At 66.7% G+C, this 56,877-nt stretch carries 52 protein-coding genes and 1 pseudogene (2 of these 53 running past the window's edge); 41 read left to right on the top strand and 12 right to left on the bottom strand.

What is annotated here, in order from left to right; all coding sequences use genetic code 11:
- The 5 genes from ABOD76_RS03820 to ABOD76_RS03800 all read left to right on the top strand — a co-directional run.
- Nucleotides 1-127, top strand: partial view of an argininosuccinate lyase gene (locus ABOD76_RS03820; protein ID WP_350242227.1) — the end only. Its footprint begins 1,283 nt before the window's first position; 127 of the gene's 1,410 nt are visible here — the last part of the coding sequence; the start codon falls outside the window, past its left edge; the stop codon is at nt 125-127.
- Complete coding sequence (locus ABOD76_RS03815) at nt 124-2,385, top strand: PIG-L family deacetylase (protein WP_350242226.1); 2,262 nt, start codon at nt 124-126, stop codon at nt 2,383-2,385. The genes ABOD76_RS03820 and ABOD76_RS03815 overlap by 4 nt, the downstream gene beginning before the upstream one ends.
- A 37-nt stretch (nt 2,386-2,422) precedes the next feature.
- Complete coding sequence (locus tag ABOD76_RS03810; RefSeq protein WP_350242225.1) at nt 2,423-3,670, top strand: extracellular solute-binding protein; 1,248 nt, start codon at nt 2,423-2,425, stop codon at nt 3,668-3,670.
- 177 nt (nt 3,671-3,847) lie between these two features.
- Nucleotides 3,848-4,726, top strand: coding sequence for a carbohydrate ABC transporter permease (locus tag ABOD76_RS03805; RefSeq protein ID WP_350242323.1), 879 nt, complete (start codon nt 3,848-3,850; stop codon nt 4,724-4,726).
- Nucleotides 4,727-4,817: 91 nt separating this feature from the next.
- Nucleotides 4,818-5,705 carry a carbohydrate ABC transporter permease gene (locus tag ABOD76_RS03800; RefSeq protein ID WP_350242224.1) on the top strand — a complete coding sequence of 296 codons (888 nt, stop codon included), beginning with the start codon at nt 4,818-4,820 and terminating at the stop codon, nt 5,703-5,705.
- A gap of 1,079 nt (nt 5,706-6,784) precedes the next feature.
- Here ABOD76_RS03800 and ABOD76_RS03795 read toward each other — a convergent pair.
- Both ABOD76_RS03795 and ABOD76_RS03790 read right to left on the bottom strand, forming a co-directional pair.
- Nucleotides 6,785-7,723, bottom strand: coding sequence for an alpha/beta hydrolase (locus ABOD76_RS03795; protein ID WP_350242223.1), 939 nt, complete (start codon nt 7,721-7,723; stop codon nt 6,785-6,787).
- 153 nt (nt 7,724-7,876) lie between these two features.
- Complete coding sequence (locus tag ABOD76_RS03790; protein WP_350242222.1) at nt 7,877-8,629, bottom strand: glucose 1-dehydrogenase; 753 nt, start codon at nt 8,627-8,629, stop codon at nt 7,877-7,879.
- A gap of 107 nt (nt 8,630-8,736) precedes the next feature.
- Between ABOD76_RS03790 and ABOD76_RS03785 the strand changes: the two genes are divergently transcribed.
- On the top strand, nt 8,737-9,339 hold the full coding sequence (locus ABOD76_RS03785) for a TetR/AcrR family transcriptional regulator (protein ID WP_350242221.1): 603 nt from the start codon (nt 8,737-8,739) through the stop codon (nt 9,337-9,339).
- 569 nt (nt 9,340-9,908) lie between these two features.
- Here ABOD76_RS03785 and ABOD76_RS03780 read toward each other — a convergent pair.
- Complete coding sequence (locus ABOD76_RS03780; protein ID WP_350242220.1) at nt 9,909-11,066, bottom strand: hypothetical protein; 1,158 nt, start codon at nt 11,064-11,066, stop codon at nt 9,909-9,911.
- A 304-nt stretch (nt 11,067-11,370) separates the two neighbouring features.
- On the opposite strand from ABOD76_RS03780, the pseudogene glgC reads away from it, so the two are divergent.
- Nucleotides 11,371-11,787, top strand: a pseudogene (gene glgC, locus ABOD76_RS03775) (glucose-1-phosphate adenylyltransferase); the annotation flags it as partial.
- A gap of 249 nt (nt 11,788-12,036) precedes the next feature.
- Here the strand turns inward: glgC and ABOD76_RS03770 are convergent.
- Together ABOD76_RS03770 and ABOD76_RS03765 are read right to left on the bottom strand one after the other, a co-directional pair.
- A complete protein-coding gene (locus ABOD76_RS03770; RefSeq protein WP_350242219.1) occupies nt 12,037-12,228 on the bottom strand; it encodes a hypothetical protein in 192 nt (63 codons plus the stop codon).
- Nucleotides 12,229-12,459: 231 nt separating this feature from the next.
- Nucleotides 12,460-12,999 (bottom strand): hypothetical protein, encoded by a 540-nt coding sequence (locus tag ABOD76_RS03765; RefSeq protein ID WP_350242218.1) that lies wholly within the window; start codon nt 12,997-12,999, stop codon nt 12,460-12,462.
- Between the two features lie 745 nt (nt 13,000-13,744).
- Here ABOD76_RS03765 and ABOD76_RS03760 point away from each other — a divergent pair.
- Together ABOD76_RS03760 and ABOD76_RS03755 are read left to right on the top strand one after the other, a co-directional pair.
- Complete coding sequence (locus ABOD76_RS03760; RefSeq protein ID WP_350242217.1) at nt 13,745-15,628, top strand: family 43 glycosylhydrolase; 1,884 nt, start codon at nt 13,745-13,747, stop codon at nt 15,626-15,628.
- Between the two features lie 1,258 nt (nt 15,629-16,886).
- A complete protein-coding gene (locus ABOD76_RS03755; RefSeq protein WP_350242216.1) occupies nt 16,887-17,093 on the top strand; it encodes a hypothetical protein in 207 nt (68 codons plus the stop codon).
- Between the two features lie 1,519 nt (nt 17,094-18,612).
- On the opposite strand, the gene ABOD76_RS03750 is transcribed toward ABOD76_RS03755, so the two are convergent.
- Both ABOD76_RS03750 and ABOD76_RS03745 read right to left on the bottom strand, forming a co-directional pair.
- Nucleotides 18,613-18,951 carry a type II toxin-antitoxin system PemK/MazF family toxin gene (locus ABOD76_RS03750; RefSeq protein WP_350242322.1) on the bottom strand — a complete coding sequence of 113 codons (339 nt, stop codon included), beginning with the start codon at nt 18,949-18,951 and terminating at the stop codon, nt 18,613-18,615.
- A 29-nt stretch (nt 18,952-18,980) separates the two neighbouring features.
- Nucleotides 18,981-19,367 carry a helix-turn-helix domain-containing protein gene (locus ABOD76_RS03745; RefSeq protein WP_350242215.1) on the bottom strand — a complete coding sequence of 129 codons (387 nt, stop codon included), beginning with the start codon at nt 19,365-19,367 and terminating at the stop codon, nt 18,981-18,983.
- A gap of 347 nt (nt 19,368-19,714) precedes the next feature.
- Between ABOD76_RS03745 and ABOD76_RS03740 the strand changes: the two genes are divergently transcribed.
- The 9 genes from ABOD76_RS03740 to ABOD76_RS03700 all read left to right on the top strand — a co-directional run bounded on the left by ABOD76_RS03740 (nt 19,715) and on the right by ABOD76_RS03700 (nt 25,018).
- Nucleotides 19,715-20,335, top strand: a complete 621-nt coding sequence (locus ABOD76_RS03740) for a hypothetical protein (protein ID WP_350242214.1) — start codon at nt 19,715-19,717, stop codon at nt 20,333-20,335.
- Between the two features lie 239 nt (nt 20,336-20,574).
- Nucleotides 20,575-21,024 (top strand): hypothetical protein, encoded by a 450-nt coding sequence (locus ABOD76_RS03735; protein WP_350242213.1) that lies wholly within the window; start codon nt 20,575-20,577, stop codon nt 21,022-21,024.
- A 1,109-nt stretch (nt 21,025-22,133) separates the two neighbouring features.
- Nucleotides 22,134-22,295: a hypothetical protein gene (locus ABOD76_RS03730; RefSeq protein ID WP_350242212.1), complete on the top strand. Its 162-nt coding sequence runs from the start codon at nt 22,134-22,136 to the stop codon at nt 22,293-22,295.
- Nucleotides 22,296-22,366: 71 nt separating this feature from the next.
- Complete coding sequence (locus ABOD76_RS03725; protein WP_350242211.1) at nt 22,367-22,696, top strand: hypothetical protein; 330 nt, start codon at nt 22,367-22,369, stop codon at nt 22,694-22,696.
- A 99-nt stretch (nt 22,697-22,795) separates the two neighbouring features.
- A complete protein-coding gene (locus ABOD76_RS03720) occupies nt 22,796-23,134 on the top strand; it encodes a hypothetical protein (protein WP_350242210.1) in 339 nt (112 codons plus the stop codon).
- Nucleotides 23,135-23,392: 258 nt separating this feature from the next.
- Entirely contained in the window at nt 23,393-23,533 is a 141-nt protein-coding gene (locus ABOD76_RS03715) for a hypothetical protein (protein WP_350242209.1), read from the top strand.
- A 321-nt stretch (nt 23,534-23,854) separates the two neighbouring features.
- Complete coding sequence (locus tag ABOD76_RS03710; RefSeq protein WP_350242208.1) at nt 23,855-24,265, top strand: hypothetical protein; 411 nt, start codon at nt 23,855-23,857, stop codon at nt 24,263-24,265.
- A gap of 92 nt (nt 24,266-24,357) precedes the next feature.
- Entirely contained in the window at nt 24,358-24,633 is a 276-nt protein-coding gene (locus ABOD76_RS03705; RefSeq protein ID WP_350242207.1) for a hypothetical protein, read from the top strand.
- A gap of 52 nt (nt 24,634-24,685) precedes the next feature.
- Nucleotides 24,686-25,018, top strand: coding sequence for a hypothetical protein (locus ABOD76_RS03700; RefSeq protein WP_350242206.1), 333 nt, complete (start codon nt 24,686-24,688; stop codon nt 25,016-25,018).
- A 116-nt stretch (nt 25,019-25,134) separates the two neighbouring features.
- On the opposite strand, the gene ABOD76_RS03695 is transcribed toward ABOD76_RS03700, so the two are convergent.
- Entirely contained in the window at nt 25,135-25,986 is an 852-nt protein-coding gene (locus tag ABOD76_RS03695; protein ID WP_350242205.1) for an SDR family NAD(P)-dependent oxidoreductase, read from the bottom strand.
- Between the two features lie 70 nt (nt 25,987-26,056).
- Between ABOD76_RS03695 and ABOD76_RS03690 the strand changes: the two genes are divergently transcribed.
- From ABOD76_RS03690 to ABOD76_RS03680, 3 genes are all read left to right on the top strand, one after another.
- Nucleotides 26,057-26,626: a TetR/AcrR family transcriptional regulator gene (locus ABOD76_RS03690; RefSeq protein WP_350242204.1), complete on the top strand. Its 570-nt coding sequence runs from the start codon at nt 26,057-26,059 to the stop codon at nt 26,624-26,626.
- Between the two features lie 443 nt (nt 26,627-27,069).
- A complete protein-coding gene (locus ABOD76_RS03685; RefSeq protein WP_350242203.1) occupies nt 27,070-27,480 on the top strand; it encodes a hypothetical protein in 411 nt (136 codons plus the stop codon).
- 352 nt (nt 27,481-27,832) lie between these two features.
- On the top strand, nt 27,833-28,639 hold the full coding sequence (locus ABOD76_RS03680) for a single-stranded DNA-binding protein (protein ID WP_350242202.1): 807 nt from the start codon (nt 27,833-27,835) through the stop codon (nt 28,637-28,639).
- A gap of 82 nt (nt 28,640-28,721) precedes the next feature.
- Here the strand turns inward: ABOD76_RS03680 and ABOD76_RS03675 are convergent, their stop codons facing one another.
- Nucleotides 28,722-29,138, bottom strand: coding sequence for a hypothetical protein (locus tag ABOD76_RS03675; protein WP_350242201.1), 417 nt, complete (start codon nt 29,136-29,138; stop codon nt 28,722-28,724).
- 111 nt (nt 29,139-29,249) lie between these two features.
- On the opposite strand from ABOD76_RS03675, the gene ilvB reads away from it, so the two are divergent.
- From ilvB to ABOD76_RS03625, 10 genes are all read left to right on the top strand, one after another.
- Nucleotides 29,250-30,995 (top strand): biosynthetic-type acetolactate synthase large subunit, encoded by a 1,746-nt coding sequence (ilvB, locus tag ABOD76_RS03670; RefSeq protein ID WP_350242200.1) that lies wholly within the window; start codon nt 29,250-29,252, stop codon nt 30,993-30,995.
- Between the two features lie 369 nt (nt 30,996-31,364).
- Nucleotides 31,365-31,697, top strand: a complete 333-nt coding sequence (locus ABOD76_RS03665; protein WP_350242199.1) for a hypothetical protein — start codon at nt 31,365-31,367, stop codon at nt 31,695-31,697.
- Between the two features lie 327 nt (nt 31,698-32,024).
- Nucleotides 32,025-32,462: a MarR family winged helix-turn-helix transcriptional regulator gene (locus tag ABOD76_RS03660; RefSeq protein WP_350242198.1), complete on the top strand. Its 438-nt coding sequence runs from the start codon at nt 32,025-32,027 to the stop codon at nt 32,460-32,462.
- Nucleotides 32,452-33,294 carry an alpha/beta fold hydrolase gene (locus tag ABOD76_RS03655; protein WP_350242197.1) on the top strand — a complete coding sequence of 281 codons (843 nt, stop codon included), beginning with the start codon at nt 32,452-32,454 and terminating at the stop codon, nt 33,292-33,294. Before ABOD76_RS03660 ends, ABOD76_RS03655 begins: the two co-directional genes overlap by 11 nt.
- Nucleotides 33,295-33,467: 173 nt before the next feature.
- Entirely contained in the window at nt 33,468-33,677 is a 210-nt protein-coding gene (locus ABOD76_RS03650) for a hypothetical protein (RefSeq protein WP_350242196.1), read from the top strand.
- A 756-nt stretch (nt 33,678-34,433) separates the two neighbouring features.
- The gene (locus ABOD76_RS03645) at nt 34,434-34,604 is read left to right on the top strand and encodes a hypothetical protein (protein ID WP_350242195.1); all 171 of its coding nucleotides are present in this window, start codon (nt 34,434-34,436) and stop codon (nt 34,602-34,604) included.
- A gap of 125 nt (nt 34,605-34,729) precedes the next feature.
- Complete coding sequence (locus tag ABOD76_RS03640) at nt 34,730-35,341, top strand: TetR/AcrR family transcriptional regulator (protein WP_350242194.1); 612 nt, start codon at nt 34,730-34,732, stop codon at nt 35,339-35,341.
- Nucleotides 35,342-35,402: 61 nt separating this feature from the next.
- A complete protein-coding gene (locus ABOD76_RS03635; RefSeq protein ID WP_350242193.1) occupies nt 35,403-35,813 on the top strand; it encodes a c-type cytochrome in 411 nt (136 codons plus the stop codon).
- A 97-nt stretch (nt 35,814-35,910) separates the two neighbouring features.
- Nucleotides 35,911-37,485: a pyrroloquinoline quinone-dependent dehydrogenase gene (locus ABOD76_RS03630; protein ID WP_350242321.1), complete on the top strand. Its 1,575-nt coding sequence runs from the start codon at nt 35,911-35,913 to the stop codon at nt 37,483-37,485.
- Nucleotides 37,482-38,192 carry a hypothetical protein gene (locus tag ABOD76_RS03625; RefSeq protein WP_350242192.1) on the top strand — a complete coding sequence of 237 codons (711 nt, stop codon included), beginning with the start codon at nt 37,482-37,484 and terminating at the stop codon, nt 38,190-38,192. The genes ABOD76_RS03630 and ABOD76_RS03625 overlap by 4 nt, the downstream gene beginning before the upstream one ends.
- Nucleotides 38,193-39,042: 850 nt before the next feature.
- On the opposite strand, the gene ABOD76_RS03620 is transcribed toward ABOD76_RS03625, so the two are convergent.
- Complete coding sequence (locus ABOD76_RS03620) at nt 39,043-39,957, bottom strand: LysR family transcriptional regulator (protein ID WP_350242191.1); 915 nt, start codon at nt 39,955-39,957, stop codon at nt 39,043-39,045.
- A gap of 144 nt (nt 39,958-40,101) precedes the next feature.
- On the opposite strand from ABOD76_RS03620, the gene ABOD76_RS03615 reads away from it, so the two are divergent.
- The 3 genes from ABOD76_RS03615 to ABOD76_RS03605 all read left to right on the top strand — a co-directional run bounded on the left by ABOD76_RS03615 (nt 40,102) and on the right by ABOD76_RS03605 (nt 44,078).
- On the top strand, nt 40,102-40,443 hold the full coding sequence (locus ABOD76_RS03615) for a DUF3291 domain-containing protein (protein ID WP_350242190.1): 342 nt from the start codon (nt 40,102-40,104) through the stop codon (nt 40,441-40,443).
- Nucleotides 40,444-41,386: 943 nt separating this feature from the next.
- Nucleotides 41,387-43,666 carry a C1 family peptidase gene (locus tag ABOD76_RS03610; protein ID WP_350242189.1) on the top strand — a complete coding sequence of 760 codons (2,280 nt, stop codon included), beginning with the start codon at nt 41,387-41,389 and terminating at the stop codon, nt 43,664-43,666.
- Between the two features lie 160 nt (nt 43,667-43,826).
- Complete coding sequence (locus tag ABOD76_RS03605) at nt 43,827-44,078, top strand: hypothetical protein (protein ID WP_350242188.1); 252 nt, start codon at nt 43,827-43,829, stop codon at nt 44,076-44,078.
- 817 nt (nt 44,079-44,895) lie between these two features.
- On the opposite strand, the gene ABOD76_RS03600 is transcribed toward ABOD76_RS03605, so the two are convergent.
- The gene (locus tag ABOD76_RS03600; RefSeq protein ID WP_350242187.1) at nt 44,896-45,906 is read right to left on the bottom strand and encodes a potassium channel beta subunit family protein; all 1,011 of its coding nucleotides are present in this window, start codon (nt 45,904-45,906) and stop codon (nt 44,896-44,898) included.
- A 429-nt stretch (nt 45,907-46,335) separates the two neighbouring features.
- Between ABOD76_RS03600 and ABOD76_RS03595 the strand changes: the two genes are divergently transcribed.
- From ABOD76_RS03595 to ABOD76_RS03570, 6 genes are all read left to right on the top strand, one after another.
- Nucleotides 46,336-46,629: a hypothetical protein gene (locus ABOD76_RS03595; protein WP_350242186.1), complete on the top strand. Its 294-nt coding sequence runs from the start codon at nt 46,336-46,338 to the stop codon at nt 46,627-46,629.
- Between the two features lie 389 nt (nt 46,630-47,018).
- Nucleotides 47,019-47,300, top strand: a complete 282-nt coding sequence (locus tag ABOD76_RS03590) for a hypothetical protein (protein WP_350242185.1) — start codon at nt 47,019-47,021, stop codon at nt 47,298-47,300.
- A 2,734-nt stretch (nt 47,301-50,034) separates the two neighbouring features.
- Nucleotides 50,035-50,541 (top strand): MarR family winged helix-turn-helix transcriptional regulator, encoded by a 507-nt coding sequence (locus ABOD76_RS03585; protein WP_350242184.1) that lies wholly within the window; start codon nt 50,035-50,037, stop codon nt 50,539-50,541.
- 37 nt (nt 50,542-50,578) lie between these two features.
- Entirely contained in the window at nt 50,579-51,256 is a 678-nt protein-coding gene (locus ABOD76_RS03580) for a VC0807 family protein (protein ID WP_350242183.1), read from the top strand.
- Nucleotides 51,257-52,106: 850 nt separating this feature from the next.
- Nucleotides 52,107-53,390, top strand: a complete 1,284-nt coding sequence (locus ABOD76_RS03575; protein WP_350242182.1) for a carboxylate--amine ligase — start codon at nt 52,107-52,109, stop codon at nt 53,388-53,390.
- A gap of 11 nt (nt 53,391-53,401) precedes the next feature.
- A complete protein-coding gene (locus tag ABOD76_RS03570) occupies nt 53,402-54,433 on the top strand; it encodes an LLM class flavin-dependent oxidoreductase (protein WP_350242181.1) in 1,032 nt (343 codons plus the stop codon).
- Between the two features lie 420 nt (nt 54,434-54,853).
- Here ABOD76_RS03570 and ABOD76_RS03565 read toward each other — a convergent pair whose 3' ends face one another.
- Entirely contained in the window at nt 54,854-56,170 is a 1,317-nt protein-coding gene (locus tag ABOD76_RS03565) for an NPCBM/NEW2 domain-containing protein (RefSeq protein ID WP_350242180.1), read from the bottom strand.
- A gap of 619 nt (nt 56,171-56,789) precedes the next feature.
- On the opposite strand from ABOD76_RS03565, the gene ABOD76_RS03560 reads away from it, so the two are divergent.
- Nucleotides 56,790-56,877, top strand: partial view of a TerC family protein gene (locus ABOD76_RS03560; RefSeq protein WP_350242179.1) — the 5' portion only. It continues 932 nt past the right edge of the window; only the first 88 of its 1,020 coding nucleotides appear in the window; the start codon lies at nt 56,790-56,792; its stop codon lies off the right edge, out of view.

Genomic DNA, 56,877 nt, shown 5'->3' with positions numbered 1-56,877 from the left:
CCCGTCGGTGATGGCCGGAGCACTCACGGTGGCCCGCGACCGCCTGAACACCGACACCACCCACCACGATCACCTCACCACCCGCTTCATGAACGCCCGCACGCACCTCGAAGGAGGTCGGCTATGAAGAACCGTTGCTGGTCCGCCCTGCTCCTGTCTCTGCTCGTCGGCGCTGCCAGCGCCCAGAGCACGCCCCCCGCCCCCACCCCCATCCAGACCGGCCCCGGCGGGTACGGCGGCACGGTCAGCGGCCTGGACCTGATGGACGTGGACCTGATGTTCATCGGCGCGCACCCCGACGACGACGGCGGCGTGGGGGGCATTCTGGCCCGCTACCTGCTGGACGGGGGCTACAAGGGCACGGTGATCACCCTGACGGGTGGTGAGGGCGGCGGCAACGCCACGGGCCGTGAAACGGGCCCCGCCCTGGGCCTGATCCGTCAGGAAGAGGAACGCCGCTCGCTGGCGATGCTGGGCGTGGACAGTCCGCACTTCCTGGGGCTGCGCGACTTCTATTTCACGCTGTCCGCCGAGGAGACCCTGGCCAAGTGGGGCGGCCCGGCCTTCGTGTGCGACGTGGTGCGCCTGGTGCGCCTGCGCCGCCCGGAAGTGATCGTGACCATGTGGCCCGGCCCCGGCACCCACGGCCAGCACCAGATGGCCGCCCGCGCCGCCACGCTGGCCTATACCTCGGCGGGTGACCCGGCGCGTTGCCCCGAGCAGCTCAAGGAAGGCATCGCGCCCTTCACGCCCCTGAAGCTGTACTACTACCCCAACAGTGCCGAGGACGCCACCGTCGAGATTCCGACCGACGACGTCTCGCGCACCGCCCGGATCCGCTACGCGGACCTCAAGAACATCGCGCAGTTCAACTACCGCTCGCAGGGCTGGGACACCTTCTCCACGCTCCCCGCCAAGACGGCCAGCCCCGAAACGTTCATGCTGGTGGCCTCGCGCGTGCCCACGCCCATCCAGGAAACCTCGCTGCTGGCCGGCGCGCTGACGCCCAGCGGGTCCTCACCTGCCGGCGTCCGACTGGCCGTGCACCCCACCGCCTACGACATCGGCGCGGGCCAGGCCACCCCGGTCACGGTCAACCTGACCAACACCACCGGTCAGCCGATGACCGAAGTCACGCTGGCCCTGAACGCTCCCACAGGCTGGACGGTGTCGGCGGCCCCGGCAGCCAACACGCTGAAGCCGGGCGAGACCGCCAGCGCCACCTTCCAGGTCACCGCGCCCGCCGGGGCCGCCGCCGAGCGGGGCACCCTGACCGGCAGCTACCGCGCCGTGCAGGACGCCCAGGTGATCACGGGCCGGGCCAGCAATTTCGTGCGCCCGCTGCCTGCCGTCGTCGCCACGTTCGCCCCGACCTTCGACGTGGCGGCCTATCAGGACTTCGCGCGGCAGACCGGCACCGACTGGGTCATCGGCTCGCTGCCCACCCGCCTGGCCCTGGCGCTGGGGCAGAAGACCCCGGTGAAGGTGATCGTGACCAACCGCAGCCAGGCGGCCGTGAACGGCGAACTGAACCTGAAGCTCCCGGCGGGCGTCACGCTGTCCGGCGACACCCGCTACCAGCTGGCCGCCGGTCAGAGCAAGACGTTGACGGTGCAGCTGGAAGCCGTCGCCGCCGCGCTGCCCGCCGGACGACAGAGTGCGTTGCTGCCGGTCAGCCTGAGCACCGGCACCTTCACCGACACGGCCAACGCCTACGTGCTGCCCACCCTGACGATTCCGCGCCTGAAGAAGGCCCCCACCATCGACGGCGATCTGAGCGACATGGCGGCGGGCGCGGGCAGCCAGATCGGCCCGGATGACCTGTGGTGGCGGACCAAACCCGAGGGTGCGGCAGACGCCAGCGCCAGCTTCACGCTCGGGTACGACGACACGTCTCTCTACGTGGGCATGAATGTCAAGGATGAGCTGGTGGCCTGCAACATCGCCCCAGACGACATCAAGGCCCAGCTGCGCTCGGACGCGATTGGCGTGACCGTAGACCCCAGCGGGAGCAGCCGGGACACCGGCACCACCATGCAGGCCGCCGCCTTCCCCTGTACCACGGCGGGCTTCGGGGCGCGCGGCTTCCGCGACGCCGACGCCCGACAGGGCGAGATGGAAGAAACGGCCCCAGGCATGCAGGTGGCCTCCAAGAAAGTGGACGGCGGCTATACCATCGAGTTCCGCCTGCCGTGGGCGGCCATGCCCACGGTGCCTAGACCCGGCGACACGATCGGCGTGAACCTGGTGATGTATGACGGAGATCAGGCAGACGCCCGCGTGGGCGCCAACATCAGTCAGAGCGGGCTGGCCTGGGCCTCGTTCTCGTGGGGCGGGAAGCAGGCGTTGCCGTACCTGTGGCCTCGCGTCACCTTAGGCAACTAACCCCCCCCGCTCAGCTCATTCATTTCAGGAGATGAATATGAACAAGGTACTTGCCCTGGCCCTCGGCCTGTCCCTCGCCTCTGCGTCCGCCGCGCCGGTCACACTGACCTACTGGCAGTACGAGTACGCCAGCAAGGTCGACGCCATGAACGACCTGATCAAGAAGTTTGAGGCCGCCAACCCTGACATCAAGATCAAGCAGGAAACCTTCCCCTACGACGCGTACAGCCAGAAAGTGGCCTCCAGCGTCCCGGCGGGACAGGGACCAGATGTGGTGAACTTGTATTACGGCTGGCTGCCGCAGTACGTGGACGCCGGGTACCTGCAACCCCTCCCCGCCAAGGAATTCCCAACGGCCACCATCGACAGCACTTACGCCCCGATGGTGAAGACCTCCAAGATGGACGGCAAGTACTACGCCCTGCCCACGGCTGTCCGCACCCTGGCGCTGTTTTACAACAAAGACCTGTTCAAGCAGGCCGGCATTGCCCAGCCTCCCCGGACCTGGGAAGACCTGATCGCAGATGGACAGAAAATCGTTAAGGGCGCGCCGCCCCGGTACACCACGCTGGGATTCGGCATCCAGCCCGACGGTCAGGACTACCACGTGCTGCGTGAGGTGCTGGTACGCCAGTTCGGCGGCCAGCCGTACGGCAAGGACGGCAAGACCGTCACCTACGACAGCGCGGCGGGCACCAAAGCGATGACCTTTTACACCGATCTGCAAACCAAATACAAGCTGGGCGTGCCGAACTTCTTCCCCGGCAACAACAGTTACCGCGACGCCTTTATCGCGGGCAAGGTGGGCATGATCATCGACGGCTCGTTTGCCATCAACACCATCAAAGACGGAGCGAAGTTCAACTGGGGGGTGGCGCCGCTCCCCGTGCTTGCCAGCAACCCCAATGAAAAGGACAACTTCGGCTCGTACTGGGTCAATGGCATCACCAAGAACGCCAAGGGCGACAAACTGGACGCCGCCGTCAAATTCCTGAAATTCCTCACCAGCGCGGACACGCAGCGCTACTGGCTGGAAAACGTGGGCGAGATTCCCGCCAGCCGCAGTCTGGCCGCCGATCCCAACCTGCTCAAAAACCCGGTCTACGGGCCGTTCATCGCCAGTCTGCCCTACGCGTCCTCCACGGTGTTCGTGGATGAGGCCGGGCAGCGCAAGGCCTGGGTGGACGCGATCAACACGGTGTTGCTCAAAGGGGCCAAGCCTGCCGACGCCGTCAAGCAGGCCGCCGCCGATGAACAGAAGATCCTGAACAGCTACTACAAATAAACCCGGAGACCCGTGCCCCTGCCTCTCTTCCCAGCGCACGACTGGGCATGGGGCGCGGGCGCGGGATGCTTTGACGCCTCGCCCTTGCATGTCAGAGGTCCAGATGACCAGACCCACCCACCCACGAGGCCCCTCGTGACCGTGACCGCGTCGCCCAAAGCCCGGCGCGGCAGTTCGATGCGGCGGCACCAGACCCGCACGGCCTACACCTTTTTGCTGGTGCCCTTGCTCTTCTTCCTGATTGTGCGCTTCCTGCCCACCCTCTCGGCGCTTCGCCTGAGTCTGTTCGACTGGAACATCCTCAAAGAGCAGCAGCCGTTCGTCGGCACCGACAACTACCAGCGTCTGTTGACCGACGGCAAGTTCGCTCAAGCGCTCAAGAACACCGCGCTGTACACCGTCATCGGCGTCCCGGTGCAGATCGCGCTGGGACTGCTGGTCGCCCTGCTGCTCAACAAGATCCGCGCCCTGCGCGGCGTGTTCCGGGCGCTGTACTTCGCCCCCTACGTCACCCCCATCGTGGCGGCCGCGTGGGTCTGGCAGTGGCTGTTCAGCCCGCAGTTCGGTCCGGTCAACACCTTTCTGGTCTGGCTGCACATCCCCCCGCAGAACTTCCTGACCTCCCCGGATCAGGCGCTGGCCACCACCGCAGCGCTGGTGGTGTGGCAGAACCTGGGGTTTCAGGTCGTGCTGTTCCTGGCCGGGCTCTCGGCCATTCCCCGCAGCTATTACGAGGCCGCCGAGATCGACGGGGCGGGCAGTTCGCAGGCCTTCTGGAAGATCACCTGGCCGCTGCTCAACCCCACCATCGTCTTCAGCGTGGTGACCGGGACCATCGCGTACCTGCAACTGTTCACGCAGGTGGTCAACCTGAACTTCACCGATCAGGGTGGGCCGCTGGGCAGCACCACCACGGTGGCGCTGTACATCTACCAGCTCGCGTTCGGGCGCTTCCAGATGGGCTACGCCTCAGCCATCACGGTGGTGCTGTTCGTGATCATCCTGGCCATCACCCTGGTGCAGCTGCGCTTCCTGACCCGGCGGTATGACCTGTGACCCGGCCCTGGCTCTCCAAACAGACCATCACACGCCCCAGGACGGGGCGTGCCCACCTCACTGCCACAGCCGGTCCTGACGTGGAGTCCACATGACCACAACGCTCCCCAAGACCGACGTCCGGGACTCCAGCGGCACCCCGCGACCCCGCCGCCGCGTCAACCTCCCGCTGCTGCTGGCCTACCTGGTGCTGACCGTGGGTATCGTGGTCACGCTGTTTCCCTTCATGTGGATGCTGCTGACCAGCCTCAAGAGCTTCCAGGAACTGTTCAACCTCAGGTTCCTCCCCGAAGCCCCCACGCTGGACAACTACCGTCAGGTGCTGCTGGAAACCAAATTCATCCAGTGGTTCGCCAACAGCCTGCTGGTGGCCAGCGTCACGACCGCCAGCGTGCTGTTCTTCGACTCCATGGTGGGCTACACCCTGGCCAAGTTCGATTTCCCCGGCAAAACCCTGATCTTCATCCTGATCCTGTCCACCCTGATGATTCCCACCGAGATGCTGGTCATCCCCTGGTTCGTGGGCGTCAGTGACCTTCACCTGACCCGCAGCGTCCCCGGCGCGTACTTCTCGATCATGTTCCCAGGGTTGATGAGTGCCTTCGGGGTGTTCTTGATGCGCCAGTTCTTCGAGACGCTGCCCGATGACCTGCTGGAAGCCGCCCGCATCGACGGCATGAGCGAGTTCGGGATCTTCTGGCGCATCGCCCTGCCGCTGGTCCGTCCGGCGCTGGCGAGTCTGGCGATCTTCACCTTCCTGGGCAACTGGAACGCGTTCCTGTGGCCACTGATCGTGATCCAGAACCCCGAGTTCCGTACGCTGCCGGTGGGGACGGCGCTCTTCAATGGGGAGGCCGGAACCCAGTGGGGCTTGATCATGGCCGCCAGCAGTCTGGCCGTGATTCCGGTGCTGATCGTCTTCGCCATCTTCCAGAAACAGATCATCGAGGGCATCGTCCTGACCGGGATGAAGGGGTGAGCGCCGCGGCTTCTCATCTGGCCGTCGTCGCCCACCCCGATGGTGCGGCGTTGCGCTGTGGTGGAGCGCTCGCTCTGTAAGCGGCAGATGATGACACTGCGCCGCTCCGGGAGAAGATGGGGGATGAGGTCGTGCGGGTGCCAGGTCGCCATACAGGCGAACACCGCCCGTGAGCGCGGCGCCCACGGGTGGTCCTGAGGAACGGCCACCAGGAAGAACTCAACGGCAGACCGCAGAGGGTGCAGGTGGGGAGCGTCCGTGCCATCCGGGTGCCCGCCTTCAAACGAGGTCACCTCGGCGTCGCGGGGGACGTCCGTGTTCAGCAGCTCGTCCGTGGGCACCGGTGCAGCGTACTGGACCCTGGCGGTCTGCCGAGAACGCCGCAGTGCACGCCTCTCCTCGTGCAGGCATCCGCGCGGCTCCATCGTCCCTGCAGACTCCTTGTGGGACAGCGAGTGGTTTGAGTCAAATGAACATCGGAGATGTTGCTTGAAAGAGTTGCATGGTTGTTGTGTTTCCTGCGCGAAGTCGAGTCTCTTCGTCAAGATCTTTCTCCCAACGCTCTTCTGAAACAGACCACCAGCCGTAAAACGTAATGGACCCGAGCATTCCGCTAATGGAACGAGGCCCTCCACGGCCTGCTCTGAACATGTGATGGCCCGTTCGATGGCCTCCAGGAGCTTTGGAACGTCTCGGACCTGTTCGCTGAACAGTGGGTGCTCCCATTCGACATCCTGGACTCCAAGGACAACGAACCGCCTTATCCCGGCGTACCACCCGGCATCGACCATGCGATCCGCTGACGTTCGCGCTTGACGGAAATAACAAAGCCAATGTGCAGACAGCGCTCAAGCAGGTTAAGGCAATGCCCGTGGGGTGCCTGGACAGCCAGCGCCTGCGACAGATGGGCCGCAAGCTTGCCAGTACCCGTTGGCAGGCAAAGCTGAGTGACGTACAGGATGGGTCAGCCAACGCCGATCGAAGATGCCTGCGAACCGACCATGTGAGCAGACGCGGTGCAGCATGCCGCACTCATCCGCGTGAGGCCATGACCCTGCACCATCCATCAGGCGAACCATTCAGGCCATTACACATGCGGCGGAGGTGCCGCCGGCGCCCGCCACGCGTTCATGCGCGCCGACCCTCTCGTGGCCGCTCGTCATTGCCGAGCGGACAGCGCTGGCCGTGCTGGTCCGTGCGCAATGGCCAGCGTCACCGGATGGAGGGGGCAGCGTGGCCAGAAACGCCCGGACCGCACGCAGAATCCCGGCTTCCGCCGCGGCGCGCGTCACCGTGGGCAGACCGTCGCCTCGCTGTGCTCCATACCGCCCGAAGAAGCTGTGAACCGCGCCGGGAATGACCGTCAACTGGGCGCTGGCCGGCAGGCGGTTCAGGCCGTCGCGCACGTCGGCGGGCTCCGCCACCCCATCCTGCTCGGCCAGGAGCGACAGCACCGGAAGGCGGCTCTCCTTCAGGTTCACGTTGCCGGCCGGATACGCGCCCATCAGGATCATGCCGCTCAGCTGATCACGATGCCCTCTGGCATACTGCGCCGCCATGGCCCCACCCAGGGAGTGGCCCGCGATCACCACGGTCTTGCCCGCGCCAAACTTCCTGATGAGCGCGTCGGCGCGGTTGATGCCCGTCACCGCAAGATCCAGGGGAAACACCGGAATGACCGTCTGAACGCCGTCGGCGGCGAGGGCGCGGCCCAGCCATTCATACGCCTGGGGGCGAACCAGGCCGCCGGGGTAGTAGACCAGCAGCGTCGTTGCCGCGCCGCCCGGCTTGATGTCGAGAAACGCGCCCCCTTGGTTCTCCAGCGTGGACGTCACGCCCTGTACCGGACCGGAGGGCGGCACGGCGTCCTGCCCGATCACCAGCGGGGGGCGCACGACGGCACCCTGCACCAGCGCGATCAGGTAGCCGAGGACCAGGGCCAGCAGCAGCCCCAGCCAGAAGCGCACCCGCGGCGGCAGGGGCAGGCGGGGAGGGGGGCGCGAGCTCTGGCGGGTCATGGGGACAGCATAGGGAATGTGTCCGGTGCACTGCACGTGGCCGTCTAAAGTTCAGACGGCCACTTAATCCTATCGACCCTGCGCGGATGACCTTGTCCGGCGAGTTCCGGCAGTTTCTACCCCGGGTGTCGGGGCGCGAAGGGTGAGGGCGACTTACACCTGGGCCGTGCCGCCGTCGACGAACAGTTCAGTGCCGGTGATGAAGCTGCTGCGGTCGGAGGCCAGGAACACCACGGCCTGCGCGATCTCTTCCGGCTGGCCCATCCGGCCCAGCGGCACGCCGGAGGTCAGGCCGTCGAGCAGGGCCTGGGCCTGCTCGGCGTCGGGCGCCAGGTCGGTCAGGCCCGGCGTGAGGGTGGGGCCGGGGCTGACAGCGTTCACCCGGATGTGGCGGTCCTTGAGGTCGAGCGCCCAGGTGCGGGCGAAGGAGCGCACCGCGGCTTTGGTTGCGCTGTAGACGCTGAAGGCGGGGGTGCCGGTGATGCTGGTGGTGGACGCCATCAGGATCACCGAGGCGCCGTCGTTCAGCAGCGGCAGGGCCTTCTGCACGGTGAAGAGGGTGCCTTTGACGTTGGTGTCGAAGGTCTGGTCGAAGTGCGCTTCGGTGATCTGCCCGAGTGGCGCGAAGCTGCCGCCGCCGGCGTTGGCGACCACAATGTCGAGCGGGCGTCCGGCGGCGCGGATCACGGCGTAGATGCGGTCGAGGTCGTCGAGTTGGCCGACGTCGCCCTGAATGGTGGTGACGTGGTCGCCCAGCTGCGCTTTGGCGTCGTCGAGCTGTGCCGTGCGGCGGCCGGTGATGAAGACGTGGGCGCCTTCGGCGATGAAGGCTTCGGCGATGGCGAGGCCGATGCCGCTGGTGCCGCCGGTGACGAGGGCGGTTTTGCCGGACAGTTGCTGATGCATGTGCTGCTCCCTGGAGCGGTCGATTTCTATACCGCTCGGTACATAAGGTGGCACAGGTGGCGGCGGCTGTCAATAGTGTACCATTAGGTATAGAAAGGAGGCAGATCATGACCCGTGGCCGACCCCGCACATTCGACAAACGCCACGCCCTGCAACAGGCCCTCAAGGTCTTCTGGACGCAGGGCTACGAAGGCACCTCGCTCCTGGACCTGACCGAGGCGATGCACATCAACCGCCCCAGCCTCTACTCGGCCTTCGGCAACAAGGAGGCCCTCTTTCGACAGGCGCTCGACCTGTACGCCGACGACTACTTCGGCTACGTGCAGGCCGCGCTGCAGGAACCCACCGCCCGCCAGTTCGTGGAACGCCTCCTGCTCGGCCACGCCGACGCGCAGACCACCCCCGGCTGTCCGGCCGGCTGCCTGACCGTCCAGGGCGCGCTCGCCACCGGGCCAGAGGCCCGCGCCATCACCGAGGAACTCAACGCCCGCCGCGCCGGCAGTGAGCAGCTGATCCGCCAGCGCCTGGAAACGGCCCGGCAGGCCGGCGACCTCCCGGCCGACGTCGACCCCGCCGACCTGGCGCGCTTCGTGGCGACGCTCTCCCAGGGGATGGCGGTGCAGGCCGCGGCCGGGTGCAGCCGCGCCGACCTGCACCGGGTGGTGCACCTCGCCCTGCGCGCCTGGCCGGACAGCATGCCGAGCGCCTGAGACGCTGCGGGTGAGGTGAATCCTGCGCCGCTCAAGGTCAACGCACCAGGACGTGCACGTGCCATGCGCGTTCAGGTCCACGCGGCGGTGCTGTACCCGAAGGCGGAGGGAAGGTGGGGACGTCCGCCCGCATCATGCCCTTACGCGTGTGCGCGGGATACCCAGCGCCTGACGGTTCACGCTGAAGTGAAGGTCGTCCGGGACGTTCAGGTTCAGCCACGTGGCGGTCACGATGCTGTCCGCCAGGAGGTCCTGACCGCTGGTGCGTTGGCTGTGGCGCGGCGTGAACCACCATCCTGCGGCGCCAGGTTGAGCCTCACCGCCGGGCCGGCGGACGAGTCTGGTGACTTCAGCGACCGTTGCCTTGAGTCCAGAACCAGCCCCTCGGCTCACTGATACTGCACCGTGCACCTCGAGAGGGCGCGGCGTGACCACACCCTCCGGCTGCCCCACGGCTCGGAGGCAGGAGACAGCGGGCCGCGGTCCGGAGTGCGCCTGGCCGCCACCGACCACGTCCTGGGCGCCGCTCAGCACGCCGTCCATGGCCTGTTCACGAGCATTGTCGCGTCTTACGGGTTCGGGTTGGTGACGAACACTTCTGTGCTGCGCGCGCTGACGTTGACACCGTCACTGGCCACCACCGTGAACGATTGGGGGAAGCCGTGCGGAATCCAGGGGCTGTAGGACGCACTGTAGCCGTCCGCGCTCTTGGTGGCGGCCAGGGTCGCCATCCTGACGTCCCCGGTGTTGGCGTACACGATGAACTCCTTGACGCCCGCGTTGTCCTGCGCCGTGACCGTGAGGTGCGCAAATCCAGAGCTGTCGGCGCTCGAACTGGCGGGCGTGAACGTGACGTTCGTGGGCGCTTCGATGTCCACGCCGCCGGTGTACGAGACGCTCGCGGTCGCCGTGTGTCCGGAGACGACGGCCGCCGTCGCGCCCTGCGCGTCGTAGCGGAAGCCCTTCGCGATGACGCTGGAGGGGGCGATGGTGTACGTGCCGGGCTTCAGGCCCGTCACCTTGACCGCGCCAGCGGTGGTCACGGTCGTGCTGAACGTGTCCGGGCCGGTGACCGCGACATTGGGCGTCACCCCGTCCGGCACGCTGACACTCAGGTCAAGGGTGCCGACGATGGCGGCGTAGGTGTCGCTGACCTGCTGGGCCTCCCCGGCGGGAAGCTCAATGGAGCCATCCGTGGCGGCGTAGGTGACTTCGCCCGCCGTGACCTGCTCGGCGGTCCAGGTGTACGTGCCCGGCTTCAAGCCGATGAGGTTGACCGTCTCGGCGGTGGTGAAGGTCTTGGTGAAGTTGTCCGGGCCGCGCAGCGTGACGTGTGGGGTGACGCCGGCTGGCGCGTGGAGCGTGAAGTTCAGGGCGCTGTCAATCGGGAGGTACGACACCGTCGCGGTCCTGACGTCGTTGGCCGCCAGGACGACGCTGCCGTTGCTGCCCGCGTAGGTGAAGTCGCCGGCTTTGACGGTCATGGACGCCCAGGAGTACGTGCCGAACGCCTGGGTGTCCAGCCAGGCACTGCCGGTCGTGGTGATGGTTTTGCTGAATCCAACCGGGCCGCTGACGGTGATGTTGGGGTTGACGCCTTGCGGGGCGCTGACGGTGAGGGTGAGGTGCGCGCTCTGGGTGGTGTGGGGGTCGGGCGTGGTCTGACCGCAGGCGGCGAGCACGAGACTGAGGGTGGTGAGGGCAAGCAGACCGGGAATGCGGGGCATGACAACTCCTGGTCCAGAGCGTGCTCTGGACTGAACGGGGGATGACGGAGACCAGGATGGGGGGAGGTTGAGATGTCCATACCATGGCAGGGCGGTCATGACCGAATCCTCACAGCCACGGCGATGATCAGCTCACCCACGCGGCCTGGAACCGAGCACTCGCTTATGCTCAGCGGTGGGTCCCTCCGGTGGACGGGTCCAGCAGGCGCCACCGTCCGTTCACGTCGCCGACGGCTGAACCGCCGTCTTCACGGCGCTGGAGATGGACCTGACACCGACGCGCCCACCACGGCATTGTCGACCCAACATGGACCTCGTGAGCGTGGTTCCGGAATTCGACCTGTACAACCCCCGGTGGCCGCTGCGCACCAGCAGTGAGTTCTCCGCGCCCTCCAAGTTCGTGTTTGAGACGGCTGACCGGCGCGGGCAGGCCATCAACTCGATCATGGCGGGAAGCACCATCATCAGCGGCGGGACGGTCCGCGACATCGTGCTCGGACGCGGGGTCCGCGCGCACAGCTACTCGCTGGTGGAGCGCAGTGTGCTGTTCGACAACGTCGAGGTCGGCCGTAACGTGCACATCCGCCGGGCGACCGTCGACAAGGACGTGGTCGTGCCATCCGGCACGACCATCGGCGTGAACCTGGCCGAGGATGCACAGCGGGGGTTGACGGTCACCGAGCGCGGCGTCGTGGTGGTGCCGAAAGGCTACGTGTTCTGACGAAGCGCACGCGCGGTTCGGGACGCAGCGAATCCATGGCGTCACCTTCACAGGGTTGCGGCGCCCAGCTTCGCCGCTCCCCGCGGAGGCCACCCGGCTGAGCCGGTTCTGGTTTCGGGTGGCCTTCGGCGTTCTCGGGTGCGTTCGGCGCTGTTGGTTCGGTTGCCGTTGCGGGTGGGCCGGAGGGCGCCGCGTTCTGGCCTGCCCGACGACCTGCCGGGTCCGGTCGTCATCCGGGCGCTGTCGGTGTCACAGCCGGGCGGCCTCGCCGTCCACCGCTCGCACGGAGCAACCGGTGGGACCGTCGACGTCGAGGGCGCTCACCGGTTGACGCGCGCCCCGCTCAACTGTCTCTGTGCCCGCGAAGGTGTGGAGGGTGGGTGCGGTGAAGCCAGGACTGGTGTTCACCGTGATGCCGGTCAATTCGCGTTCGATGAGCATGGCGGTCCTGACGCACGAAGTGCCGGTCCGCGCAGGCGGGAGCCACGCGGTGACCCTGGTACTGGCGTGAAGCGGGTGCCGGTGCACCCATGACCCCCTCCGCCGGTCTATCGCTGGCTGGACCGCCGCTGCGGGGCGTGTCCGCCGCTCCCACCGTCACCGCCGGGGACAGGACCACGTCCATGACTGGAGCAGCAGGCCGCCCCTCGGTGGCCTGCTGCTCCAGGGGGCTTACTGCTGGTTGAGCAACCGAGAACCGATGATGCCCGCCAGTCCGACCAGGCCTGCCTTGGCCACTGGATTCTGCAGCAGGCTGCCGACATCAAAGCCGCCCGGCTGGGCCGACTGGCCCATGGACATGCCCCCCAGCTGACTGGCCTGCGGCGTGGACTGTCCACCCATCGCCTGGCCGAACATGCCGAACAGCCCCCCCAGTCCACCCTGGCCGGGAGCGGACAGCGCCTGAGTGGAGGTGCCCAGGGCCTGCGTGAGGCTCTGGTCATCGTCCACCTGCACCGACTGCACCGGGATGCCCGGGTGCTGCACCATCGCCAGACCGAGCGCCTGACGCTGTTCGGAGCTCAGGCTGCACACGTACTCACCGAAGACCTGCTGTTGCGCTTCGGGGGACGCGTGCTGGGTGACGTGCTGGACGTACTCGGCGGCATGGTTCGGATCCACCTGATCGTCCTGGCCGGTTTGCTGCGCCTGGGCGAAGTGCTGACTGGACGCTCCCAGACTGCCCATCTGCTGGAGGATATGTTCGAACATGCCCCAGGGGAGAACGCCAAAGAGAAGTGGGCCTGAACAAAAGGTTGAACGAGCCGTGATCTCACACCCATGTTGACGGTGGCGTGGCGCGGAACTGCGGGCGCGGTGGGCAGCGTGCATGCGCGAACGGCAGGCAGCGGCCGGCGCGATCTGCCGGGGTGACGGGTGACGCCCTGGTCGCGGAAGTGAGCACGATCAGTTCCGTTGACCGTCAGGGATCCGGATGACCCGTTGAAGGTCCTGGCGGCAGCGGCCGCGCCGGTTCAGGGAAGCGCCACAGCCGGCAACGACGCGGGACGTTCACGTGCCGTGCACGCCAGGGCTGCTCCGGGGTGTCTGCGGCCGAGCGTGGCGGACCAGCCCCGTCAGGGAGAGAGACGCCTTCCTGGCCGCAATGACCCGGCCGTGGAGCAACGGGCCGACGGAAGGCGTGGTGAACAAGATCAAGCGGATCAAGCGCCAGATGGACGACCGTGGATCTGTTCAGCCCCTTCGCCAACGTGTTGTGCTCGCCTCCTGATCCCCTGCACCCAATCAGCGGAAGAGCCGCAACACCGGGTGAACCTCACAACGATGTGCACTCCATCAAGACCTCCTTAAGTCAGCGACCACAGGTCAGGCAGCTCGACTCTTACAGTGAAGAGGCACTGCACAACAAAACGGCATTTCATCCCTCTTCGGAGCACGCGTCTCACGCTGCAGTGGTTCACGTGTTTGCTCCGACGCGGGCTCTCAGGAGGAAGACATGGTTGACTCCGTATCCCCGCCTCGTCGATCACATGCGCCCTCAAGGGCGTTCGCGATCCTGCTCGTCGCCCTGGTGAGCTGTCAACAGGCGTCGCCCACCCCGGACCGCGCGGGCACGTCCATTGAAGCGCAGAAGGTCCATGAGTCCCGCCCGGGCACCTACCAGAACGCTCTGACGATCAATGCCGGGCCGCTCGGCAAGGTGGAAACGTGTGCTGACCCAGACATCATGCGCGGTCAGCAACCGGGCGACCGCAATTGGTACCTGTACTGCACGACCGATCCCCTGAACGCCAACGATCGCGACGCACAGGGCAACTTCAACTTCCGCCTCATCACGATGGCGAAGTCGACGGATCTCGTCCACTGGACGTACGTCGGTGACGCCTTTCCGCAGCGCCCGGCGTGGGTCCGTCCGGACGCGGGCCTGTGGGCACCGGAAGTTGTGTACATCAACGGCAAGTACCACCTGTATTACACCGCAAGCGACACGGTGGCGGGCGGCAGCGCGATCGGCGTCGCCACAAGCGAGTCGCCGACCGGGCCGTGGGTGGACAGCGGCACGCCTGCCGTGGAGCCGCACCCTGCGCCCTGCTGCTCAGACAGTCGCCGTTGGACCTATGACGCGGACGTCATTCAAGACCCGTCCGGGCAACGCTGGATCTATTACGGCTCCTACTTCGGCGGCATCTCGGTGCGCCACCTGTCTGCGGACGGGCTCCGCTCCGACCCGGCCACCCAGAAAGAAATCGCTTCTGCCAACCGCTACGAGGGCAGTAACGTCTTCGTGAAAGACGGTTGGTACTACCTGTTCGTGTCTGCCACAGACTGCTGTCGTGGCCCGTTGTCCGGCTATAGCGTGTTCGTGGGCCGCTCGCGTACCCCCGATGGACCGTTCCTCGACCGCGACGGTGTTGACCTGAACGCCACATACGTGGGCGGCACGCCCGTGCTGACCATGAACGGCAACCGCTGGGTCGGCCCCGGGCATAACGCGGTCTTCACGGATGCCGGAGGGCAGGACTGGACGGTGTATCACGCCATTGACCGTCATGACCCGTACCTCGCCGAGCCAGGCGGTCTGAACAAGCGGCCCGCGCTGCTTGACCCGGTGGATTGGGAGGGCGGGTGGCCCACTGTGCGCGGCGGTCTCGGCGCGTCCGACGACGTCATGCCTGCCCCGGCGGCACAACCGGGTCAGCGCAGCACCTACCGCGTGGCGAAAGAGAAAGTGCCGGAACCCGGCAAGCTGCTCGCGGCCTACAGCGACGAGTTCAACGGCACGGCGCTGGACACCGCCTGGACGTGGGTGCGTCCGCCGGCGCCTGCGGCCGCGAGCCTCGAAGGCGGCGTCCTGCGCTTCGACACCCAGGCGGCCGACCTGTTTGAGGACAGCAACAACGCCTCCGTGCTCACCCGTCCTGTGCCGCAAGGTGACTACCTGGTTGAGGTCAAGCTCAGCATCAACCTTCCGGCCTCGGGCTGCTGCTTTAACTTCGCTCAGGCGGGCCTGGTGATGTACGGTGACGACGACAACTTCGTGAAGCTCACCCAGGCGAGCATCTGGGAAACGCGTCAGATTGAGTTCGCCAAGGAGCAAGCCCCTGTCGCCCCGGGCTTCCCAAGGTACGGCAACACCGTGCTGAGTGCGGCCGCGCCCGACGCGATCTGGTTCCGCGTTACGAAGACGACCGAACACGGCGAAGAACGCTACACGGCCTCCACCAGCCGCGACGGCACGACGTGGACGCGCGGCAGCACCTGGACGCACCAGCTCGGGAGTGCCCCCCGCGTCGGCCTCGTCTCGATGGGTGGCGCAGGCTTCATCGCGCGCTTCGACTACGTGCGGATGTACAGCGTCAAGCAGAAGTTCCCACAGTAACAGCGGACACCGAGCCCTCGCACGCCAAGCTCCCTCGCCTGTACGGGCGAGGGACTTGTCATCTTCTGCTTCAAAGTGAGGGGGAAGCTCAACAACGGTTGTATGTTCCGACCGTACCAAAAAGCGAAAACTTTCACGAGCTGGCGATTTCTGTTCGCACCAGAACCACCTCGTCTCCCCCTCCCCCCTTTTCTCCCCGCGCTCGTTCCAGCTCAAGCATGGTGAACCGCACATGCGCGCCTGAACTGAACCAATCTCCCTGTCACGTCATGAGTCTGGCGAAAGCAATGAGCCGACATCACTTCCCCTCTCTCCAGACATTGCAGTCGATGCACCTCGAAATCTTTAACGTCTCACTTCAACAGCAACATGGAAACACATGACAGCCGTACATCTCGGCCATCGCCTCTTCGTTGACGCTCTATAGCCTCCCTCCGTCCCTGCGCCTGTTCGAGCATTCGCGACATGGAGTTGCACCGGTCTACCTCACCTACTTTGCTCTGTGGAAGATGGCGGGAGGTCCGTTCCGTTCTATTCGTACCAAGCAACGAAAATTTTCACGAGCCAGCAAATTCTTCTCCCACCGTAACAACACCCGTCTCCCCCTCCGCACTTTCCCCCAGCCCCCGCCTAAGCACCAGCTTGGTGAACAACAACGGTGATGGAAGGGCCCCGCCAGATCAGCGGCCAGAAGGTCAAACACACCTCAGCCGATCACGCAACGACACGCGCCATCCACACCAGAAACGACTTTCCCCACTCAAGCACCACGAAAAGCGAAGAAGCAGTGGAAGGCGAAAGGAGCTGGAGGAGCTGGTTCAAAGGCGGTGATAAGATTATACAATCCTCTAAATGGTTTAACCTTGCGGCAGATCAATGCGTTGTATCCATTTCGAAATCACCCGGCCCATCACATCCACGAAGCTGGCCCAAATAAGATTGTGCAATCCCAATTGATCAGACGTCACTCGTTGGCTTGGCTACAAGATCAGCTCCCTCCTTTTAAGGCGCGCTCGGGCGTAGTACCCAGGTCCCTACTGGCTGGGACGCGCTCTTCTGGGTGGCGACACTCGGCAGCGCCACTCATTCAATACACTCCTTTTGGCTGCTTCGTTCGTTTCGTCTGATGAACCTAGAGGTGCCCGTGTCGGCCCCATTCGCTCCTACCCCCTCGAACATCTAGGACGCCCAGCGCCACCGAACGGCCCTGCGCACCACCCCTGCCCCGGGCCGCCTCGCCGCCCTCCTTGAAGACCTGTTGCAACAGCTCGCCGCCGGCAAGGCCGTGCAGGTCCTGACCCTCGACCGCGAGATCACCACCCAACAGGCTGCCGACCTCCTGAACGTCAGCCGCCCCTACCTGGTCAAAAAGGTCGGGCAACGCCGCCGGCTCTACCTCGAGGACGTTCTCGCCTATCAGGCTGGCCGAGCAGCGGCAGGCGGCCTTGCAGGCCCTTGCCGATGACCTGCAGGACCTGGAGTCGGATTGACGCCCCGCCGCACCGCTCTGTATGACGCCGTGGCCGCGGATCAGGTTGCTGTCGGGGTGGGGCTGGTCATGGCCGAGGACCAAGTGAGGCGGGCCCTCCTCCTCTGTGGCGTACCCGCGGGCCGCCATGGCCGTTGGGCGAAGACGAACTGCTGACGCGGCAGCTGGCCCTCAACCTGAACCGCGTGGCTCAGGAGCAGGCGACCGCGCCGACGCAGCCCGCACCGGCCTGACCATCAAGCGCCTTGAACACCCCGCTGAACAACGGATGCAGCCGCGCTGGAACAGGGCCGCCGCATAAAATTGACTCTGGGTGTATATCCGGCTAGAATAGAGAAATCAAAGCGGCCTGCGGGCCGACTTTTTTTTGCCTGTGCCAGGGTGTAGGTGAGCGTAGCGGGATGATGGCCCGGACTTCCGGAACCTGGCTCCGGGCCCAGGCGCAGCAGGCCCTTTCCCCGGCTCAAGCGCGTTTGGGATATCGGAAACACCACCACCCCAACGCGTCATCAACCGCCAACCGCACCTCAGCCCATTCAGTCCGAGCCCTCCACCTGGCACTGAAGGTCGAGACGAAGGCGCGGTTGGCTAGACTCAGCAGATGCGGCCATCGTTCGCCCGCCTTATGCTGCCAGCCCTCGTGCTCGGCTGGTCCTGAGCGCCTGCGGGCCGGCCAGCCTCTTCACGATGCAGCAGGCCAGCGTCACGTCTACCGGGCATGGACGCTGCCCGGATGGAGAGCTGGTCAACCGAGGGAGCGGCACGCTGAGGATGGGCACCATCGTTGCTCCACCGGGCACCGGCTTCGCACTCAACCGCATCGGGCGCGACGGGACCATCCTCACCGCGGGAAGGCACACGCCCTGGTCCATGGACTTCACGCTGGGCGTACGGTGTCATCCACAGCGCCCGGATCTGCGGTTCACGGTACAGAACGGCGGGCATCTGCAGCTTGAAGATCCCCCAGACCTCAAGGGTGGACTGTATCTCTTCTTCTCCCCGCCCTACCGGGCCGCAACGTCACCAGGACCACTGGAGCAACGTGCAGGACACAGCGTTCAACCATGGTTCTTGAGTGCCCGGAACGGCTTGCCACGAACGTGCCGCCGGGACGACACCATGTCTTGCCAGTGCCGTTGCGCCTCGCGGACAAGTTCAGATTCCAAAACGCGCTCTGGGAAGTGGTGTCCTTGGACGGCCGGCGCCAGATGATAGGAGCGGTACTGGACGAGTTCCCCTCGCACTTCCACGCCAATCTCTTGAAGTCTCCAGGGTGCGGTCTTCATCGGCAAGCACCGTCGGACCATGGATGGCCAGTGTTCCAGAGACATTCACTGCGAGAGTAGATTTCCCAACTCTTCCAGCACGACGGATGATCTGCATGGCACATGTGCTCAGGGCGGAGGTCTCTCGGGATGTTGAAATCATTTGTATATGAAGCGACGGCGTACGTGGTCTGAGTGAGTGACAGACACGTCCTCGCTGGCTGTCACCTTCAAATGCTGAAGATGAGCCGCACTGCTGCATGGACTGGGGCGTATTCCCCTGAGGTCAGGGTCCCCAGGTAGCGGGACACCCGTGAGGCGTCGAGGGCGCGTGTCTGATCGATCAGGGCGACTGAATCCACCCGCAAGCCTCCAGCCCCAACGCTGAGCACTGGGTACAGGTCAGGAGCTGCCGTCACCCAGGGTTGTCCCCGGAAGGTCGTCACCGGCGCGAGCATCAGCACGGGGAAACGAGGCCGCCCGGCGTTCGTGGGCAGTCCAACCAGGACGGCAGGCCGGGGGCCCTCCTGTTCATGTCCGCTGGGGTCGTGTTCAGGGAAGTCCGCCACGAATATCGCGCCCAGGGTGAGCTTCGCCGTCACTCGCCACCGATGACGATTTCACCATCTGGCCCCACCCGGACAGGCTCGCCCAGGGTGTAGGGGTCGGTCCCGCCCCAGTCGTAGGGCTCGAACTCGCCCAGGTGCGAAGCGTCTCCATCAAGCCACGTTCGCGCTTCACGGTCAGGCCCCGGTACCGTGACGGCGGTCAGCAGGTCAGCGGGACTGACCGGCTCACCGGTCAGTTCCTCCAGCGTACTCATGACGGCCGCCAGGGTACCGAGGTCAACGCGGCTGGCCTCGCCCCGCGCCAGGGCATAGACCGTGCGCTCGCTGACCCGCCCGCGTGCCGCTTGTGCGAGACGGTACGCACTCAGGCCATGGGTGGCGAGATAGTGCCGAAGGGTGAATTCAACCGTTCGCATAGTGGCAACATCTTACCAGTAGTCACGCTGAGGTTTCACACGCGTCACCTGAAGGTCGTGAGCACAAACACCACCCAGCGAAGTGCGGCGTGTCAGGGTTGAACTCAGGACCACCAAGGCCAGGTCCGTACGGTGCTGCACCACCTGGGCTTCAGCCCCTTTCCTCCTGAGAGGACCTGCAGGACCCGGCGTCCGCGCAATTCGAGCCGCTGCCCAATGAGAAGATGAGCCCCAGGGCCATCAGCGGAACGGGAACCGACGAATGTCCGGACGGGACCGTCACGGTGGACGTCGGCATTCCGCATGCGGGCGCCGCTCGGCGTTCCCTCCCCCAGCACACTGCGGGTATGTCGCTGTATTCCGCTCCTCCCGCCCGACACGCGCTGCCCAGGTGGGCACTGATCGCCATCCTGGCCGCCCTGATGCTGCTGCTCGCCGCTATCCTCGTCTGGGGCGGCCGGCGGGGGCAGCAGGTGCTCCTGCAAGCCGGGCATACGCTTGAAACCACCCACCTGCGCCAACCCGGCGGCCGGACCATCACTTGGGCGCAGGTGTTCCAGACCCACGGGCCCCTGCCTACCGCACTTCGGTGTAATGTCGACCGGCACTGCAGCCCGTGGCTCGCGGCGCAGTGGCATCAGGGCTTCCCGGAGCAGGAGGTGTTCGGCGCGGTGACGCTGCTGATCCTGTCGGCCATGGTGACCAGCCGGGCACTCACCCGCCCGGAGCCGTCCAAGAATCCCGGCCAGGCGAAGTGGGCGTCCCGCAGCGACCCGGGCATCGAGGCGATCACGGACCGCTCCGAGAACGGCGCGAAGCGCCGCTCCCACCGGGCGTGGCGCGACGACCCGCGCGGGCTGTACGTCGGGACCCGATTCCCTGGCGGGAGGGCGAGCTGCGCCACGACTACCGCGACACCAGCGCCGCGCTCTTCCCGATGTCGGTGCGGTACGAGAACGTGCTGGTGATGGGTGCGCCCGGCAGCGGCAAGGTGGACGTGAGGCGTGCGGCGTGCCGGATCGCTCGCGCCCACGACCGGCAGGTGAACGCAGCGGCTGATCTCACGGTGTCAGGAGCGCTGCAGCATCGGACAGCCCGCCGAGGGCGAGGCCGTGTCTGGCGATGCCCGGCACCTGGACCGGACGGTCTGTTGAACCTTGCATGCGTCGTTGCGTCCCCCGGCACGCTGAGGAGGTGGAGGCCAACCATGAATGATGAAGCACACACCCCGCCCACCCCTGCCGCGCCCGCAAGCAGCGGCCCCGCGAAATCGAAGGCGCCCTCGCCGCTGCGGCTGAGCGCGCTGCTGGAACAGGTGCCGCCCGAGTACCGCTCGTACGTCACGACGTGGGTGTACGAGACCGTGCAGGCCGGGACCCTGCAGGGCGTGAAACTCACCACCACCGCGAAGATGGATGTGGCGACCGTCCTGCACAACAGGCAGCCCGGGCGCCTCACCTCGCCGGAGGTGCTGTTCCTCGACACGCCGGACATCCGGCAGCAGTTCTCAGCGCTCGTCGAGCAGGTAATGCGGGAACGCCGGTTGCGGGATGGCGGCCGGGGTCTGACGAGTGCGGATATCGATGCCCTGACTGGTGACGATGTGGCGCTGCTGATGGCGCAGCGGCCATCCGGCAAGAAGAAGACGAAGCGATAAACCTCGGGAACGCCGCCCACACGATGAGGTGTGGGCGGCGTTCCGTTGCTGGTGAGTGCAGCCCAGAGCGCGTGAGCCGCGAGAACGGGGCTTCGACGCGAAGGGCAGCCGTGCATCGCGCAGAGCGCCGCACATTGCGCCCTATTGGACGCGGCACGTGTGCGGCACATAACGTCACACTGCATGTCACACCTGCACGGCACTCAGCGACGAGTTTGCGTCATGCGAGGCGTGATACGGAGCGCCGCGTTTGCGCGGCACAGGACATCGCACAAGACGTCACGCCTGCTGGAGCGCATGGCCCAGCACCATCGGTGGAAGGAGCAGTTCGCTTTATCGGCGGTCGGGCAGCTGGCCAGCTGAGCTGTAGGGCACCCGTGCGGAGCCGTGTGGGGTGGAATGCTGGGTGGGTGGTGCGTCTGGACCGGACGTGTGCGTTGACGGCAGCCGAAGTTGACCGTGTGAAGGTTGGAACTCGGAACGTACTGCTGGTGTCGCGGACTCGGTTGACCGGGCTGTCTCGGTGCTGGGACGCGGGCTGTGCGGCGTCGGTGATGAGTGAGGTCAGCGGCACTGCCGGACTGGGTGCAGGGATGGGGGTACCGTGCGTGCGCGTGGACGGGAACGTACTGGCGCCGTCGTGGATGGACGTACGCTCCATGGCCGAGCAGGACGAGTGAGACAGCGAGGGAAGGATGGCACACGGTCGCGGTGGCGGAAAGGGTGACATGCGGGCCAGTCCGGGCACGACACGGCGTCGTCCGTTGGGCTGATGGAGGGGGCGGTGCGGAGTCCGTGCAGGGTGGGCGTGTGGGGCGAGAGGCGGGGCGGCCGCGCTTTGCTAGATGAAGACTTTCTGAAATTAATGGTAGATACTTGGGGCCGATGAATAACTTCACTTGTTAATGACCTAGGAAGACTCCTGGTATTTTTCGCCTATTTTTGGCGTGCGCCTGGCGCGGGTTTTTATTTTTTGGGCTCCAATAAAATATGGCGTCACAATAGAAACCTCTCCGAAACGTAATCTAAAGTATATGTGAGAGCGTTGTGAGTCGCGGGAGGCGCGCCGCGTCCGCCCCACAGGGCGCGCGGCCCACCCCCAGCTGGACATGCTTGAACTCCACCCCGACCACCCACGCTGCCCCCGCTGCCACGGCCCCCACGACGACCCCCACACCCAGTGCGACCAGTGCACCGAAAGTGACGACGAAGCGAACGCGGAATACGCCTTCCAGGCACCCGAGGAACCCCGCGACTTCGACGACTACTGACGCCCTCTTCCCCCAGGACCTGCAGGGCGCCGCGCCGGCTCACGCCGCGCGGCACCCCCACCCCGGCAGACATGACCAAACACCTCTTCCAGAGCACCGCCGGCGAGCAGCACGTCAACGTGGACTGCGGGTGGGACCGCCCGTGCCAGCACTCCTCCCTCACCGTCGAACTCCCCGAACCCCAGGACGAAGATGAGGAGATGGAGCACCTGTACTGCAGCATGTACGACCCCCGCACGTTCGGCGCCGACCGCGGCGTGCTGTATGGCGGGCTCAGCCTGCAGGAGCTGCAGCAGCGCGCCGAGGAACTGTGCCTCCGGCGCCGAGGCGGCCTGATCGAAGCGCTGCGCCTCGAAGGCCTGCACGATGTCGGGAACCGCATCACGCGCTGGGCCATCTGACACGTGGGGGGCGACCAGCTCGCCCCCTCGCTCCTGGGTGTTTTCCCGCTGGACCTGCACGCGGGCCGAGCGGCTTCCGCCGCCCGGCAAGGGATGAACATGCACCTGATCAACACCACTGGCGAACACATTGACCTGCTCACTCCGCACGGCGTGATGACCGTCCCGCCGGACCACCGCACCTTCAGCGTCGTCAGCGTCACACGCCGCGAGATGCTGCCCACCGGCTTCCCCGTCAGCGTCCGCCGCATCCAGGCGGCGACGGTGGTGGACGAGGCCGGCCAGCCGCTCCCGCCCCGCCGCCCGGACGTGATGTACCTGGTCCGCGAGGCGGTGCGGCTGATGCTCCCGGAACGCCGCGACCTGCTGAGCGCTGGGCCGCTCATCACGGACACGCATGGCCAGCCGCGCGGTCATGACGGCCTCATCGGCAACTAACCAGCAGCCCGGGGCGAGCGAACCTCGCCCCACTTCACCCCCCGCGAAAGGAGCAGCACCATGCACCTGATCAACGCCACCGACCACCCCGTCACCGCCTTGCACCTTCACCGGCGAGCCCCTCTTCACCCTGGAGCCCAGCGAGCTGCTGCTGCGCCTACCGGAGACGCCCGGCCCAGTCACGGCGACGGGCATGAGCGTCGCCCGGTTCGGTGCGGTCACCGCCGTGCGCGGCCCCTCCCCCCGGAACAGCCGGGCGTGCTGTACCTGGTGAGCACCATGGTCCTGATGGCCACCCACGACCACCAGGATTTCGTCGCGCCCGCCCCCGTCGTCCGGGACCGCTACGGCATCAGGATCTGCTGCCGGGGGCTGTGCGGGCGCAGCGGGGCCGCGTGATGCAGGTGCCGGTGGACATCCAGGGGGAGCCGGGCGGCGCGGTCCTGCACGACGGGGCTCGCTGTTCGGCGTGGGCTGCCTGCTGCGCCGGCCCGGCCACCCGGCCGTGTCGGTATGCCCGCTCACGCGCCAGGGGCAGCAGGTGACGGTGCAGGCGCTGTACAGCCGCCAGCAGTGGGTGCTCACCGTCCGCCCGGACGCCCTGCTCGCGTCACCGCCCCGGCGCGCGCGGTGCCTCACGGCGCCGCCGCGCCCACCCAGGCGGACATGCCCGCACGAACTCGAGCGGCGGGTAAGCCCTCGTCCTTCAGGAGGTCCACCATGGGCAGTGACATTCACGCGCACGTTCAACGCCGACACGGCGGTCAGTGGCACGACGCGCCCCTCCCCGAAGACGCCCACGAGGTGCTGCACGAACGCAACGATGAGGTGTTCTCGGCGCTCGCCGGAATCCGCAACGCCTACGGCGTCACGCCGATCCGCCCGCCAAGGGGCTACCCGGCGGACCTGAACGCCTCGGTGCACTTCGGTGAGGCGTCGTGGGTCACGCTCCCGGAACTGCAGGGCTACGACTGGACCGGCGGGCCCGGTTGGACCACCAGCGTGCCGTGGGAGGACGGACCGGGACCACTGCACCACACGACGCGGCGTTTCCGGGAGGTGGTGCTCCCCGCGCTGGCTGCCCTGGGGCCGCCGGAGGACGTGCGAGTCCTGCTGTGGTTCGACAGCTGAACCGCCAGGCGCGGTCAGGGCCTCCCGGCCCCGCCGCGCCCCCCCGGGCGGACATGGCTGCGGGTCATTCCCCCGCGGCAAAGGGGAGCGTCATGAAGCACCTTTCGGGACTGGCGTACGGCGGCTGCAGTCTCGCCTCGGGCGGCGTCGCCGCGATGCCCCGGCGGGCCGAGCAGCAGCAGATGGAGGCGACGCGGCGCGCGGCGGCGTTCCAGGCGATGCAGGAGGCGCTGCGGTCCCTGCCGGGTCTGAGCCTCCCGGACCGGCACGACCTGGAGCGGATGGTCGCCCTGCGCGAACTCACGCCCGAGCAGGCCGTGGCGTGGGCCACATCGATCGTCACGTCGGCGCCGTGGTCCGGCCGCTGACGCTCCAGGAGGGGGCGGGCGGCGCGGCCCGCCCCCTCCTACCCTGACGGACATGGACACAGACCTGGAGCGTTCCATCCTCGGCCGGATCGGCGTCGCCCGCACCCTCACCGGACGTGAGATCCCGATCCTGTATGCAGAACTGCACGTCGGCGCCAGCAGCAACGGCGTCCTGATGCAGTTCCGCCTCGACGGCGTGCAGACGATCCTGGCGTTTGGGGATCTCCTGCGCGGCGATCAGGTCACCTGCCACGAGCGCCAGCTTATCGGGGACTTCGTGGCGTACACCCGCTGCGACAACGCCTTGCGCGGCGCGGAACTGCCGAACTCCGGCGGCTGCCGCGAAACCATCCGCGTGACGTTCCCCGAGCTGGACAGCGCGTAATCACCGCGAACAACCTCGCCCCCTCGGGCTGGCCGTCCTCCTCGGCAGCGAGCACGGGCGGGGCACCGAACACCTCCGTGCATTGTCGTGACTTCGGTCAACTTGAACGTACGCCCTTATCCACCGAGGGCACGCTCGGTCATGGCCACGCTTGCCTTCCATACGTTATCAGCGTGCTCCGCTGTCACGATGGAAGGCAGGTTCACCCGTCGTCCTCGATCATCAAACATGTTCCCGCTCGCTCCCGTGACGGCGGACGAGCTGGCGAGATATTCAACAACGACGCAGTGATCCTTCGCGAACCTGTTGAAGATCGCCCCGATCGCTTTTGCAGCGATGGTGCCGCCACTCAATAAATTCGAACGGATCAGACCTGGGTGGAACACGTTGATGGACGGGCCACCCGGATGTGTGACGGCCAAATGGTGGGCAAGTAAGAGTTTCCAGGCCACCGCTTGATTCATCAGCGCGGTCGACGACATCTCAGGACCGACAGCGCTGTAGCTGACGGTTCTGAGCCGCCTGATGAGCGCCGGCATGACACCGACGATGAGGATTCGCCCATCTGGCGCAGCGTTGAGCAGAGGCAGGGCAGCACGAATCAGGAAGAAATGCCCGAGATAATTCGTGGCGAACGCGCGTGGGATGCCAGAAGAGGTCACCCCCTGTTCACCGACTGAGCCGGCAGCGCTGACCAGCACAGCAATATGCGGGATCTGCTTTTCGAGATCGTGGATGAGGGCCTGAACGGCGACAGGGTCAGTGAGATCACAGAGGGCGAACTCCACTGCTGGATTTCCGGTGATCCGCTTGATCTCGTCCACCGCGCGTTTGGCGCTCTGTTCCCGGCGGGAAATAAGAATCGTACGAGCACCGAGCCGAGCTAAGCCCTTCGCGGCCGCCAGACCCACGCCGGATGATCCGCCCGTCACCACTGCAATCCGCCCGTCCAGCCGTTCCACATTCATGGGCTCTCCTCTTTGATGACTCACTGTGTCATCAGGATATCACAGTGAGTCATCACCGTAAGATGGTGCTATGCCACGTTGGGATCCTGACGCCGAACTCCGGCTTCGCGCCGCTGCTGCCGACCTGTTCGCCGAGCGAGGCTACAGCGAGGTCACCACCGCAGAGATTGCTCAACGTGCTGGGCTCACGCGGCGTTCGTTTTTCCGGTACTTCGCTGACAAACGCGAGGTTGTCTTTCCACGAGTCGATGAACTGGCCATGGCCCTTGAACGAGCATTGACGGCCCTGCCCCAGGAGGCGAGCCTCAGCCAGCTGTCAGAAGCTGTATTCGGGGTGCTCGCGCAGGCAGGAGAATTTATAACCGCCGACCGCGAGGGGCAGCGCAGACGGCAAGCGTTGATCTCGCAAAGCTTCGAGTTGCAGGAACGGGAGCGAACAAAGCTTGCCGCGAGCGCGTCAACGATCGAGCAGTCGTACACCGCCCGTGGACTGGACTCGGGCGCGCTGTTCGGAGCCGTCGCGATGGAAGTGTTCCGTGCCGCTTACCAAGCAGCGCTCCACGATGAAGGCACCGTACCTTTTCGTGCGCGACTCGATGCGGTGCGATTGTCGACAGGGGCGTTTCTGACGCCAGGGTAAATGAGTGCGCGCTGTTCCGTATCGAGTCCCTCGATCATCAGTGGTCATGCCAGAGCAGCGGTGACTGCTCCAGCTTCCTTGTCGTCGGCGACCGTCATTGACAGGCGAAAGGAGCAGAAGGACATGCTCATCCAGATCCTGACCAACTTCGACGCCCGCCGGAAGGCATCGAAGGCGGCTGTGACCTGCTTTCACACCTCGAATATGCTCGTCTTCCTGCCGAACCGTAAGAAGGTTCCGTACGACCCGGCGGGACTGGAAGCGTCCCTAGCGTGCGTCCAGCAGGTGCTGCACCCACAGAACCCTGAAGCCATCACAAGCGCGGACGCCAGAGGAGGCGTCCGCGCTGCTCGTGGACGCCGCCCGGCCCCGGATGCCCCTTCGGCATTCCTGCCGCGTGCTGGCCCGCACGGCTCGGCGCGTGGCCCTTGTATGCTCCTGGCATGGCCACCGTCACCCCGGAGCTGATCATGGTCGAAGCCCTGCGCACCTTCGTCGGGTCGGTGCACGGCACCCCAGGCGACACCACCCCCCAGCAGCCGCTCCCCGAGGACGCGGCCGAGTCCCTCCGCCAGGCGGAGTGGCTGCTGCACGGCTCGCCGCTCAGTACCCTCCCGGATCCGCTGCTGCTGCTGGCGTGCCACGGCAGCGCCGTGATGATCGACCGCAGTGGCCCACCCGACGCGAACAGCCGTGACGAGCGGGAGCAGGCGTGCTGGGAAGCGGCGTTCCGGGTGAAGACCGAACGGCGCCGCCGGGAAGCGAAGCTCGGCCGGCCGCTGCGGGACCTGGACCCGTGGGTGCAGGCGGCCCTGCAGACGCTGCCGACCACCTCGGCGACCCTGCTCGCCTGACCCAGCTCGACCAATCGAGGCCGCCTCCCTGACGATTCGGGGAGGCGGCCTCTGCTGTGCGACAGGCGGCGCAGGTGCCGGCGGCTTGACCAGGCGCGGGTTCCTCGGGCACGGCGGTCGTGTCATTTCGGCGGGCAGGGTTTGTTCCGGGGAGGTGCCGTGCGTTGCGTCCCCGCACACGGCCAGGACGGGCAGGACGCGTGGTCATCTCTTCACCTGGGAGGGGCGCACAATCAGCGGCTCCGCCCCCCGGCTGTCGCCGGAACGCGGACCGAACCCGGGCCGGCACCACGCTGGAAGAGGGCGCACCCGGGCGCCGCTCACGACTCAAGACCAGCGAAGGGAGCACCCCATGGCACGCGGCATGAACCACATCTTTCTGATCGGCGCCCTCGCTCTTGACCCGGAGCTGCGGTATAGCCCCAGCGGCATGGCCATCTTCGAGGTGACGGTCGCCGGCGAGGACCACCTGACCGGCTTGGGCGGCCAGGTTCGCCGCCTGCCCTGGGCCCACCCGGTCCACCTGCTCGGCCAGGCCGCCGAACGGCTGGCCGAGCGACATCTCAAGGCCGGGGACGGCCTGATGGTGGAAGGCACGCTGGAGTACCGCAGCTGGGACACGCCAGATGGTGGGAAGCGCAGTACGGTGCGCGTGAAGGGCCTGCGGGTGGAGGTGCTGGGGGGCGCGCCCGAGACGACCCAGGACGCCGGGGGTGGCGTGCGCATGCCGGGCGGCATGAACATGGTGCTGGTGATCGGCAACCTGACCCGAGACGCAGAACTGCGGTACACCCCTGGCGGCGACGCGGTGCTGAGTCTGGCGCTGGCGGTGAACGAGACCTGGAAGGACGGAGGCGGCCGGCAGCAGGAGCGGGTCCATTACGTGGACGTAACGGTCTGGCGGGCGCTGGCCGAGATGGCGAAGGACCTGAAGAAGGGCGATCCGGTGCTGGTGCAGGGCCGCCTGATGAACGAGCGCTGGACCGACAAGGACGGCCACACGCGCACCACCAGCAAGATAGAGGCGTCGCGCGTTGAGGCGCTCACCCGCGGCCCCGCCCTGGGGCAGGCGGCCGGGGGCCGGACGGCCAGCCGCGCCCCCGCTCCGGCCCGGGCGGCGGTGGAGGCGTTGCCCCCGGAGGAGGACCTGCCGTTCTGAGCACCTGAACCACACCAGAGAGGGGGCGCGGACGCGCTCCCTCCTGTTCATGGGACTCGGTGGCGGGGGCGCTGCCCTGGCTTCACGGTGCTGAGCGGGGCCGGGCCTGACGGCCCATCCCGCCCTGGGCAGGACCTCTCCCCTGAACACCGCCGTGTGGGCGGACCAGCTGCACGACATCGGCAGCTGCCTGCACCCGGACTTCCGCATCCGTGCGGACGGCACCATCCACCTGCGCTGCCAGGCGCGCGAATTGACGCTGCACCAGGTGCCGGGCAAGGACCCGGCCGGGCCGGGTGAGCTGATCAGCCGCGCGGGCACGCTCCAGGTCACTGCGGACCTGGAGCACCTGCTGATTCAGTGGCACCCGGGTGAGCCGCGGTTCCCGGTGCTCCAGGTCCGGGTACCGCCGGGTATCCCGGGCCGCGCCGCTCATGCGCTGCGGCTCTGCGCTCCACCGGCGGAACAGCGCCGGGTCTGCGCCCGCTTGATACGCCATCTGGCCGATGCACGCTCACACCACGCCCGCTTACCCTTCGTGGGACATGCGCATGCTCCTGCAGCACAACGTACTGGTACTCGTAAGTTACGGGGAGAACCGTAGCTGACGTTGCCGATCCGCACCAGCGAGTCTCTCCCCAACCCACAGCGGTTGGGGAGTTTTTTTTTGGAGGAAGACATGACACCGACCATGACCGGAGCCGCGCTGCTCCTCCACGCCCTCAGAGACCACGGCATCACCACCCTGTTCGGCATTCCTGGCGCCATGAATCTCCCCATCTACGACGCGTTGGACCGGTCCGGCATCCGGCATATCCTCACGCGCCACGAGCAAGGGGCCGTGCACGCCGCAGAAGGGTTCGCCCGCAGCAGCGGACGGATCGGGACCTGCCTGGCGACGTCCGGTCCCGCCGCCACCAACCTGATCACCGGCCTTGGCGACGCCCTGCTGGACCACCTCCCGCTCCTGGCCCTCACCGGCAACGTCCCGACGCACCTGCAGGGCACACGGGCATTTCAGGAGCTTGACATCGTCTCCATCGCCCGTCCGGTCACCAAGGGGGCGTTCCAGGCCCGCACGGCCAGTCAGATTCCCGCTCTGGTGCGAGAAGCGGTGCGACTGGCTCAGAGCGGGAAGCCCGGTCCCGTCCTGATCGACCTGCCCCACGACGTGCAACTCCAGCAGACGCCCATGGGCGTTCATTTCCAGCCGGAGCCTCAGGCGCGCGTCACGTCCCACCCCCGGTCCTACCGCGCGGTGATGGACCACCTGAAGGCGGCGGACCGGCCGGTGCTGTTGATCGGCGCGGGGGCACAGGACGCCACGAGGGTTCAGCCGTTCGTGGACACCACGGGCATCCCGGTGGTGCACACGCTGCAGGGCATCGGCATCCTGCCTGCAGCTCACCCACAGCGCGTGGGGATGCCCGGCGTGTACGGCAGCAGCAGGGCGAATCAGACGCTGAGTCAGGCGGACCTCATCCTCGGGATCGGCGTCCGCTTTGATGATCGGCTGACGGGCAAGCTGGCCCTGTTCGCGCCACAGGCACGCATCATCCACATTGATCTCGATCCTCTGGAATTCGGCCGGTTGCTTCAACCGGCGCTGAGTGTCCAGGCCCGAGCAGAAGAGGCGTTTGAAGCGCTGTCGGCGCTGGCAGAACCGTTGAACCTGGAGGCCTGGTGGGCGCAGATTCGGAGGTTCGCTGAGTACATCCCACCGGCTCAGTGGAGCATGACCCAGGTCCTGCAGACCCTCCGGACGGTGCTCAACCCAGATGACTTGATCGCCACGGATGTCGGTCACCATCAGATGCTCGCGGCCCACCACTGTGCGCCGTCCAGACCGCGGCACTGGCTCACGTCTGGGGGGCTGGGCACCATGGGCTATGCGCTGCCGGCAGCGGCGGGCGCCGCCATCGCCCATCCGAATCAACGGGTCATCTGCATTTGCGGCGACGGGGGGTTTCAGATGACCCACCAGGAACTGTCCACCCTGACCGCCCACCAGCTGAACGTGAAGGTGCTGGTGCTGGATAACGGTCATCTGGGCATGGTCAGGCAATACCAGGACCTCTTTACCCCCTCCGGTCGTCAGCAGGTGGAACTCGCGTCCAGCAACCCGGACTTTGCGCGGCTGGCACTGGCGTACCACATTCCAGCCGTGACGGTCCGCCATGGCGAACAGCTCCGCGACGTGATGCAGCAGTGGTTTACGCATCCCGGCCCGTCGCTGCTCCATGCGATCGTTCCTGCGGAAGAAAATATCCCGGTGGTTCCCGCGGGACGTCAACTGACCGACTGGGTGGTGCGCGCTGAGCCCCCCACTCCAGCGTGCCCAACATCCGCCCGGTGAGGGTGTGGGCCCTGGGTCGGAGCCCGGGCGGGGTGGGTCTGGGTCCGGCGCCTTCAGGACCCTTCACCTGGACCGGTCGGAGGTTCGCCACGCACCGGCCGCGCCGTCCGGGCGCCTGGACGCACCCTCAAACCGAACCGTGGGCCTGCCTGACCGCCTGACCTGACCCGCGCTGGCCGGGCAGCTGGTCTCACGTCGGCCTTGGGTTCGCACGTCAGAGACGCTGGCACGCCTCACAACGCGCCAACGCTGCGGCCGCGACCCTGCACCCCGAGTCCGGCATTGACCGCCCAGGCGGGGACGGCCCGCCGGAACGGCCGCTCGGCTCGACCCCCGTCCGCGGTGGTCCTCGCGCCAGCGGGAAATCGTGTGGACCGGCTGGCGCGCATCGTCAGCGTGCCGTGGCGCGCCTTGAACCGCCGGCGCGGGGACGTGGTGCTGCACGGCAGCGTGACCACCGGCGAGTGCCCGCTGCACCGCGCGTCCCTGCCGGTGGTCGACGAGCTGGCGGTGCTGGAGACGGGTCGAGATGGCACCTCCCACGCGACCGTGCCGCCGGCGTACCCGGCCACGCGGCGGAGGCGGGCGGCTGCGCGGTGCAGGTGGGTGACCCCGCCGGTGGTGGCCGTGGCCTGGGGATCGGTTCGAAGCGCAGGCGCTCAGCCAGCCGGAGACGGCCGGTTGGCGCTGCAGGGCGCCTGAACAGAACGCGGGTCCGTCACGAGCGGACCCGCCGCGCACGAGCCCAGCAGTGCCCCGGGGCCTGACGGTTCAACCTGGGTGTCCGGACCACGGTGAGGTGGAGCGGGCGGCCCCACCGGAGGTCGACCGGCGGACCCTGGATCCATGGCTGCACCTGTCGACTGCCGCGCTGTGCATGGGCGGTCCTGACGACCAGCTGTCCTGCCGGCACGCGTGAGCTGCGCGGGGGTGGGCCTGGTGGCGTGCCCTTGCATTCCGTCCGCCATGGTATTAAGCTCTTAACATTAATCTCCTAATATTAGGAAGTTAACGTCAAGGAGGCGGCCCGTGCCTGAATCGACCTCGTATCTCCTCCACCGGCTCGTCGCCGAGCTCGACCGCGCCGCGGACCGGCTGCTGCGGGCGCACTTCGGCATCTCGTACAGCCGGGCGCTGTTCCTGTTCGCCCTCCACGAGCATGGAACGGTCACGCAGCACGAACTGGCCACCGCCCTCGGCTACAGCGACCCGGCCATCAGCACCATGGTCCAGAGCCTCATCCGCGACGGCCACGTCGAAACGGCCCGCAGCCCGGAGCACGGCCGCAAGCGCCTGGTCACCCTCACCCCGCAGGGACGCGCGTTCGTGGCGCAGGGCCGGCACCTGCTCGACGACAGGTTCAACGACCTCGTGCTGCAGGCCGGCGTCGACCTGCAGCACTACCGCGCGCTGACCCAGCAGCTGTTTCAGGCCCTGACCGGCCAGAGGAGCCCCCATGAAGGCTAATGTCGCCCCACCCAGCGCGTCCTCCACCGTCGTGTCCCGGGACGGGACGAGCATCGCGTACCACACGCTCGGCCAGGGGCCAGCCGTGATCGTCGTTCCCGGCGTCCTGTCGACGGCAGCGGCGTACACGCGCTTCGCGGGCGCCCTCTCGCCGCACTTCACCGTGCACATCCTCGAACGCCGTGGCCGGGGCCTCAGCGGCCCCCAGGGCGAGCACTACAGCGTCCTCAAGGAACGCGAGGACGTCCTCGCGGTTCAGCAGGCGACGGGCGCCGCCCTCCTGGTCGGTCACAGCTTCGGGGGCCTGATCGCCCTGGAAGTGGCGCGCACCACCCGCGCCTTCTCCCGCATCGCCGCCTACGAACCGGGCGTGTCGATCGGCGGGTCCATCCAGATGAACTGGACGAGCGCGTATCAGCAGCACCTCGCCCAGGGCCGGCCGCTGGACGCCTTCGTGGAGTTCACCCACGGCGCTGGACCCAAACGGGCGCGGCGGACCCCACGCTGGCTGATGAAACTCCTGCTCCCACGCGTCGTGAAGCCCGACGAACTGCGGGACCTGCTCCGCCTGCTCCCAGAAAACCTGAGAGAGCACCAGGCGCTCGCGGCGCTCGACAGCACCGTGCAGCAGTACCAGGACGTGGCCGCGGAGGTGCTGCTCCTCCAGGGTGGGCGCAGTGAACTCGAGTGGGTGGACCTCGCCATGAACCGGCTCCCCGAGGTCCTGCCCCACGCCGAGACGCACGTCTTCCCCACGCTCGACCATTTCGGACTGGACAAGAGCGCGCCCGAAGAGGTGGCCCGCACCGTCACCGCCTTCTTCCTCCGCTGAGGCGGACGGCGTCCAGCGCCAGGACGCGCCGTGGAGGCGTTCAGGCGCACCGCCCCCAGGTCCCGGCGAAGCCGCACGCGTGGCCGCCCGCTCGCAACCGGGCCAGGGCGCACCGGGTCGACAGACGCTCACGCCGGGTCACCCCGAGTGGAGGCTAACCCGCAGCCTTATCCATGGCGCGGGAAGTGACGCGCACGCCGCTGGACCGAACGGCGCTGGACACGCAGGTGCGGTGGCTGGACGGGCAGCGGCGGGTGCGGCCGGACGCCACAAGTGGGGTGACGGTCGATGATCCGCTGACGCTGAGCGACCCGCACTGGCAGGCGTGCCTGACCGAGACGCTACGGAACCGCCTCCCGGATGGCCTGCGGTGGTGCGCCTGACTCAGCGCAGCGCGTCACGGAATCCGCCGCCGACCGACGCGCGGCGGGTGTCGGCTCAGCGCCGCCAGGACCGCGAACGCCTGCCAGGGCGGGCACTTCAGGCGCATGTCCGCACCGTGCCTCAGGGCGCATCACACGCCGCTGACCGGGCGGGACGGGCCGCCTGGGTCCTGCGCCCCTTACCCGTCCAGTTGGTGGGATCGTGCGCGCCGCTTCCCGTCCAGATCGTGGGCATGCACCGCCCCTCGCCCGTCCAGTTCGTGGAGTGGCGTGGCGGCCCTCACCCGGCCGACGGGTGGAGCCGTCCACACCGGCCGGGCACAGCCGGTCACGTTCACCCGTCCGGCTTGTGGTGTTCGGCCCATCCACGTTGTGGAGTCGCGCTGCGCTGGAGCCTTCAAGATCGTGGGCATGCGCCGCCCCTCACCCGTCCACGTTGTGGCATTCGCGCAGACAACCGCGATCGGCAAATGAACCGCCCCGTTTCACTGAAGATGATCTTCTTTTTATGGTTATCTTTTATCTCTCTCTATTGATGACGTGTGTCATGTTGTCGCGGATGACCTCAGTCAGCCTTCTGGCCCTGCGGTCCAAGTCCGATAACCTGAACCTGGCGGAAGCCTCCCTGATCAGCGGCCTGACCTGTCTCAACGCTGGGAAACGCGGTGGGAGCACGCGTTCGAGATCGCAGGACGTGAGCTGTACGTAGCGTGCCGGGGCAACTCGTGTGGCGTTCCTCACCTCCCGGACAACGACATGATGCTGGTCCTCACCACCCTGTCCCTCGAACAGGGGAAACCGGAAGACAACGCCGTGCCGTGCAGCGCGCACGCGCTGCTCCGGATGCTGGGCTGGACGGACGGCAGCCACAACGACCGGTCGTGGGAGCTCGGCGGCCTGATTGACGGACCGCGATGTCGGGCTTGAGACGGGTCGCTCCGGGGAGACGCAGATGTGACATGACGCCCCAATTCAATAGGTGTACTCAAACATGGGTTGAGAGTACGTCTACTTTGGGCTACGTTGATTGAGTTCAAATCAAAGGTCTGATTATGCCTGCAAAGGAACCGTTGCATCCGCAGACGCGCCGTCATCTTGTAAATAGCGACCGTTTGCGGTGTTCAGCCATCAAAGAATTCGCTTTATACGGCCTGACGGGAGCCAAGGTTAGCAACATCGTCGCTAATGCGGAACTGACCCAGCCTTCTTTCTATCGTGTCTGGCCGAGTAAAGAAGCGGCCTACCACGACATTATCGAGAACACCGCGGAAACGTGGTACAGCGCGGCCGCTTCCATGTTCCACCAAGATGTTGCCTGGACGGCTGAGAATCTCCTCGAAAGGATTGAATACGGGATCAATACATTATTCACCGCACTCACGGAAAACATGGACCTGACCACCCTCGTCATTCGCCATCAACTGAACAATCCGGCGGAGCGAGACACCTACCTCGCCATCTACGATCAGGGATTTGACGACCTTCAACAGGACGGCATCATCGGACAGGACATCCCTTCAGAAGTGCTGGCCCAGGCCTACCTGGCGTTGACCGAACGGTTTTTCGTGGCGCGGCTGCTGAATGGTCAGGGCTCGCCCCTGGCCGTCAGCCGGGAAGTCGCGCCGCTGATGGTCGGCATCCTGAACAGCGCCACATCCGGGTAGACCCACGCCCAGGTGGGAACCACCGTCACCGCTCCGCTTCTTTCCTCACTGGAGGCCCCACATGAAAACGCTTCTCGGCGCATTCGCCGGCGTGCTGCTGACCGCGACCCTGGTGGCGCACGCGGCAACGACCACCCCCACCTCGTACCTCAAAGCGCCGTTCACCAAGGAACAGGCCGCCACCGGCGCCAAGGTCTACAAAGCCAACTGCGCGATGTGCCACGGGGACAAACTCAGCAACGGCGGCGCGCCGAAACTCGCGGGCAGCGTGTTCCTCACGAAATGGGCCACCAACACCCTGGACGACTTCCATTACATCATGTCCACCACCATGCCCCAGACCGCGCCCGGCACCCTCAAGCCGGCGGAGTACCTCGCGGTGACCACTTACATTCTGCAGCAGAACGGTGCAAAACCCGGCAAAGCCGCCTTCAAGGCCGACGACCTGAAGAAATACGGCTTCAAGAAGTAAACACGCCACACCCCCAGCGGTGCAGCGTCCGACCGGACGCCGCATCGGCGTCCTCCCGCCCATCAGAGTCCATGTTCCACCAGGAGACCTTGTGAAGATGACCCGTTTTGCCCTGATGACCGCGATGCTGTGCACCTCCGCCCTGGCCGTCCAAGGCCCCAGCCAGAGTGAACTGAACGACGCGGACAACGCCACCGACTCCTGGCTGATGTCGAACAAAGGGTACATGGGGCAGCGGTACTCGCCGCTGGACCAGATCAACAGCAGCAACGTCGCCAACCTCAAACGCGTGTGCACCTTCGACACCGGCGATGACGGCTCGTTCCAGGTCACGCCGCAGATCTACAAGGGCGTGGCCTTCATCAGTCAGGGCAACCGCAGCTTCGCCATCGACGCCACGACCTGCAAACTGCTGTGGACCAACAAGTACACCCCCACCGGTCCGCAAGTGCTCAACACCTCCCGCGGCTTCGCCATCGCCGATGGCGTGCTGTACCGCGGCACCGGCGACGCGCACCTGATCGCCATCGACGCCGGCACCGGCAAGACGCTGTGGGACAAGAAGGTGAACGACTCAGCGAACGGCTACTTCCTGAGTTCCGCGCCGGTGGCCTGGAACGGCATGGTCTTCGTCGGCGAGGCCGGCGCCGACTGGGGCGTCAAGGCCAAGATGTACGCCTACGACGCCAAGACCGGCGCGCAGAAGTGGAACTTCGACATGATTCCCACCGGCACGCAGGTCGGTGCCGACAGCTGGAAGAAAGCCGACTCGACCTCCACCGGTGGCGGCAGCATGTGGACGAGCTACACCCTGGACGTCGACAAGGGCCTGCTGTACGTCTCGGTCGGGAACCCCGCACCGGACTTCGCGTACCAGTACCGTCCCGGCGCGAACCTGTTCACCGACTCGGTGGTGGTCCTCGACGCCGCCACCGGGAAACTCGACCACTACTACCAGCAGATCCCGAACGACAGCAAGGACTACGACACCGCCGCCGCGCCGGTGCTGTACGACATCGACGGCACCAAGCACATCGCGGTCGCGACCAAAGCCGGGTACCTGTTCGGGTACAACGAAGCGACCAAGAGCCAGACCTTCAAGCAGGCGGTCATCAAGGTCCTCAACCAGGAGAAGAACCCGACCGCAGAAGGGCTGCCGATCTGCCCGAACTACTCGGCGGGCACGCAGTGGTCCGGACCGGCCTTCAAGCCCGGCGCCAACAACATGGTCGTGGTCAACTCGGTGGACTGGTGCGGCACCGTGAAACTCGGTGAAGTGCGCCTGATCAAGGGCCAGCTGTTCTTCGGCGGCGCCATGGCGCTCAACCCGGCCAGCGAAGCGGTGGGCAATACCGTCGCGTATGATGGCGCCACCGGCAAGGAACTGTGGCGCTACAGCACCCCGGGCATCCGCATCGTGGGCGGCGTGACCACCACCGGCGGCAATCTGGTGCTGTCCGGCGCGGCCAACGGCACCCTCTACGCGCTGGACGCGACCACCGGCAAGGTGCTGTTCAAGTCCAACATCGACAAGGCCCCGATCGGCGGCGGCGTGGCGACCTACACCGTGGGCGGCAAGCAGTACGTGGCCGTCGCCGCGGGCAACACCTCCAAGGGCCTGAACGGCGTGAAGAACGTGACCAGTCGCGTGGCCATCTTCACCCTGCCATGAACGTCCTCCAGCGGTTCCGAGTGGCCGCCGTGCTCAGTGCGGGGGTGCTGACCGGCTCGGCCCTGGCCCTGACGCCGGTGCTGACCCCCGCGCTGACCGATCAGGCCGTCAAGGAAGGCGACAGCATGTCGCGCACCACGGGGGTCTACACCTGGGGGTCGTACCTGCTCAAGACGTACACGGATGACATCCGGCTGACGGCGAATTCCCCGGAAGTCGACGGGATTGCCCTGGGGACACCGTACGAGCGGCTGCGGTACGAATCGTTCCTGGACACCTTCCAGGACCGGCCGTTGACCGCCGCCCAGGCCAAGGTGTTCGCGCAGAAGTGGAACAACAAAATCACCTTCCTGCTCTACACGCACAGTCCAGGTCCGGTGAGTCAGGAAGAAGAGTTGTGGCAGCAGGCGTACAGCCGGGGCAACGCGACCGAGACGAAGGGACGCGAGCACAGCTACCTCGATCTGTACCAGTCGGCGACCCTCACCGTCGGCGGGAAGACCCTGACGGCGAAGCCGGAGATCGACGGGCCGTACGGCGATCAGTTCACCCTGCCGGCCGGAACCCCCGAGTTCCGCTACCTCGGCGTGGTGCACTACACCTTCGACCTAACGGGATTGCCCACCAGCGGGACCGTCACGCTGAAGTTCAAAGACAGTTCAGGCAAAACCTACGCCCAGCAGGCCAATCTGAGTCAGTTGCGCTGAGGCGCAGGAACAGTCGCCGGGAACCGCATGGGCTTGCGGTTCCCGGCGACTGTTCTCATCTGCGGTGGTGAGCGTGCCGCTGAACACGCGGTCCGCAGGTGCACGAGCAGCGGCAGGTGGACCATGCGCGCCTGAACATTCATCAAGGATCAGCGGTGGAACCACACGTGAGGTCGCTCGACGTGCAGCCGGCCACCTGGAAGGGCCACGCGCGGGAGACCCTCCTGAGCGGGCGGACCCTGCACCCCGCCAGCGATCGGGGGGCCACCCCGCCGCTCTGGGCGGGCATGGGCACTCAACCCGGGGTGCCGAAGTCTGCTGGGCCAGGTGGACCGGGAAGCGGTCCATCTGAGGCTTCGGACGACGTTCGACCGTGTTCCGCCCGTGGTCGACAGCGGGCTCGAAGCAGATGTCGAGGCCCTGATCCCTCTGCCTGGGGAGGGTCACCCGACTCCCCCGACGGTGCGGGTCGTCGCGGACGCGCTGCTTGAGGTCGCGGTTGCCCGCCACTCCCGCGTGGAGCACGAGGGGGTAAAGGGGGCCCGCACGCCAGCGCGGCACGGCGCTGATCGCGTGGGTGAACTGACCGCCACCCTGATCCCACGCCAGGCGTGGACGCCCAGCCATGCGCGGTCCGCGGTGTGACGCCGGGCTGGTGATCGCGCCGTGAATTCCGGCGCGGCTGGGCGGGGTGCGCTCCGGTGGGGGTTCACCGGGGCAAAGGTCCCCACCGGCAGGTGGTGCACCAGGGAAGCTGTTCGTTTCACCCTCACGCCGCCGTGACCCGCGTCCGCGCCCGTGACCCCCTCGGCCCGGTCTGGAGGGCCCTTGCCGTGGGCGCCGCCATCACCTACGGCGTCGGGACGTCCGCGGCGTTGGCCTGAATGTTCGCCATGCACGCCCGCACCGACTCGATCAACGCCCGGATGTGCGGAAGTCCGGATCGCCCTGGCTTCACCACCACGCCCAGGGTGCGGGTCAGAGGAACGGGGAGGGGCAAGGCCAGCAACTGCGGAGAGAGTGGCCTCATGGCCAGGTCGGCCATCACGGTAACGCCCAGACCATGCTCCACCATCGACAGAATCACGTTGTCATCAGGCACTTCAGACAACGCGCCCGCCACGCCGGCGTGCCGGTCGAGATGTGCCCGGACATTGGCGTGGCAGGTGTCAGACGCGGAGGGCATCAGCAACGGCTGCGCCTGAAATTCATGCCAGCTCACCGGATGGCGGCCTCTGGATCTGGGAAAGACGGCGAAATATTCGTCCGTCATCAGCGGCCAGGTGAGGAGTGGGGTGGCGCGGTCCAGCTGCAGGAGGCCCACATCGGCTCTTCCCTCCTCGACCAGCCGGTAGCCGCCATTGCCGTCGCTTTCTCCATCCAGGAGATGGACGGTCAGCTTCGGGTGCTGTCGGTGCAGGGCGGCCATGACAGCGGGCAGCACATGGACCCCCAGACTGCGGTAGGTGGCGACGTTCAGTGACCCCGTCAGGGCGTCGTCGTCGTCGATCACCGCCTGGACATCGTTGGCGGCTTCGATGGCGCGGCGTGCATACGCCAGGGCACGCTCACCCGCCGGGGTCAACCGCACCCCGCCCGCCGAGCGGTGGAACAGCGGGCGGCCCACCACCCGCTCCAGTCCCTGAACCCCGTCACTCAGGCTGCTCTGCGACATGTTCAGTTCAGCGGCCGCGGATCCGAATCCGCCTGCGTCAGCGACCGCGACGAAGGCGCGCAACTGAGCCAGCGTCAACCGGGAAGTCATGGTGCATGGTACCGCGACGTTCCGGCATCACATCGATACAGCCGTTGGCGCCCTGCCCAGGTCGCGCCTGAACCGGGTGGCCTTGGGCTCCGCAGCGCGCCACACTCATCGGGAGCCCCACCCGCACCCCGTGGGAGGTCCCAGATGCAGCTCGCCCAGGTGAACATCGCCCGGTTCCACCATCCGCTTGCCGCACCGGAAGTGGACGAATTCCGAGCAGGGCTGGATCCGGTCAATGCCCTGGCCGACCGCGCGCCGGGATTCGTCTGGCGGCTTCAGGACGACACCGGGAATGCCCCTGCCCTGGGCAGCCTGGATGACCCGAGGCTCATCGTCAATCTCAGTGTCGGGGAGAGTCCGGCAGCGCTGCGCGATTTCACCGACTCCGGACGTCATCTCGCCTTCCTGAAACGGCGGCGCGCGTGGTTCATGCGGCCGCGCCACCCCAGCCGTGGCGCTCGCGTGTCCTTGTCCTTCGACGGGTGACCCGCAGCGGAGCAACCCTGAGTTCCGCCGGGATCAACACACCACCAGCGGCGCGCCCGGGAGCGTGACCCCAACCCTGCAGCGCAGGCGCGGGCGGTGAGGGCCAGCATCCAGGACGGGCGTGAATGGGGCCGCCGCGCCTGTGGTCAGCATGGCCGAGGCGAGCTCCCGGACCACGCACTGGACAGTCCGCCTGTGGGAGGGCTGCGTGACCTGGCGGCGTGCAGGCCGCTGCCGCCTGTGGCGGCGTCCACCACCGATGGTCTGCCCATCGCCGCGCGCCGCGGCGGGTCGACCGTGGGCGTGCTCACCTGGGTTCCAGCTTGCCCAGCAGGGCGCCTGAACGCACGGAACCGGCGTCGCCGTGGCTGGACGCGTCCCCTGCTCCGGCGTCACCGAAGCTCCCCCACCGCGCCGCCAGGCTGCAGCCCCCACGTGTTGAGCCCCCGTGTCATCTGGAAGACCCCAGCGTGCATCCTGCCCATGACCACGCGGCGCGCGTGAAGCGGTGCGGGTGGAACCTGTCACGTTCGCGCCGAGGTGACGCCCAGGTGACGCCTCCCTCCGCACACTGGGGACTCATGAACGACCCACCCAGATCATGGTCGGTACGGCAGCCTCTCGTCGCCCTGGAACGCGCCGGTTGATGCCCGCTCCTGTGGCGAGCGTGAATCCGCGTTCGCCCCAGCACCTTCACCGACCGGTCCCGGACGCTCACCAGCGTCAACCGATCGGGCACCCCGCAAAGGAAGCACCATGATGAAGTCCCTGCTCGCCGGCGGCCTGCTCGCTGCGCTCCTCGTCGCCTGCGGAGGCGGCCCGTCAGGAGGCCCTGAAGCAGGTCCAGCAGGACCTCACGGCCCTGCGGGCGCTCCCCGACGCCGAGCGCGTCGACGCGCTCGGCGACCTGCTGCAGGAGGCCGAAGGGACGGACAACCCCCTCGTGGAGGAGACGGCCTCGTCCGGCACCGGGAAGTCGTTCCTGACGCTCAGCCTCGCCGATCAGCTGCGCTCCGCGGCGGACGCCGTGCGTCAGGAGGGTGATCCCACGAACGCCCTGAAGCTCTACCGCGCCAGCTTCGACGCCACCCCCGCGGCCCTGCGCGCAGGCCTCGTCCCCCCACAGCAGCTGCAGGGCGGTGATCTCCAGGCGCTGCAGGCCGCGCAGCACCAGCTGGAGCGGGCCCTTGAGGGCAAGGGCACCCTCGACCGGGCGCGTCCGGAGGCGCGGGACCGAGGCCCACAGGCACCAGGCACGCCCACCGGGCCTCGCCGACAGGGCCTGTTTAACCCGCTCGCGGGCAACGGCTCGGACGGCCCCGGCGACTGCCCGCACTCCAACGCCGGCATCTACAGCAACTTCTGGTGGCCGCTCAAGCGCTTCATCACCCCCATCCGGGACCAGGGTGGGCGGGGCACGTGCTGGGCCTTCGCGTCCGTCGCGGCGGTGGAGAGCCGCGACATGGTCGTGTCCGACGTGACGCGCAACCTCAGCGAGCAGTACTTCGTGAACCGCTGGAAGGTGTTCAGGGATGAGCTGTACCACGACGGCGACGTGGCGGAAATCGCCCTGAGTTTCATGGTGAACTTCCCCGGGGTGAAATCCATCATTCCGCCCGAGGGGTACTGGAGCTACAACCCATCGTGGGGTCGCCAGAGTGACTTCAGCCACTCGTGCGACAACAACACTGGGGACAAGCGCGACGACTACGTGGGCACGTGCAACAACACGACACCGCAGGCACCGATGGTGTGCACCTCCGGTGTGTTCTCCTACTGTGCCAGCCTGGTGACGACGTACACGGACGACGGCCATTCGGGCGCCGGGTATTCACACACCACCCAGGTATGGAAGAGCGGCCACGACCTGCCGCTCGGCACCCTGCGGGCCCTGCTGTCCGATGGCCGGGCGGTCCTCGCGTCGTTCAAGGTGTACCGCGGCTTCCAGCAGGCTGGAGACGACGGCTTCGTCACCGACTACGCGAAGGTGACGGCGGACGGCAAGAAGAAGGGCGGCGGGCACGCCGTCCTCATCGTGGGCTTCATCGACAACGCCACCCTCAGCGCGCGCCTCCCGAACGCCCCGCAGGCGTCCGGCGGCGGGTACTTCATCGTCAAGAACTCCTGGGGCTGCGAGGCGGACGGCGGGTTCTCCTACGTGCCGGTGGACTACGTGAAGAAGTTCTTCGTGCGCCTCTCGGTGCTGGACGTGCCGGCCGAACGCAGCGCCCGCTGGAAGAGCGAGGTGGGCGGCGCCAGCGCCACCGTGGGACCGACCCTCACCATCACCGCGCCGGCCAAAACGTCGACGGGCGCCATCGTCATCGGCCCGTCCTACATCGATTTCACGCAGCCCTTCACGCTCTCGGGGTTCGCAAAGGACGCGCAGGACGGCGACGGGTGCTGCCAGCAGACGTTCCGCTGGACCTCGGCGGCCAGAGGGCCGCTGACGGCGGGCGACGGGACCGGCGCGTTCACCGTCTCGAACCTGACGGACCTCACTGCCGACAACCTCACGCTCAGTGCCCGCGACAGCGACGGCAACACCGCGCAGCTGACCCTCTCGCTGGCGGACGCGTACCCGGTGGTGGACGTCAGTGTCCCCGTGCCCGGACAGCCGGTCGCGGTCGGTGCGCCGCTCACCCTTCACGGTCAGGTGCGCAAGTTCGGCACGAACGACACCTACGCCTGCACCGGCCTCATCTGGAAGACCAACGTCCCCGCGGACGGCACCCGCACCGGTTGCGTCGTCACCTACACCTTCCTCTCCCCCGGCAGCCGCACGGTCACCGCGACCTACACCGCCCCGTTGAGGCCCGCGACGAGCGGCACCGTCAACGTCCAGGCGCTGCAACCCACGACGAGCGGTCCGCCCACCGTCACCCTGAGCGTGAACCACCGTTCGAGCACCATGGACCCGAATGCCGTCGTGGCCTGGACGTTCATCGACCCGGGCGGTCCCGGCCCGAGCGCTCCGGACAAGTACGTCCTGAAATGGGAACTCAGCTTCGACGGCGTCACCAAGACCATCACCCCGCCGGATTTCCTGGGCCTGCCCGGCGAGAAGCTCATCCGGCTCGGCGACGCCTTCACCGTCCCCGGTTGCCTGGGGGTGCCCGAAACCCGGACAGTCGGCGTGCGGCTCACGGTCACCGACCCCGAGGGGCTGAGCGGCAGCGGCACGGCCAGCTATCCGCTGTACATCCCCGAGTGCATTCACTGACCTGGCCCGCAGGACGGGACGCGGGCCCTCCACACCCCGGGTCATGAACCTCAGCAGGGCGTTCAGGTGATCAGCCTGAACGCCCTGCCCGGCTGAACCCCGGTCGGCGCGGCCATCCCCAGGGTGGCGGTGGGCTCGGCCACGGACCGGAGCACCCCCGGTGAACGCCTTCCCAGCCGGGCGGCACGGTGGGGGCCATGCCGCGGCCACCCCATCCGGGCGTGCCGGGCCCCAGGACTTCACCCTGGCCGCCGCACTCGCGCGTCACCCCGCAGGCCCGCTCCCCCAGCGCCCCAACCTGCTGGAGCAGCGCCAGGGGCAGGACCTGGTGAACCGCTGCCGGCTCGCCAGCCGCAGCCGCACCGTCCACCTGCTCCAGCAGATCCTCGGCACGGACCCCGAGGGCGGCTGATGCGGAATGTTCAGCAGCTCCCCTCCCCGGCCTCCCGTGAGCGCTGCCCTGGCGCCACCACGCCCATCGATCGGCTGCAGGCCCCGCCTCACGCAGGGCCCGGGACCCGGTGGGGTGCGGCCCGCGATGAGCGTCGACCGCTTCGCCGCCACCTTCACCGGAATGTTCGTCCGTGGGGCCGCCGACCCGGCGTTCCGGGCGGACCGTGACCTGGAGAACGGGCTGCTCCAGGGCCAGCCGCCTCAACCCCCGGACGAGCGGGCGACCGAAGGGGGTCCCAGGCGCCGGAGTGGCGCCGGTGGCTCACGCAGCTGTTCCGGTATTACAGCTGGCGCGGGCATTACCACCTGCAGATCGACCCGGCCCTCCCGGCGCCCACGGCGGTGCTGCCCGAGCGGCGCCTGCTGCTGCACCCGGACCTCGAGCGCTTCCTGACGGTCAGCGTTAGCGACGCAGGGGGCGGCGAGCGTGAACGCATGTAGCCACCAGACGACGAGGCTCCAGGGTGGCGGGAACCTGTGACTACACACACGTGGCGCTCCGCCACGGGTCGGAAGCAGGAGCAGGGGCTCAGGCGTGTCGGCCACGATGCCAACTTCCCCTTCGGGCTCACCAAGGGGCGCCGTTCCGCACCTGTCAGCGGGCAGGTAAAGGGCGGCCACGAAACGGGCGTTAAAGCGGGAGCATGGGTGAGTTTGGCCCGCGAGTCATCGATCAGCTCGTCGCGGCGCGGTCCGGCAGACAGCCGCAGGGCTGGTGGCAACGCGCCCAGCCGCTCTCTTGCGTTCGGCCCGACGGGCGCTCATCACCAATCGCGTTACTCGCTCGAGCCGTGTAAACGCGTTTCCTTGTTGCCCAGGGTCGCCTCGATGGCCGCCATCACCTCTTCGGTGAGCTGGGGCAGCAGTTCGAGCGCGGAGAAATTCTCCTCCACTTGCGTGGCTTTGGACGCGCCCGTAATCACGGTGCTCACATTCGGATTCTTGAGGCACCAGGCCAGGGCCAGCTTCGGCAGGGTGGTGCCCAGGTCGCCGGCAATCTTGGCCAGGCCCCGGACTTTGCCCAGGTTGGCTTGGCCTTCTTCACTCTCGAGCCGGGCTTTCAACCATTCGTACCCGGGCAGGTTCATGCGGGTGTCGTTCGGGACCACATCGTTGTACTTGCCGGTCAGCAGCCCGCTCGCCAGAGGCGACCAGACGGTGGTGCCCAACCCGATGGTGTCCGCGCGGTACAAGCGGCTGTATTCGACCTCGACCCGGTAGCGGGTGAGCATGTTGTATTGCGGCTGCTCCATAGTCGGGGGAATCAGGTTGTACTGGCGGGCGACGGCGTAGGCTTCCATCAATTCCTGCGCCGACCACTCACTCGTACCCCAGTACAGCACGTCACCGCGCTGGATCAATTCGGTCATGGCCCGCACTGTTTCTTCGATGGGCGTGGCGCGGTCCGGGCGGTGACAAAAATACAGATCCAGGTACTCGCATTGCAGGCGTTCGATGGCCTGGTAGCACGCCTCGTACACGTGCTTGCGTGAGAGTCCCCGTTGCGTTGGGCTTGGGTTGTCCACCGATCCGCCGAACACTTTACTGGACACGATGTAACTGTCGCGCCGCCAGCCCGCCTTGGTCAGGGCCTGGCCCATGATGGTTTCCGCTTTGCCGCGAGCGTAGGCCTCGGCGTTGTCGAAGAAATTACACCCGCGGTCATAGGCGGCGGACATCAATTCCAGGGCACCATCCACATCCAACTGCGTGCCAAACGTCACCCAGGCCCCAAAGGAAAGCGCACTGACCTGCAACCCGGACTGGCCCAATCGACGATATTCCATAGCGTCACCTCGCGTTCCAACCTAAGCCAAAACAGCGCCGCCCTTCTTGTGCTCAGGTTTAGACTGGGATTGTCTCCGCTGGGCGCGGGTGCACAGACGAACGGCGACCCATCACAGAGAAGCTGGGGGATGGGAGCACGCAGGATGTCCGCTCCTGAGTCGGACGCCGTGGCAACTGTCGAAGGACTTGCGAGCTCAGCTGGAGAAATGGCGCCTGGCTCCAGTTCAGGTCACCCAAGTGGGCAGGCCGACCAGGAGATCGCCGACCGGTGCGGCAGGACATGGCGCCTCCAACGCAGGCGGCCAGCGTGTTCAAGCTGGCCTGGGTGAAAAGGGGCCGCCTTCAGATGAAGACGGGAGATCAAAAGATGGGGCTGGTCGTAGAACTGGCCGGGCTGCACCTGAATGAGCGGTGGGGGATGATGGGCTATGGACGAACGCGAAGAGCTCCGTCAGCTGATGGCTTCAACCTGGTCGATGGTGCAAGAAGCCCAGGCCCAGCTGCAGGACATGGAAGAGCGAATCCAAAGTTCCATGCAGCTCAACGGTGAGGCGCGCCTGCAGGTGCAGCTGACCCGGCCCAGGAACCGCCAGGACTGGGTGAGCCAGCAACTCCCTGTGCAAGCTGAACAGCTGCGGCAGACTCAACTGGCCCTCCATCAGTTGAAGGCCAATCCAGCGCTGGTCGGGATGTTCCTCAACGACGACGACACGCTGGGCTGATCCGCGGCCGGGGCAAGTCACGTCCGCATGCACCCGCTCGATGGGGGGGCCTGTTCAGGCCAGAGTGGGCTGCTGGGTCGCCTCCCGGTGGACACGGTAGACCAGTGACGAGGGTATGCCCCGGGAAGGGTCAAGGCGCCCTGGCACATCGGGGCGCCCGGTTGCGCTCGTGTCCTCCCGGCCGTCCGGCCACGGAACATGCCCCTGGAGGATGGAGTTGCCCTTGACCGGGAACCTGGTGGTCAGCGGCGACCGACAGAGCAGACGGCCCGCTGGTGAGGGCTGGGGCAAGAGGCCTTCAGGTGAACAGAGGGAGAGCTCAGACTCTGGTGAATTCAGCTCCAGCGAGGCCGTGCTCGTGTGAAGGCCCCGCCCGCTACGGTAGCGACATGCATACGGACAACACCCTCATCCCCGACCTACAGGACCGGGCGCTGGCGGTCATCTCGGACGTCATGTTGACGGCCAGGCAGTGTCCTGAGGCGCAGCTTGACGGTCTTCTGCTCACCTTGTTCGATTGGTACCTCCACCTGGCCACCGCCGTTGATGCTTCGGATGCGGAGCAGGGCTACCGGGAGTTCATTGCCTTTGCGTACCGGGTTGGGCTGCAAATAAAACAAGAGGCATGTCGAGTCCATGCCCCATCAAAGGTCGTGCGCCAGTTGCATTGAGCTGGCCTGAGCGGATGGGTCGCGTACAGGTGGACGTAAGAGGTATGGCCACGGCACTCCCGTCAGAGGAGGAGCACCCGTGAGGCAGACGCAACATCCTGCCCACGCTCCTGAAGCATGAACGCTTGGGCACAGAAGCTGGAGGAGCGCGTGAGGCGCAAGGTAGCCGTGCTGCGCGAACACCCTGTGCGGTTGGTTTTGAAGGGCAGGAAGGTGACCTTAAATGATGACCGTACCGGTACCCATCTGTCCCTGATCGCCCACCTGGTGGAGAGCAAGTGGAGGCTGAGGGACAGGTTCAGCAGGTTCTGCCGCGATCCACTCTTGTCGACGTGGGGCACCGTGCAGGGGAACTGGGCGAGCCATGCTCCATCACGTCGCCGGGTTCACGGAGGCCCCCAAGCCGGCGTTCCGTGCGCATGGTCATGAAGACACGCCTGCAACCCATGGAATGAGCGGATGACCTGAACACCACAGCGAACCCCTCAGCACCCTGCCCGCATGTCGGTTGAGCGCCTGGCGCAGCAACGCCAGGCGCTTAACCGGGGCCTGTCGGATGTGACACGGCGGACCACTGGGCGCTCAGCAGAATTCATCTGAGTCAAGGTGAAACAGCTGAAAGTTGGAGCCAGCCTTCGGCCGAGCGGAGTGAGTCCCGCGCCGGAAGCGCTCAGAATGTGCCGTCGACGCGGCATATTGACGCTGGCAGTCCCGGTCGGTGATGTCCTGGGTGAGCCGTGCGGCGCTCGTGTCCAGGATCGTTGTGGTTCACGCTCGACCGAGATGACAGAAACCACGGATCACGGTTGGCCAGGACCTCCCGTGATGTTGCACGGCAGCGCTCATCTTCGGTCTCATTGAGACGTGGCACCGTGACCACCTAAATTGCAGTCGGCTCGGCAACCTGATCGGCGCAAAGCCGTTGCCACTTGCACCGGTCGTTGTGGCCGGTGTTGCCCGGGCACCGATGAGGCGCACAACCGCCGGAGGGCCGTCTCGAGTCATCGCCAGCCGTGATGGCCGCCTCCTGCTGCTGTGCCGGGCGCATCCCCCAGGCATATTGGTTCAAGTCGACAATCTCCGTGAGCAGCCGGATATTTTGTCCGTCGCGCAACAGAGCGACAGGCCAGGCGAATAGGCGGAGAACGGAGCGGGGCTGCTCAAGGGCCGCACCGTTTTTCTGAGATTGTACCGGGTGCGGTAGAGGGTAGGACGCTCCGCCGCTGGCCCTCCACGTATTCGACCTGTGCGTTGGGGGTATGAGCCTGGGGAGGCGGGACGTTATTTCCCTTTGGAGGACGCTTTCTCGACAGTTTGTTTATACGTGGTCGTTGGACTGCTCTTTATTTTCGCGTTCGTGACAAACCGTCCATCCTTGGCACTTTTGTTCACCGTTGTTGATGTCTTCTTGGATGGCATGTTTCCTCCTTGATCGTTGTTGACTTCTATTTTATTATTTTATTGAGACCGTCAATCAAAACCATGAATCTAGCATTCAGGTCATCGATGATCGTCTTTGAGCAACCATTAGAGAAATGTGTCGTCCAAGTAAGAGCGAATTAAGAGAATAATAAAGAACCTATAGTCAAAAAGTATACTTTCTGTTCTGAACACATGCTTGTGAACATGGCAAGGCCGTCAATCAGGCATAAATACTGTCCCGCCATACTTCAAATGTGTCCTCCTCGTAGCGTGAAGCGGTCCGCAACCGGAGCTAACGGTGCTTCACTCGTCTGAACTTGGCAGAGGTCGAGACGCCCGATGAATGGCGCTGGTTCGCCAGTAGTCTTCCTCGCGAACATTCCGTGGTGGAGGCGGAGGCCATATCCTCCGGGCTCTGCATCGGTCGCGCGCCGGTGGGCGGCGCTCCTGAGATCGCTCCGCAGGCCACCAAATTGAACTTGCCTAATCGTTTACCCCGCCACACATATCCCGGCGGTGCTGACCGTTCGGGATGTCCGGGTCAAGTAGCACCACCGGGGCTTCCCGCAGTGAAAGCGCCGCATGATCCAGGTCATGCCTCCGGTGGTTTTTCGTTCCGCTGGGGCGGACCACATCGGTTCAGCAGGTATTCCGCAGAGGCCACAAAGGTGAACGCGGAACTGTGCCGCGAACGTTGCGGCTCCATGGCGCCACGGACCGTCAGTCCGGAGTTCAGGAAGCGCGGTTGAACCGCCAGCGCAATCTGCGCGTGAGCAAAGGCGCTGATTCGTCCCCCGATCCCGCCCACCCGCGCCTCCAGAATGCGCGGGTAGAAGCTCGCGTAGGTCGGTCGAATTGAACTCGGGACGTCATGACGCGCCGCCCTCGCCAGGGCCGGCAACGTGCTGGCCCTGGCTGGGGACCGGGCGGCCGCCCGCTGGTCAGGGAGGGGTTCTGTCCGGTGAACCGGTATGAGATTTGCCAGTCCAACCGCTTCCCATTCGGGTTGCGGGAGGTGCAGAGGCTGCTCCAAAAGCGCGGCATTGAGGTCAATGACGACACAGACCAGGCATGCGTCATGCGTCAAGCATTCTGGACGTCGTTGAGCAGGATGCGCTCCGCCTGTGGCCACTGGTGCGCTGCAGATTGGCGGATGCCTGCCGTGCAGACGATGGCGCCCCAGAGACCGCAGATGATCGCGCCCTGCCTGCCCACGCCGCCGGTTCTTCTTGGTGTGGGCAGCGGTATCTACCTCCTGAACGCCGAGCTCACCTCTATTTACTTTCTGAAAGCAAGTAGTTACAGTGAGGGCATGACCGCCAGCGACGACGACATCCTCGAGCTCGGACAGACGGTGTTCCGGTTCGTGCAACGTTCCAACCGCAACCAGGCGCGCGACCACGACCCGGTCCGGGTGCAGGTGCTGGCCCTGGCGCTCACGCTGGACGGCGTGACCCCCAGCCTGCTGGCCGAACAGCTGGAGCTGTCCCCCACCTCCATCACCCGGCACGTGCAGGCGCTCGAGGACCAGGGGCACGTGCACGTGCTGCCCAACCCGCACGACGCGCGCTCCTGGCTGATCCGCACCAGCGAGGCGGGCATGGCCGAACTGCAGCGCATCGCCCGCACCGGCTTCGAGCTGTGGCGCGGCGTGCTGCACGACTGGAGTGCCCAGGACGTCGCGACCCTCACCGCGCTGCTCACCCGGCTGATGGGCGACTGGGACGCCCACGGCCCCGGCCTCAAGGCGAAATCGGCCCGTCGGCGCCGCCGGGTCCAGGCTGAGGAGCCGGATGTCCCGCCGGTCCCGGCCCCCTGAAGCTGCTCCCCGAAGCGCGAGGTTCCGCATGCCAACGATGAACGCCCCAACCCGCCCGACCACCCGCCGCCTGACTGTGCCCGCGCCCCTGCTCGTGGACGTCGTGGCGCCCGTCGCCCTGTACTACCTGCTGTCGTGGGCCGGCCTGACTGACGTGTGGGCGCTGAGTGTCGCCGGCCTGATTCCCGGCGCGAGCGTCCTGCTCCACCTCGCGCGTCGTCGCCGCGTGGACCGCATGGGGCTGATGGTGCTGACGATGTTCGCGCTCGGCGTCGCCCTGACCGTCTGGACCGGCGACGCCCGGCTGGTGCTGGCCAAACCCGCGCTGTTCGTTGCCGTGGCCGGCGTGTTCTGCCTGTCGACCCTGCGCGGCCGGCCGATGCTGCACGCCGTCGCTGAGCCGATGGCCACGCACGGCGACCCGGCCCTCACCCGCGCGTGGCACGACGCCTGGGCGACATCGGTGCCGTTCCAGCGCGCCCTGCGGGCCAGCACCGCCGCGTTCGGCGCCGCGCTGCTGATCGACGCGGCGGGCCGCGTGGCCGTCACCTACACCCTGGACCTGCACCGGGCGGTGGCGCTCGCGAACCTGCCGGGCCTGCTGGCCCTCGGCGGCGCCATCGTCTTTCACCTGCGCCACGTCAAACCGGTCTTTCACCGCTACCTCGACACGCGCAGCGCCAACGCTGCCCCCGAGCGTCCCTTGCCCCGCTGACCCGGGTCGGCGACCCGGCAGCGGGGCAGTTCTCAGGGTGCCACCGCCCACCGCTGGCCTCACCACACGTCAAAGCGCCAGGCCGACGGGCGCGGGTGGACCTCGGGGATTCGACAGGGCGAACACGGTCGATGGCCGTCAGCGCTACATCCTGGTCGACACGTTTGGCTTGATCCCCACCGCGGTGGTGCATCCGGCGAATCCCCCGGGTTGAGCACGATCAGGATGCCCTCCGTGCCGCCTTGCGAGCCGGAGTGGCCGCCCCACGGCTGCCTCGAAGGTTGGACGTGGGGCGCCTTTCTCCCGGTCAAGGCGGAGCAACCGGTGCGGGCCCCTGCATACCCCCCCATCCTTCAGGAGGTGGGCAGAGCCTGGGCCGCGCCGCGTCGGCGCGGCCTTCCTCGTGTCCATCGGCCACGCCCGTAGTCACCCCCACCCGCTGCAGCGTCAGCGTGGTGGGCAATTGCTGAGGCCTGTGCATTCGTACAGTGCATGACGTCCCTGAGGTCAGGCGCACGACGCGGCGCCCCTCAACGGCCCCGAAACCTCATCATCGCGCCACAGGGACCGGCGGTTGAGAGATGGGCGCCGCGAGCACGGCGCAGTCATGCGGCCGTGCTCCAGCTCCAGCCAGACGCGAGCACCCCCAGGTGGAACGGAGCTGTCGGCTCCACGCCGAATGGCCACAGCGGTAGGAGAGAACAGCGGCACGGTGCGTCATCGTCCCATGAAGCTGGCGACGCTCCGGTCCACGGAACCAAACGGCCTGCATTCTTGACCGAACTTGTCCACTAAGATGAGGCATGCTTGTCCTTCTGCTCTCCTGTGCCCCGCTCACCTGCGGACAGCCATGCTGATTCGCGAGCGTTCAGACCTCCTGGCGGCCCTCGACCGCATCAACGCGGTGGACCAGGCCGCGGCCATCACCTTCAACACCCACATCACCGGCCTCGCGATCGCCCGTTCGCTGGGCCGGGTCGGCGTGCCTGTCCTGGGGCTGGACCGGGAGGCGGGCGGCCTCGGGCACCGCAGCCGCCACCTCACGGCCCTCGCCGTGTGTCCGGATGTCCAGGACGGCGGGCGGGCGTTCGTGGACTTCCTGATGGAGCTCGGGCCCCACTTCCGGCACAAGCCGGTGCTGTTCCCGACCAACGACGACTGGGTATTCGCGGTCGCCCGCCACAAGGAGGAGCTCGAAGCCCACTACCGGGTGCCGTTCAGCGGGCAGGCGGTCATCGACACCGCCCTGAACAAGACCGCGTTGTATCAGCTCGCCGAGCGGCTCGGCATCGCGATTCCCGAAAGCTGGTACCTGGACGGCCTCCCGCTCGACGCCCTCGCGGCCGGACCGCACCCGGAGGTCGCCGCCCTGGCGGCCCGGATGGCGTACCCGGTGATCCTGAAGCCCGACGAGTCGCGCGCGTTCTACGAGGCGTTCCAGGCGAAGGTGTTCGTGGTGCAGAACGAGGCGGAGTTCGCCGAGCGGGTGCAGGCGGCGGCACGCCAGGGCCTGCGGTTGGTGGCGCAACGCATCATCCGCACCCCGCCCGGCGGGTTCTACAGCGTCTGCAGCTACCTGGACGCCACTTCGTCTCCCCGGGGCGTGTTCGTAGGGCGGAAGCTGGAGCAGTTCCCGCCGGACTTCGGCACGAGTTGCCTCGCCGACGCCCGCTACGTGCCGGAGATCGCCGAGCGCGGCGTGCAGGTGCTCCAGGCCCTCGGCTTCCACGGCATCAGCGAGATCGAGTTCGTGCAGGACCCCGACAGTGGCGAGCACCTGCTGCTGGACGTGAACACCCGCAGCTGGAAGTGGATTGGCCTGCCGGTCGCGAGCGGCGTCGACCTGCCGCTCCTCGCGTACCGCGACGCCACCGGCGCGCCCTTCGACGCGCCGCTGCAGCGGGACGGCGTCCGCTGGACCTTCCTGCGCGATTACGTGAAGCTGCTGCGCGCGCGCGCCCAGGTGATGCCGGAGGAGATGGTCACCCGGGAGGAATGGCTGGGCCTGATCCGCGGCGAGGTGCCGGCCGCCGGCACGCTGGTCGACGGCATTCTCGACGCGGGCGACCCCGAACCCTTCTACGACGTGCTTCAGGGCGAGCTGTTCGGCTTTGCCTACACCTGCGCCTGCTGAGGAGAAGACCCATGAGATTTGGTTACTGGATGCCCATTTTCGGCGGCTGGCTGCGGAACGTCGAGGATGAAGAGATGAGCACCGACTGGTCGTACGTGCGGGACGTGGCGCGCGAATCCGAGACGCTGGGCTTCGACCTGAGCCTGATCGCGGAGCTGAACCTGAACGACATCAAGGGGCCGCAGGCCCCGAGCCTGGATGCCTGGACCCTGGCCCCGGCCGTCGCCGCGGTGACCGAGCGGCTGGAGCTGATGCTGGCGGTCCGTCCGAACTACCACGCCCCGGCGCTGACGGCCAAGTCCATTTCCACCCTGGAGACCATCGCGCCGGGCCGCATCAGCCTGAACGTCGTCTCGAGCTGGTGGGCCGAGGAAGCCCGGCAGTACGGCATGCCGTTTGACCAGCATGACGCGCGCTACACCCGCAGCAGCGAGTGGCTGACGGTCCTCAAGCGGCTGCTGACCGAGGACGACGTCCACCACCAGGGCGACCACTACACCCTGGTGGGCACCCGGCTCGAACCCAAACCCCAGCAACCGGTGCCCATTTACATGGGCGGCGAGTCGCCCACTGCCAAGGCCCTGATTTCGCGCGCTTCAGACGCGTACCTGATGCACGGCGACCCGCCGGACGTGATCGCCGCCAAGATCGCAGACCTGCGCGCGCGCCGCGAAGCCGCCGGCCAGCCGCCACTGCGCTTCGGCATGGCGGCGTACGTCATCTGCCGAGATACCCCCGAGGAGGCGGAAGCGGAGCGGCGGCGCGTCACGGACGTGCAGGCCAGCCCGGCGGCGTACGCCTCGTATCAGGACTTCGTTCGTGGCAGCCAGCTTGAAAGCGACGTCAGCCTGGAGGAGTACAGCGTCAGCAACCGAGGGCTCCGCCCGGGGCTGGTGGGCACACCGGCGCAGATAGCCGCGCGCATCCGTGAGTACGAACAGGTGGGTGTTGACCTGCTGCTGATCCAGTTCAGCCCGCAGCGCGAGGAGATGCGCCGCTTCGGTCAGCAGGTCATCGCCCGGCACTTCGCCCCAGGAACGTGAGGCTGCCCGGGCGCGCCAGGCGGTGACGACCGCGGCCCAGCCTGGACGCCCCTGCCAGCAGAGACGAGCGGACCGCACCGTCGGGCGAGTGGGCCGGACGCGCCACTTCCTGCCATCGCCTCAGCCGTGACGGCCGGAAGCGGCACGTCACGGCAGGCCGGCCAAACCCCTCTACAGCCGGATGCCGGTGCACCCTCAGCCCGGTGGGGTCAAGACAAGCTTGATTGCAGGCCGTTATTCATTGTTGGTCACGTGCGTGCGACTCAGGTGTTGCTCGGCAGCACGCTGCCGCTGAGCACGCAGAGACCATGCCCATCAGGCTCAAGACTGACGGCGCTGGATCTGCTGGACCGCAGAGAAAGCAGCGGCCTGAACGTCATCCAGGCAGCTGCAGAGGCCCTCATCGGCGGTCGAGGTTGATCAGGGCGCGGGGACGATCTTGATACTCAAGTAGGCACCGGGGTTATAGAAGTCGTACTTCCCGCCGAAGTAACCTCCGTTCGGAAAATAGCCAAACAGGCTCAGGAGCGTTTGATCGGGCTCACCCGGGATGCCGAGCGCGGTGAAGGTGAAGGGCCGCCGCATGACGTGTCCATCGCCGGTCATGGTCCCGACATTTGTCACGTCGTTGAAGTTTCCTCCAGCCGCCTCAGAGAGATGCAGATCGCGGAGCGGGGTGTCCAGCGGGGGTTCCACTGTCACGACCGCGACCCCAGGAATGTTTTCCTGTCCCGAGTAGGCGCTTTCGGGAACTTCAAGCCGGATGCTGATCTTCATCAGTTTCTCCGAGACGTGCAGGGGGACGCTGGCCAGATCTTTCCCCTGCTGGCTGGCCACCAGCCGGTAGTCCTGCTCCAGCAGCGGAAAGTAGGGGTTGATGGAGGTCAAATATGGAGCCGTGAGGGACAGGGCGACGTCCCCGTTCCCAGACGCCTGCGTGGTGGTCAAGGCAATGGAGCCCTGCGTCGGCGCCTGGTAGATCCCATCGTCAGAAGGCCGGACGAAGTCCAGCCGCAGGTTCACGGGACCGGCGGGGAAGTTCGTCAGGTGGGCCTTCAGGGCCGCGGTATGCAGGTGGTAGATGTCCACGGTGCTCTGATCCAGGGTGAGCTTCGCGTTCGTGACGGCAGAGCAGTTGATGACGGGGTTGGCCCAGTCGGCGTGGTCATAGAAGTTCCCGTCGCCCGCGTCCGTCACCACCAGACGCAGCTGTTTCTTCCCGGTCAGGTCCGCGGTGATCCGCCTGGCCGGGAAACTGCCGTAGATCACGCCGCTGTCCGCCACCTTCACGCCATCGGCCCACACCTGAAAGACCACGCTGCCCTTGCTGCCGACTTCGTTGTCGATGCCGACCAACGCCGAGAACTGGGTGCAGGTGGCGCCGGTGCCGGTGAGGTCATAGCGCAGCTCCGAGTTGGAGTGCACGCCGTAGCCCTTGCTGTACACTTCACCGCCCATGGTGAGCGGGTTTCCGTCCAGCTGGGCGCGGCCGCCGTTGCTGCGGTTCACTTCAATCGGACCCCAGCCGCTCGTGGCATACGTGGGCTTTTCGTAGCCCAGGGTGTTGGTGCCAGACGTCAGGCTCAGGGCGGACAGGTGGGTGGACACCCAGGGGTCCGAGGGATGGGCGGCGTATTCCGCGGCCCAGGGGTCGTCCGCGGCGGTGGGGGAGCTGGACTGCTGACCGCAGGCGGCGAGCAACAGAGACAGGACGAGGGGCGCGGTGCGCTTCTTCATGCATTCCTCCCGGCCCGCCGGGTGAAGACGGTGGAGTGTGAATCGTGGGCCACCACGACCGTACCCCGCCAGGAGGCCACCTCGGGCCGCACATGCGGGTGTCCCCGCTCATCCAACCTTGAGACAGGCGTTCGAGCCGCCTGAAGCGCGCCTGTGTTCGTTCGAGGCATGACCCGGCGAGCACGACGCGGCCGCTCACCACAAGCCAGCCGGCACGCACGTGATCTCAATCGCCCTTCGCACGTCCAGGCGTTGCAGTGGCGTACGCTGCTCTCATCGGCGTCAAACCTCGCAGCGGCCTCCTCCGGTCCAGCTGTGGAGCACGTGGTGAAGCATCTTCGTTAGCGATCCATGGCCGGAAGCTTGGATAAACATCCGCATGGACTTGGGGACATCAGGAGTTCATGTGTCTCCTCGACACTGAGCGTATCCAGGGGAGTAACCGCCTCAGCGACGCTGAGGACGACGCGACCGTCAGTACGGAGGACATCGTCTTCCCGGTGCGTCGAGCGAGGGCCAGACCTGGGCAGGAACGCTGCGAAGCGACTGCCCAGGCATGGTGGAACGCTGTCCCGCCTGTGCGCCCGGTCCCTCCCCAGCGGTTCCGAAAGGAAACGGAATGAACGTCGTCGATGCCACGTGGCTGGGCACCCCCGCCTGGATGTGGGTGGTCTTTCTGACCCTGATTCTTGGGTTGCTGGCCTTCG

Source organism: Deinococcus sonorensis KR-87 (assembly GCF_040256395.1).
Classification (GTDB): domain Bacteria; phylum Deinococcota; class Deinococci; order Deinococcales; family Deinococcaceae; genus Deinococcus; species Deinococcus sonorensis.
Note: the sequence above shows the minus strand (reverse complement) of the source record. Positions and strands in the feature narration are given on the sequence as shown.

What these genes read in the sequence shown, in the direction of transcription:
- ABOD76_RS03745 (WP_350242215.1), bottom strand. Translation starts at nt 19,367, where the DNA reads ATGCGAACGGTTGAATTCACCCTTCGGCACTATCTCGCCACCCATGGC.
- ABOD76_RS03735 (WP_350242213.1), top strand. Translation starts at nt 20,575, where the DNA reads ATGAATGATGAAGCACACACCCCGCCCACCCCTGCCGCGCCCGCAAGC.
- ABOD76_RS03565 (WP_350242180.1), bottom strand. Translation starts at nt 56,170, where the DNA reads ATGAAGAAGCGCACCGCGCCCCTCGTCCTGTCTCTGTTGCTCGCCGCC.
- ABOD76_RS03570 (WP_350242181.1), top strand. Translation starts at nt 53,402, where the DNA reads ATGAGATTTGGTTACTGGATGCCCATTTTCGGCGGCTGGCTGCGGAAC.
- ABOD76_RS03615 (WP_350242190.1), top strand. Translation starts at nt 40,102, where the DNA reads ATGCAGCTCGCCCAGGTGAACATCGCCCGGTTCCACCATCCGCTTGCC.
- ABOD76_RS03655 (WP_350242197.1), top strand. Translation starts at nt 32,452, where the DNA reads ATGAAGGCTAATGTCGCCCCACCCAGCGCGTCCTCCACCGTCGTGTCC.
- ABOD76_RS03640 (WP_350242194.1), top strand. Translation starts at nt 34,730, where the DNA reads ATGCCTGCAAAGGAACCGTTGCATCCGCAGACGCGCCGTCATCTTGTA.
- ABOD76_RS03680 (WP_350242202.1), top strand. Translation starts at nt 27,833, where the DNA reads ATGGCACGCGGCATGAACCACATCTTTCTGATCGGCGCCCTCGCTCTT.
- ABOD76_RS03625 (WP_350242192.1), top strand. Translation starts at nt 37,482, where the DNA reads ATGAACGTCCTCCAGCGGTTCCGAGTGGCCGCCGTGCTCAGTGCGGGG.
- ABOD76_RS03635 (WP_350242193.1), top strand. Translation starts at nt 35,403, where the DNA reads ATGAAAACGCTTCTCGGCGCATTCGCCGGCGTGCTGCTGACCGCGACC.
- ABOD76_RS03710 (WP_350242208.1), top strand. Translation starts at nt 23,855, where the DNA reads ATGGGCAGTGACATTCACGCGCACGTTCAACGCCGACACGGCGGTCAG.
- ABOD76_RS03685 (WP_350242203.1), top strand. Translation starts at nt 27,070, where the DNA reads ATGGCCACCGTCACCCCGGAGCTGATCATGGTCGAAGCCCTGCGCACC.
- ABOD76_RS03645 (WP_350242195.1), top strand. Translation starts at nt 34,434, where the DNA reads ATGATGCTGGTCCTCACCACCCTGTCCCTCGAACAGGGGAAACCGGAA.
- ABOD76_RS03585 (WP_350242184.1), top strand. Translation starts at nt 50,035, where the DNA reads ATGACCGCCAGCGACGACGACATCCTCGAGCTCGGACAGACGGTGTTC.
- ABOD76_RS03695 (WP_350242205.1), bottom strand. Translation starts at nt 25,986, where the DNA reads ATGAATGTGGAACGGCTGGACGGGCGGATTGCAGTGGTGACGGGCGGA.
- ABOD76_RS03790 (WP_350242222.1), bottom strand. Translation starts at nt 8,629, where the DNA reads ATGCATCAGCAACTGTCCGGCAAAACCGCCCTCGTCACCGGCGGCACC.
- ABOD76_RS03575 (WP_350242182.1), top strand. Translation starts at nt 52,107, where the DNA reads ATGCTGATTCGCGAGCGTTCAGACCTCCTGGCGGCCCTCGACCGCATC.
- ABOD76_RS03630 (WP_350242321.1), top strand. Translation starts at nt 35,911, where the DNA reads ATGACCCGTTTTGCCCTGATGACCGCGATGCTGTGCACCTCCGCCCTG.
- ABOD76_RS03810 (WP_350242225.1), top strand. Translation starts at nt 2,423, where the DNA reads ATGAACAAGGTACTTGCCCTGGCCCTCGGCCTGTCCCTCGCCTCTGCG.
- ABOD76_RS03740 (WP_350242214.1), top strand. Translation starts at nt 19,715, where the DNA reads ATGTCGCTGTATTCCGCTCCTCCCGCCCGACACGCGCTGCCCAGGTGG.
- ABOD76_RS03675 (WP_350242201.1), bottom strand. Translation starts at nt 29,138, where the DNA reads ATGGCGTATCAAGCGGGCGCAGACCCGGCGCTGTTCCGCCGGTGGAGC.
- ABOD76_RS03770 (WP_350242219.1), bottom strand. Translation starts at nt 12,228, where the DNA reads ATGCTCATCGAACGCGAATTGACCGGCATCACGGTGAACACCAGTCCT.
- ABOD76_RS03595 (WP_350242186.1), top strand. Translation starts at nt 46,336, where the DNA reads ATGGACGAACGCGAAGAGCTCCGTCAGCTGATGGCTTCAACCTGGTCG.
- ABOD76_RS03690 (WP_350242204.1), top strand. Translation starts at nt 26,057, where the DNA reads ATGCCACGTTGGGATCCTGACGCCGAACTCCGGCTTCGCGCCGCTGCT.
- ABOD76_RS03620 (WP_350242191.1), bottom strand. Translation starts at nt 39,957, where the DNA reads ATGACTTCCCGGTTGACGCTGGCTCAGTTGCGCGCCTTCGTCGCGGTC.
- ABOD76_RS03785 (WP_350242221.1), top strand. Translation starts at nt 8,737, where the DNA reads ATGACCCGTGGCCGACCCCGCACATTCGACAAACGCCACGCCCTGCAA.
- ABOD76_RS03780 (WP_350242220.1), bottom strand. Translation starts at nt 11,066, where the DNA reads ATGCCCCGCATTCCCGGTCTGCTTGCCCTCACCACCCTCAGTCTCGTG.
- ABOD76_RS03705 (WP_350242207.1), top strand. Translation starts at nt 24,358, where the DNA reads ATGAAGCACCTTTCGGGACTGGCGTACGGCGGCTGCAGTCTCGCCTCG.
- ABOD76_RS03590 (WP_350242185.1), top strand. Translation starts at nt 47,019, where the DNA reads ATGCATACGGACAACACCCTCATCCCCGACCTACAGGACCGGGCGCTG.
- ABOD76_RS03600 (WP_350242187.1), bottom strand. Translation starts at nt 45,906, where the DNA reads ATGGAATATCGTCGATTGGGCCAGTCCGGGTTGCAGGTCAGTGCGCTT.
- ABOD76_RS03650 (WP_350242196.1), top strand. Translation starts at nt 33,468, where the DNA reads ATGGCGCGGGAAGTGACGCGCACGCCGCTGGACCGAACGGCGCTGGAC.
- ABOD76_RS03720 (WP_350242210.1), top strand. Translation starts at nt 22,796, where the DNA reads ATGCACCTGATCAACACCACTGGCGAACACATTGACCTGCTCACTCCG.
- ABOD76_RS03760 (WP_350242217.1), top strand. Translation starts at nt 13,745, where the DNA reads ATGGTTGACTCCGTATCCCCGCCTCGTCGATCACATGCGCCCTCAAGG.
- ABOD76_RS03765 (WP_350242218.1), bottom strand. Translation starts at nt 12,999, where the DNA reads ATGTTCGAACATATCCTCCAGCAGATGGGCAGTCTGGGAGCGTCCAGT.
- ABOD76_RS03730 (WP_350242212.1), top strand. Translation starts at nt 22,134, where the DNA reads ATGCTTGAACTCCACCCCGACCACCCACGCTGCCCCCGCTGCCACGGC.
- ABOD76_RS03805 (WP_350242323.1), top strand. Translation starts at nt 3,848, where the DNA reads ATGCGGCGGCACCAGACCCGCACGGCCTACACCTTTTTGCTGGTGCCC.
- ABOD76_RS03580 (WP_350242183.1), top strand. Translation starts at nt 50,579, where the DNA reads ATGAACGCCCCAACCCGCCCGACCACCCGCCGCCTGACTGTGCCCGCG.
- ABOD76_RS03700 (WP_350242206.1), top strand. Translation starts at nt 24,686, where the DNA reads ATGGACACAGACCTGGAGCGTTCCATCCTCGGCCGGATCGGCGTCGCC.
- ABOD76_RS03800 (WP_350242224.1), top strand. Translation starts at nt 4,818, where the DNA reads ATGACCACAACGCTCCCCAAGACCGACGTCCGGGACTCCAGCGGCACC.
- ABOD76_RS03795 (WP_350242223.1), bottom strand. Translation starts at nt 7,723, where the DNA reads ATGACCCGCCAGAGCTCGCGCCCCCCTCCCCGCCTGCCCCTGCCGCCG.
- ABOD76_RS03725 (WP_350242211.1), top strand. Translation starts at nt 22,367, where the DNA reads ATGACCAAACACCTCTTCCAGAGCACCGCCGGCGAGCAGCACGTCAAC.
- ABOD76_RS03815 (WP_350242226.1), top strand. Translation starts at nt 124, where the DNA reads ATGAAGAACCGTTGCTGGTCCGCCCTGCTCCTGTCTCTGCTCGTCGGC.